This window comes from Saccharopolyspora sp. NPDC049357 (assembly GCF_040677225.1).
In the GTDB taxonomy this organism is placed as follows: Bacteria; Actinomycetota; Actinomycetes; order Mycobacteriales; family Pseudonocardiaceae; genus Saccharopolyspora.
Genome location: NZ_JBFAQJ010000003.1, coordinates 57,672 through 115,203, shown reverse-complemented (window position 1 = coordinate 115,203; position 57,532 = coordinate 57,672). Strand labels below are relative to the sequence as shown.

Here is a 57,532-nt window from a genome sequence, read left to right as displayed (position 1 = left end):
AGAGCCCGGTGGTCGACCCGGGCGAGATCGACATGGTCGTCGTGCGCGAGGGCACCGAGGGCCTGTACGCGGGCAACGGTGGCCTGCTGCGCAAGGACACCACGCACGAGATCGCCACCGAGGTCAGCATCAACACCGCGTTCGGCGTCGAGCGGGTCGTGCGCGACGCGTTCGCCCGCGCCGCCTCGCGGCCGCGCAAGCACCTGACCCTGGTGCACAAGACCAACGTGCTCACCCACGCCGGTTCGCTGTGGTCGCGCGTGGTCGAAGAGGTCTCCCTGCAGTACCCGGACGTCACCGTGGCCTACCAGCACGTCGACGCCACCACGATCCACATGGTCACCGACCCGAGCCGGTTCGACGTGATCGTCACCGACAACCTCTTCGGCGACATCATCACCGACCTGGCGGGTGCGATCACCGGCGGCATCGGCCTCGCGGCCAGCGGCAACATCGACGCCACCCGCCGCAACCCGAGCATGTTCGAGCCGGTGCACGGCAGCGCCCCGGACATCGCCGGGCAGGGCGTGGCCGACCCGACCGCCGCCGTGCTGTCGATCGCGATGCTGCTCGACCACGTCGGCCTGACGGAGGCCGCCAAGCGCGTCGAGGCCTCCGTGGCCTTCGACCTGGCGACCCGCGACCACTCGTCGCCTGGCGCCACGTTCGCCATCGGCGACCGGCTGGCCGCGCTGGTCTCGTCGCACGAGGTCGTGGCCCAGCCCTGACCGGGTCTTCGCCGAAGGGCGCCTCCCCGCAGCGGGAGGCGCCCTTCGACTTTTTCCGGATCGTGAGAAGTCCGTCGCGTTCGATGGACATCGGCGTGCGAGGTGTGCAGCATAAGGTCGTGGCTTTCCGCAGTGTGATCATTATTGGCGAGCGCGTCGGGTAAACATCTCCGCTTCCCGACGCGCTGACCTCTCGCATTCGCGGGGGGTCTTTTTTGTTGCCTGCGTCAGGTCCACGCCGAACCGATCGATCCGACGGGAGACAATCCAGTGACCCGCACCAAGCCGGCCGGCACGCCCCTGGGCGACGACTTCCACGTCTACGACACGACGCTGCGGGACGGCGCGCAGCGCGAGGGAATTTCGTACTCGGTCACCGACAAGCTCGCCGTCGCGCGCCTGCTGGACGGGCTCGGGGTCGGGTTCATCGAAGGTGGTTGGCCCGGAGCGCTTCCCAAGGACACCGAGTTCTTTCACCGCGCTGCGCAAGGGGAACTCGCGCTCGACCACGCCGCGCTCGTGGCGTTCGGCTCCACCCGCCGCGCCGGCTCCAAAGTGGACGAAGATCGTCAAGTTGCCGCACTGCTGGAATCACGCGCTCCGGTCGTGACGCTGGTGGCCAAATCGGACCGCAGGCACATCGAACGGGCGCTGCGCACCGATGTGGCGGAGAACTGCGCGATGATCGCCGACACGGTCCGCCACCTCGTCGACCACGGCAGGCGAGTTTTCCTCGACGCCGAGCACTTCTTCGACGGGTACGCCTTCGACCCCGACACCTCGCTCCGCGTGCTCGACGCCGCGGCGGGCGCCGGCGCCGACGTGGTCGTGCTGTGCGACACCAACGGCGGTCAGCTCCCGTTGCAGCTGGCCGACACGGTGCGGGAGGTCATCGCGCGCACCGGGCTCCGCGTCGGCATCCACTGCCAGGACGACACCGACTGCGCTGTGGCCAACAGCGTCGCGGCGGTGCAGGCCGGTGCCACGCACGTGCAGTGCACCGCCAACGGTTACGGCGAACGCGCGGGCAACGCGGATCTGTTCGCAGTTCTGGGAAATCTGGGCATGAAGCTCGACATGCCGGTGCTGCCGGAGGGCAAAATGCCCGAGCTGACGCGGGTTTCGCACGCGCTGGCGGAAATCGCCAACCTGGCGCCCGACACCCACCAGGCGTACGTGGGGCAGTCGGCGTTCGCGCACAAGGCCGGGCTGCACGCCAGCGCGATCAAAGTGGACCCCGAGCTCTACAACCACCTCGACCCGGCCGAGGTCGGCAACGGGATGCGGGTGCTGGTGACCGAGATGGCCGGTCGCGCCAGCCTGGAGCTCAAGGGCGCCGAACTGGGCCTGGAGCTCTCGCCGGATGCGGTCGGGGGAGCGGTGCGGCAGGTCAAGGAGCTCGAAGCGCGCGGCTGGTCCTTCGAGGCCGCCGACGCCTCGCTGGAGTTGTTGCTGCGCCGGGAGATGACGGGTTCCGAACTCGAAACACCGTTCGAGCTCGAGTCGTACCGGGTGCTGCTCGACCACCGCGACGACGGCGAGGTCGTGTCCGAGGCGACCGTGCGGGTCAGCGTGTCAGGGCAGCGGGTGATCGCCACGGCGGAGGGCAACGGTCCGGTCAACGCCCTCGACGCCGCGCTGCGCAAGGCACTCGTGCCGCACCTGCCGTGGCTGGAATCGGTGGAGCTGGCCGACTACAAGGTCCGCATCCTCGTCGACGAGCCGGGCACCGACGCCGTCACCCGGGTGCTGGTCGAGTCCCGCGACGGCGAGCACGAGTGGACCACCGTGGGCGTGCACGCCAACATCGTCGAGGCCAGCTGGCTCGCGCTCTGCGACGCGCTCATCTACAAGGCCTGCGCCGCGATGTGACGGCGACCTCCCGCTGCGGCGGCGCAGCCGCCACCCGCACCGATGAGCCGAGCGACCACCTCTTATGTTTGGATGAGTCCACAGCAGATTTTGCGGAGGTTGTCTTGCGGTTGGCTCGTGTCGCCCACTCTGACGGGGTTTCCTTTGTCGCGTTGGAGCCGGATCCGGCGGCGCCGCGCGAGAAGATCGTGGCGGTCGAGATCGACCAGCACCCGTTCGGCTCGCCCACCTACACCGGCCGGAAGTGGCCGATGGCCGACGTGCGCCTGCTGGCGCCGATCCTGCCGAGCAAGGTGATCTGCGTGGGCAAGAACTACGCCGAGCACGCGCGCGAGATGGGTGGCGAGGCGCCCGAGAACCCGCTGATCTTCATGAAGCCGTCGACGTCGGTGATCGGCCCCAACTCGCCGATCAAGCTGCCGTCGAACTCCGAGCGGGTGGACTTCGAGGGCGAGCTGGCCGCGATCATCGGCCAGCCCTGCAAGGACGTCCCGGAGGCGCGCGGCACCGAGGTGCTGCTCGGCTACACGATCGCCAACGACGTGACCGCCCGCGACCAGCAGAAGGCCGACGGGCAGTGGACGCGCGCCAAGGGCTACGACACGTTCTGCCCGCTGGGCCCGTGGATCGACACCGAGATCGACCCGTCGGACCTGTCGATCCGCACCGATCTGGACGGTGAGGTCAAGCAGGACGGCCGCACCTCGCAGCTGGTGCACGGCATCGGCGGCCTGGTTTCGTGGGTCTCGCGGATCATGACGCTGCTGCCCGGCGACGTCATCCTCACCGGCACTCCGGCGGGCGTCGGCCCGATGACCGACGGTCAGAAGGTCACGGTCTCCATCGACGGCCTCGGGGCCCTGACGAATCCCGTCCAGAACGCCTGAGGCCGGCAGGCGGGCGGTTGTGGTCCGAACCGCCCGCCTCTCTTGCTCGGTCGGTTCGGACCACAAGTCTCGCGGCGACTACCGCAGGGCCTCGCGCGGCGGGCGTTCCCGCACAGCGCCGTAGGCCAGCAGGTACGGCGGGATGCGGCGCAGGAACGGCAGGCGGCTGACCGCGCGGACCGGCAGCGGCAGCCTCGCCGAGTCGCCGAGGTCGATCTCGCCGCGCAGGGCGGGCCCCACCACGTTCTCGTGGATCATGCGCTGGAAGCCCTGGATCAGCACCGTGGTGAGCCAGCGGCGCCGCTGGACGGCCGCCACGTGCTCGCGCCGCAGCCGGCCTTCGCGCAGCGGTCCCGCGAGGTGGCGGGCCGCCGCGACCGCGTCCTGCACCGCGAGGTTGATGCCGATGCCGCCGACCGGTGACATCGCGTGCGCGGAGTCGCCGATGCACAGCAGGCCCGGCACGTGCCACTTGCGCAGCCGGTCCAGCGTCACGTGCAGCAGCTTCACGTCGTCCCACGAGCGCACCAGCTCCCGGTCTCCCAGCCACGGGATCTCCCGCCTGAGCTGCGCGTTGAACTCCTCGATCGGCCGGGAGCGGCCCTCGGGGTCGGAGCCCTTGTGGATGATCGAGGCGACCTGGAAGTAGTCCCGCCGGTCGATGAGCACCTGGAACGCGCGCTTGCGCAGCAGTCCGAGGAGGCCCTCCGGGTCTCCCTCGTGGCGCGGCACCCGGAACCAGCGGACGTCCATCGGGGTGGGGAAGTCCCGCAGTCCGAGCTCCGGCATGTCCCGCACGAACGACTTGCGGCCGTCGCAGGCCACGGTGATGGTGGCGCGCAGTTCACCGGTCTGCCCCGAGTCGGTGCGGTAGCGCACTCCGCGAACCCGGCCGCCCTCCCGGACCAGCTCGGTGGCCTCGGTGTTCATCCGCAGCGTGAACCCCGGTTCGGACTTGCCCTCGTCGGCGAGCATGTCCAGCAGGTCCCACTGCGGCACCATCGCGATGTAGTTGTGCTTGATCGGCAGCAGCGAGAAGTCGCCCATCGTGAACAGCTCGCCGTTCGGGCCGAGCGGTAGCTGGACCTTGCTGATCCGGCTCTGCGGGATCTGGGCGAAGCGGTCGGACAGGCCGAGGTCGTCGAGCAGCTGCAGAGTCGTGGGGTGCACCGTGTCGCCGCGGAAGTCGCGCAGGAAGTCGCCGTGCTTCTCCAGGACGGTGACCTCGACACCGGCTCGGGCGAGCAGCAGTCCGAGAACCATGCCGGCGGGCCCGCCGCCGACGACGACGCAGGTGGTGCGCTCCATTGCGATCCCCCTCCAGAATTTTCAACGTCCGTTGAATAAATTCAGGATGCACCTACCGGATGCGGCCGTCAAGCGCGCACGAGCACTGGCTACGCTGAAACCGTTATGAGCACGCCAGAAGCCAGCAAAGACGCAGCCCAGGACGAGGTAACCCGGCCGGTTCGTGCCCGGTTCTGCCCGTCGCCGACCGGAACCCCGCACGTCGGCCTGATCCGCACCGCGCTCTACAACTGGGCGTTCGCCCGGCACAACAAGGGCAAGCTGGTGTTCCGCATCGAGGACACCGACTCCGCCCGCGACAGCGAGGAGTCCTACCAGGCGCTGCTCGACGCGCTGCGCTGGCTGGGCCTCGACTGGGACGAAGGCCCCGGAGTCGGCGGCGACCACGGCCCCTACCGGCAGAGCGAGCGGCGCGACATCTACGCCGACATCGCCCAGCGCCTGCTGGCCGCCGGTGAGCTCTACGAGGCGTACTCCAGCCCCGAAGAGGTCGAAGCCCGCCACAAGGCAGCCGGACGCGACCCGAAGCTCGGCTACGACAACTTCGACCGCGACCTCACCGACGAGCAGCGCGAGGTCTACAAGGCCGAAGGTCGCAAGCCGGTGCTGCGGCTGAAGATGCCCGCGCGCGACATCACCTTCACCGACCTGGTGCGCGGCGACATCACCTTCCCCGCGGGCAGCATCCCCGACCCGGTGCTCGTGCGCGGCAACGGCGACCCGCTCTACACGCTCACCAACCCCGTCGACGACGCGCTCATGCAGATCAGCCACGTCCTGCGCGGCGAAGACCTGCTGTCGTCCACGCCGCGCCAGATCGCGCTCTACGAGGCGCTGCAGCGCATCGGCGTCACCGACTTCACGCCCGAGTTCGGCCACCTGCCGTTCGTCGTGGGCGAGGGCAACAAGAAGCTGTCCAAGCGGGACCCGCAGTCCAACCTGTTCCACCACCGCGACCGGGGCTTCCTGCCCGAAGGCCTGCTCAACTACCTCGCGCTGCTGGGCTGGTCGATCTCCGAGGACCGCGACGTGTTCACCCTCGACGAGATGGTCGAGGCGTTCGAGATCGGACGCGTCAGCTCCAACCCGGCCCGCTTCGACCAGAAGAAGGCCGACGCCATCAACTCCGCGCACCTGCGCGCCCTGGCTCCCGACGACTTCGTCGAGCGCATCGTGCCCTACCTCATCAACGGCGGAGTGCTGCCCGCGGAACCCACCGAGTCGCAGCTGGCGACCGTGCGCGCCGCGGCACCGCTGGTGCAGGAACGGCTCATCGTGCTCTCCGACGCCGTCGGCATGATGGCCTTCCTGTTCGCCGGCGACGACTTCCAGCCCGAAGAGGCCTCCGCGCAGAAGGCCCTCGGCGAAGACGCGCAGCCCGTGCTGCAGGCCGCGATCGGCTCGCTCGACGAGCTGCCGGAGTGGACCACCGCCGCCATCGAAGAGGCCCTCAAGGTCTCCGTCGTCGACGGCCTGGGCATCAAGCCGCGCAAGGCGTTCGCCCCGGTCCGCGTCGCCATCACCGGCCGCACCGTGTCGCCGCCGCTGTACGAGTCGATGGAACTCCTCGGCCGCGACGTCTCCCTCGCGAGGCTCCGCAAGGCCCTCGCCTGAGAACACCGCCGAACACGCCGCCGCGACGCACGCTCCCGCGTCGCGGCGGCGTCGTCTTCCTCACCTGCGCGATCGCTCAGAACTCCGCGGAGCCCAACTGCTAAGACGGGGCGGAAGCGGCCGTTGGTTGCACAGTGTTTCCAGACCCACAGCAGACTTCACTAGGTTGGCAGAGTCGGACGCGGTGGGTGAGCGCCTAGCCTCTCGGGGTGACATCCGCGGCTGACGCATCGAATCCCCGCAATCCCGCTCAGATCAAGGCCGTCTGCCTCGACCTCGACGACACCTTGCTCGACAGCCAGAGCGCGGCGCGCAGCTCCCTCAGAGAGCTCCTCGGCACCGACCGGGCATGGCCCGTGTGGGAACGCACCACCGACCGGTACTACGCGCGATTCGTCAACGCCCAGCTGTCCTTCGACGTCATGTGCGTCGAACGCACCCGCGCCTTCTTCGCCGCCTTCGGCGAGCACATCGACTACGCCGAAGCGGAGCGCCGCGAGAACCAGCGCATGGAAGCCATGCAACGCGCCTGGGGACTCTTCGACGACGCCCTCGACTGCCTCGACTGGATGCGCGCCAGCGGACTCCGCCTCGCCGCCGTCACCAACGCCCCCAGCGCCTACCAGCGCAAGAAGCTCGCCGCCGTCGGGCTCGCCGACGCCTTCGACGTCGTCGTCATCTCCGGCGAGATCGGCGTCGCCAAACCGGACCCGCGGATCTTCCACACCGCGTGCGACCGGCTCGGCCTCCAAGCCCACGAAGTCGCCCACGTCGGCGACAGGCTCACCACCGACGCCCAAGGAGCCTCCCGCGCCGGACTCAGCGGCATCTGGCTCAACCGCGACCAGATCCCCGCACCCCGCGGCTCCGCCGAACACCCCGTCGCCACCATCACGAGCCTCCGCGAACTCCCCGAACTGCTCGTCACCGAGATCGCCGCACCCGACTTCGCCGACCTCGTCGGCCAGACCCCCTGAACCAGCCCGCCACCTGCGAGAACCCCCGAAGAGGGGGGTGCTGGAATGGGCCCTCAACGGGTGGTCTAATATATTCACCAACGCGGCGGACAGAAGTCCGGAAGCCGAACTCCCCAGCGGAGATCGGAATTCGGGACAACTGACCGTTCAGCACCATGGGGTATGGTGTAATCGGCAGCACGACTGATTCTGGTTCAGTTAGTCTAGGTTCGAGTCCTGGTACCCCAGCGAGCAGATCACTCCGGTGATCTCTCAAACGCGGTCCCGTCGTCTAGCGGCCTAGGACGCCGCCCTCTCAAGGCGGTAGCGCGGGTTCAAATCCCGTCGGGACTACAGAGGTGGGAGGTCCCTGTCTGCGGAAAGCGCAGACAGGGGCCTCCTTCGTCATTGTGTTGGGGGGTCGAACCCCCCATGCCCCCCACGGTGCGGTGGTTGCTCTGGGGAGTGCTCCTCGCGTTGGGATTGGTTCCCGGCCTGGGTTTCTGACCAGCTTCTTGGTGGCTGCGGCTGCCTGCGCTTCGCTTGGCTTCTTGGTGGGCGCCTGCGCTTCGCTTGGCTGTTCTGGTGTGGGGTGCCTGCGCTTCGCTTGGCTGCTGTGGGTGGGTTGCCTTCGCTTGGTTGGCTTGGTTGCTTGGGTTTCTTTGGTGGGTTGTTGGCTTGTTGCTTCGGGGTTCGGGTTGGTTGACTCTTTTTGGGTTTTCCTTTCCTCTTCCTCTGCGGCTTCCTCTTTGCTTCTTCTTGCGGGTTGGCCTTTGGTCGGTGTTGTTGGGGTCACTCCTTTCTTTGTTTTTGCTGGTTGTGGGGTTGGGGTGGGGGGTCGTTCTTGCGGGTTGTGGGGTGTTGTATCGTTGTCACCGTTGCGCGGTCCCGTCGTCTAGCGGCCTAGGACGCCGCCCTCTCAAGGCGGTAGCGCGGGTTCAAATCCCGTCGGGACTACAACGCGAGAAGGGCCCCGGATCTTCATCCGGGGCCCTTCTCCTTTGCCGTCAGAGCCTGTTCTGCAGGCCTTCCGCTGCTGCCAGCAGGTCCGCCGCCCAGCGGGCACCCGGTCTGCGGCCCATGCGGTCGATCGGGCCCGAGACCGAGATCGCCGCGACCACCGCGCCCTGGTTGTCCCGCACCGGCGCCGAGACGCTCGCCACGCCCGCCTCGCGCTCCGCCACGCTCTGCGCCCAACCCCTGCGGCGCACCTCCAGCAACGTGCGCTCCCCGAAAACCGCCTCCGCCAGCACCGCGCGCTGCGTCGCCGGATCCGCCCACGAAGCCAGGACCTTCGCACCCGACCCCGCCGTCATCGACAGAGCCGTGCCCACCGGGACCGTGTCCCGCAGACCGCTCGGCGGCTCCGCCGTCGCTATGCACAAGCGCTGCATGCCGTCCCGGCGGTACAGTTGAACGCTCTCACCCGTGACATCCCGGAGTTTGGGCAGCACCGTGGACGCCGCCTCCAACAGCGGATCCACCGCACCGCCGGCCAGCTCCGCCAACGCCGCGCCAGGCCGCCACCGGCCGTCCGAACCGCGGCGCAACAGGCGATGCGTCTCCAGACCCACCGCCAACCGGTGCGCCGTCGCCCGGGGCAGCCCCGTGCGGCCGCACAGTTCCGCCAGGCCGCACGGCTCCTGAGCCACCGCCTGCAGAACGGCCACTGCCTTGTCCAACACTCCGATGCCGCTATGCTGTCCCACGTACCGATACTAACTTCCCGGCATCTGGGAAGTCCACTCTGTGGGAGAGACCCTTTCCTCGGGTCTCGGCGCGCTCGACTGGGAGCAGTGATGGGAAAAACGCTCGCGGAGAAGGTGTGGGACGCGCACATCGTGCGCCAAGGTGAAGGGCACGAGCCCGACCTGCTCTACATCGATCTCCACCTGGTGCACGAAGTCACCAGCCCGCAGGCCTTCGAAGGGCTCCGGCTGGCCGGCCGCGAAGTGCGGCGCCCCGACCTGACGATCGCCACCGAAGACCACAACGTCCCCACCGTCGGCCTCGATCTGCCGATCGCCGACCCGGTGTCGCGGACCCAGGTCGAAACGCTGCGCAAGAACTGCGCGGAGTTCGGCATCCGGCTGCACCCGATGGGCGATGCCGAGCAGGGCATCGTGCACGTCGTGGGACCGCAGCTCGGTCTCACCCAGCCCGGCACCACCGTCGTCTGCGGGGACAGCCACACCTCCACGCACGGCGCGTTCGGCGCGCTGGCCTTCGGGATCGGCACCTCCGAGGTGGAGCACGTGCTGGCCACCCAGACGTTGCCGCTGAGGCCGTTCAAGACCATGGCCATCAACATCGAGGGCTCGCTGCGTCCCGGCGTGACGAGCAAGGACGTCATCCTCGCCGTCATCGCCAAGATCGGCACCGGCGGTGGCCAGGGCTACGTGCTGGAGTACCGCGGCGAGGCCGTGCGCCAGCTGTCGATGGAAGCCCGCATGACCATCTGCAACATGTCGATCGAGGCGGGTGCGCGGGCGGGCATGATCGCGCCCGACGACACGACTTTCGAGTACCTCAAGGGCCGCCCGCACGCCCCCGAGGGCGCCGACTGGGACGCAGCCGTCGAGTACTGGAAGACGCTGCGCACCGACGACGACGCCGGCTTCGACGCGGAAGTCACGCTCAACGCCGACGAACTCACCCCGTTCGTCACCTGGGGCACCAACCCCGGCCAGGGCCTCCCGCTGGGCGAGAACGTGCCCGACCCGGAGACCATCGTCGACGAGGGCGAGCGCTTCGCCGCTGAAAAGGCGTTGGCCTACATGGGCTTGACCGCGGGCATGCCGCTGCGCGAGGTGAGCGTGGACACCGTCTTCCTGGGCTCCTGCACCAACGGCCGCCTGGAGGACCTGCGGGCCGCCGCCGAGGTCATCAAGGGCCGCAAGGTCGCGGGCAACACCCGGATGCTCGTGGTGCCCGGCTCGATGAAGGTGCGCCTGCAGGCCGAGAGCGAAGGGCTGCACGAGGTTTTCACCGCCGCCGGAGCGGAATGGCGTTCGGCCGGTTGTTCGATGTGCCTGGGCATGAACCCGGACCAGCTGGACCCGGGCGAGCGCAGCGCCTCGACCTCCAACCGCAACTTCGAGGGCAGGCAGGGCAAGGGCGGTCGTACCCACCTGGTTTCGCCGCTGGTGGCCGCGGCCACGGCGGTGCGCGGGACGCTCTCCTCGCCCGAGGACCTCGACTGACCACCTTCTTGAGTTCTCTACCACCAGGAGCAGTGACGATGGAACCGTTCAAGACGCACACCGGGGTCGGCGTCCCGCTGCGCCGGTCCAACGTGGACACCGACCAGATCATCCCCGCCGTGTACCTCAAGCGGGTCTCCCGCACGGGCTTCGAGGACGCGCTGTTCGCCGCCTGGCGCGGCGACGAGGAGTTCATCCTCAATCAGGAACCCTTCTCCTCCGGCAGCGTGCTGGTCGCCGGGCCCGACTTCGGCACAGGGTCATCCCGCGAGCACGCGGTGTGGGCGCTGAAGGACTACGGCTTCCGAGTGGTCATCTCGAGCCGTTTCGCGGACATCTTCCGCGGCAATTCCGGCAAGCAGGGCCTGCTGGCCGCCCAGTGCGAGCAGTCCGATGTGGAGCTGCTCTGGAAGCTCCTGGAGGCCGAGCCGGGCACCGCTGTCACGGTGGATCTTCAGGAACTGACCGTCCAGGCCAAGGACCTCACGGTCCCCTTCAGCATCGATGACTACACCCGCTGGCGGCTGCTGGAAGGGCTTGACGACATCGGTTTGACCCTGCGCCACGCCGAGACGATCGACACTTTTGAGGCTGGGCGCCAGAGTTTCAAGCCCGCCACACTGCCCGCTCGCAAGGGCTGAGGCCTCCCCGCGTCGGGACGGCTTTTTCCTTTCACAGCAGGAAAAAGCCGTCCCGATCGGGACAACTGAACAGTTGCTCCAAGCACTGCGCGGACCCCGTTGCCCGGACTCGAATGCCCGCGCCCCAACGAAAAAATGGGGCGTGGCGAATGGCATTTGTTGTTCCGGGGCTTTACCGTTGACATTGAGTCGGCCCAACGGGGCCGTTGTTGTGTCCTGGGAGGGACTGAAGTGAACAAGGCCCAACTGATCGAGGCTCTGGCAGAACGCCTCGGAGACAAGAAGACCGCCAGCCAGGCCGTTGAAGACGTCGTCGACATCATCGTTCGCAACGTCAACAAAGGCGAGAAGGTCAACATCACCGGTTTTGGCGTTTTCGAGAAGCGCGCTCGCGCGGCTCGTGTCGCCCGGAACCCGCGCACCGGTGAGAGCGTGAAGGTCAAGAAGACCAACGTTCCCGCGTTCCGCGCCGGCACCCAGTTCAAGGAAGTCGTCGGCGGCCAGCGGAAGCTCCCGCGTGCGACGACCTCCGGCAAGGCTGCCACCACGCGCGGCGTGACCACGCGTACCGCCTCGGCGAGCAAGACCACGACCGCTCGCAAGGCCACCTCCACGCGTGCCGCGGCCACCAAGACCGCCACCCGCACCACGGCGAAGGCCGCCCCCGCCAAGGCTTCGACCGCCAAGGCCACCAAGGCGAGCACCGCCAAGGCCGCCAGCACCACGAAGGCTGCGCCGAAGCGGGCCACCACCAAGGCCAGCACGGCCAAGGCGACCCCGGCGAAGTCGGCCACCACCAAGCGGGCCAGCACCGCCAAGGCCACCACCAAGGCGGCGCCGAAGTCCACCGCGAAGACGACTCGCCCGGCCACCAAGAAGGCCACGACGACGCGCAAGTCCACCAAGAAGTGATCGCTCGCTTCGACTGCGAGCTTCAGTGGACCGAGCGGGCGGCGGCATAGCCCCCTCCCCGGGGGCGATGCCGCCGCCCGCTCAATGCTTTGGGAAAAGGCGAAAACCCGCCGCCTCAGGCGCGGCGGGTCGCTTTCCTCTTCCGGCCGTTCCCGCGTGCGGGCGCGTCAGACGCCCGCAGAGCGCCGGAACGCGGCCGGCCGAGTCCCTGCGGCCGAGGCGCCTGCGACGGCGCTGTGCGGCGCGATCAGCGCCCTGCAGGGGTTCTTCGCGCCCGGGCCAGCGGATCCGGCAGGTAGTCCGCCGCCGCGAGGCGCAGTCCGGGCGCCTTGCCGTCGTCGGCGCGCTCGTCCGGCCGGAAGGACAACGTCCACACGCTGCCCTTGCGCGACGTCACCTCGCCCAGCCGCAGCCCGGCCGAATCGGCCAGCCGCGTCACCAGATCCGGGATGACGCCTCCCTGGCTGGACACCACGCTGGTGCCGCCCTCGGCCGCCACCTCCAGCAGCGCTCGCGCGCCTGCCTGCGGATCGGCTGAATAGACCTCTTCGGAGAACAGCGGCTCGCTCACGATGTGGATTCCGCGGTCACCGGCCAGCGGGGCGACGGTTTGTTCGCAGCGCACGCGCGGGGCCGAATAGATCCGGGAAGGTGCGAACAACGGCAACAGGGAATGCAATGCGTCCCGTTGTTTGCGGCCCGCTTCGCTGAGCGGACGAAGAGCGTCATCTCCAGACCATTCGGATCGTTTGCCCGCTTTAGCGTGGCGAACCAGCAATACCGTGGCCGTTTCCTCGCGGGCCTCGTCGAATGCGTCGAGGACTCGCGCGTCGTGCGGATAGCTCAACTCCGCGCGCGCCTGCTCCGGCGACAGCCAGCGGAGTTCGTCCACTTCGTCGTTGGGCGTGAACTCGCCGGCTCGCAGGCGTGCGGAGTAGTAGTCGACGATCTTCGGCGCGGACTCGCCCGAGCGAGTCGGGACCGCGTAGCGCGCCTGCGCGAGCGGGCGCACGAGCACGGACGAAAACCCGGTCTCCTCGGCGACCTCGCGGACCGCCGCCTGCGCGGGGAGTTCGCCCGGGTCGAGCTTTCCCTTGGGCAGCGACCAGTCGTCGTACCGGGGGCGGTGCACCAGCGCCACCTCAGGGCCCTGAGCGCCGGGCCGCCACAGCACAGCTCCCGCCGCGCGCACGAGCGCGGGCACCTCGACCGCTTCGGCAACCGGGATGTTGTCGGTCACGCTCTACTTCCTCAACAAGCCTGGGAACGGTTTTCCTAAGACACCTTGGCGCCGTGGCCGGACAGCATCTCGGTCTGGTGGTCGCGGACCTGCTCGCCGCTGCGCGGGGAGGCTTCCCAGTCTCCCTTCGCGTTGAGCACCCAGCAGCGCGTCGACGGGTGCAGCGCGGAATCCAGCATCGCGTCCATCTGCGCGGTCAGCTTCGCGTCCGTGACGCGGACCTGGACCTCGATGCGGCGGTCCAGGTTGCGGTGCATCATGTCGGCGCTGCCCAGCCAGTGCTCGTCGATGCCGACGAAGTGGAACACCCGCGAGTGCTCCAGGAACCGTCCCAGGATCGACCGCACCTCGATGTTCTCGCTGAGCCCGTCCACGCCTGCCTTGAGGGCGCAGATGCCGCGCACCACGACCTGCACCGGCACGCCGGCCAGCGAGGCGCGGTAGAGGGCGTCGATGATCTGCTCGTCGACCAGCGAGTTCACCTTCATCCGGACACCGCAGCTCAAACCCTGCCTGGCGCGCTCGATCTCGGCCTCGACCCGCTCCACGATCCCGTTCCGGATGCCCTGCGGGGACACCAGGATGCGGCGGTAGTTGCCGTGCCGGGCGTACCCGGTGAGCACGTTGAACAGGTCGGTGAGGTCGGCGCCGATCTCCGGGGACGCCGTCAGCAGGCCCAGGTCCTCGTAGATGCGCGCGGTCTTGGGGTTGTAGTTGCCGGTGCCCAGGTGGCAGTAGCGGCGGATCGTCGAGCCCTCCTGGCGCACCACGAGCGAGGTCTTGCAGTGCGTCTTCAGCCCGACCAGGCCGTAGACGACGTGCACGCCCGAGCGCTCCAGGGTGCGCGCCCACTGGATGTTGGCCTGCTCGTCGAAGCGCGCCTTGAGCTCCACCAGGGCAACGACCTGCTTGCCGGCCTCGGCGGCGTCGATGAGCGCGTTGACGATCGGCGAGTCGCCCGAGGTGCGGTACAGGGTCTGCTTGATCGCCAGCACGTGCGGGTCGGCCGCCGCCTGCTCGATGAAGCGCTGCACCGAGGTGGAGAACGAGTCGTAGGGGTGGTGCACGAGCACGTCGCCCTCGCGCAGCGTGGAGAAGATGCTCTTGGGCGTCTGCCCCTCGGCGAAAGCCGGGTGCGTGGCGGGGACGAACGGGGAGTTCTTGAGGTCCGGCCGTTGCAGCTTGTCCAGCTGGAACAGGCAGGACAGGTCGAGCAGGCCCTTGACCTCCACCACGTCGTGCTGGTCGACCTCCAGCTCGCGCAGCAGGAGTTCGAGCATGTTCTCGCTCATGGTGTCGGTGACTTCCAGCCGCACCGGCGGACCGAAGCGGCGGCGCGCGAGTTCGCGCTCCATCGCCTGCAGCAGGTCCTCGTCCCGGTCCTCCTCGACCTCCAGGTCGGCGTTGCGGGTGACGCGGAAGATGTGGTGCTCGGAGACGCGCATGCCCGGGAACAGCTTGCTCAGGTGCGCGGCGATGAGCTCTTCCAGCGGCAGGAAGGTGGCCAGCTCGTTCTCCCGGTCGGCCTCCACCCGGATCAGCCGCGGCACGTTGTCGGGGACCTTCACGCGCGCGAAGCGGCGCAGCCCGGCGTCCGGATCGGTCACCGTCACCGCGAGGTTCAGCGAAAGCCCGGAGATGTAGGGGAACGGGTGCGCCGGGTCGACCGCCAGCGGTGTGAGGACCGGGAAGATGTGGTCCTCGAAGTAGCGGGTGAGCTTGGCCTGGTCGTCCGAGGCGAGCTCGTCCCAGTCCAGGATGCGGATGCCGTGGGCGTCGAGCTCCGGCAGCAGCTCGTCGACGAAGACCCGGCCGAGCTTCTCCATCAGGTCCTGGTTGCGCGCGGCTATGCGGACCAGCTGCTCGTGCGGGGTGAGCCCGTCTGCGCTGCGCACCGACAGCCCGGTCTCCTCGCGGCGCTTCAGCCCGGCGACGCGCACCATGTAGAACTCGTCCAGGTTGGACGCGAAGATCGCCATGAACTTCGCCCGCTCCAGCACCGGCTGCGACTGGTCCTCGGCGAAGGCCAGCACGCGCGCGTTGAAGTCCAGCCAGGACAGCTCCCGGTTGAGGTAACGGTCCTCGGGCAGGTCCGTCGTGGCCGCGGCCCTGGTCACAGCGGGCGGCGCCGAGGGAACTCGCGCACCGCCGGTGACCGCGGGCAGGGGCCCGGCCGTCTCGTTGCCGGCGGTGGCGCGGCGAGCAGGACGCGGTTCGCGGCTCGCCGCCGCCTTGCCTGCGGACGAGGTGCGTTTGGCGGGCCGCTTCGGTGACCGGTCGCTGTTCGTGCTCACCGAGCCATTGTCACTCAAAAAACCGTTTCAGATCGAGCAACCATGCCGTTCATCTGATGTTCGTCCGAACACAGCGGAACCTCGCGTGACGTGCGGAAGGGAACCTCCCTGCCACCCGGGTGAGCGGAAGGGACCCTTCCTGCGGGCCGTGGCGGGAGGAGGGGAACCTTCCTGTCATCGGCGCCGGCGTCGTCGCCGGACGTGCGCAGGGGAACCTTCCGCTCATTCGCCCAGGCCCAGCCGAGCGGTCGTGCGGGGTCCGAGTCCGACGGCTCTCGCCGAGGCCAGGTCGGCTTCGGTGTCGACGTCGCGGCGCAGCGACTCCCACGGTCCGGCGAGGGTTTTGGCGCCGGACTCGCCGTGGGCTTCGGCGGAGCCCGGACCGAAGCGCGGGTCCAGCGGCTGGTCGGGTTCGGCCAGCAGGAGGGTCGTGCCGTCGCCCGAGAGGTCCGGGCAGTACGAGCGGTCGGTTCCCGCCGCGCGCAGCGCCCAGCCGAGTTCACCTGAGCGCAGGGCGGGCAGGTCGGCCTGCAGCGCGCCGACGCGGAACGTGCCTCGGGCGCGCAGCACCTCGTCGCCGTGCCGCAGCGCGGCGTTGAGCCCGTCGGCCGGGCGGTCGGGCAGCACCTCGACGCCGAGAGCATTGAACGCCGCGGTCAGCGCGGGATCGGAGGAGACCACCACCACGCCCGCGACCCCTCGCGCGCGACGTGCGGCGACGACGGTGTCCATCGCCATCGCGGTGACCAGCTCGAAGTGCCCGGCCGATCCGCGGCCGGCCAGCAGCCGGGACTTTGCCCGCGTCAGCGGCTTGAGCGGTACCAGCAGGTGCACCCCGGCGGTGTCGGGCGTGTTCTCGGTGGTCACGGGAACCATCTTGCGTCAACGTCCGCCGATGTGGTGGAGGGCTTCCCAAGTGCCGCCTGGTTGACGAGGCTGTGGCCGGGGCCGGGTAATTTGACTGGCGCTCGAGATCTGGAGGAGAAAAGCCGTGGCGGAATCGAGAAACCTCCGACGCCAGCGGAGGACGACCAGCGAGAAGGCACACGGGATGGGCATCTTCTGGCTGGGCCTGGCCCGCTGGGTGTTCTACCCGCTGACGCACTTGCTGGCGCGCGTCCGCGTGCGCGGGGCGCACAACATCCCGGCTGAGGGCGGTGCGCTGCTCGTGCTCAACCACGTGTCCCACCTCGACCCGATCTTCGACGCGGTCACCGTCCACCGCGCGGCCAGGGTGCCGCGCTTCATGGCCAAGAACAGCCTGTGGAACGTGCCGGTGCTCAGGAACGTGCTGGTCGGCGTGGAGCAGATCCCGGTCTACCGGGGCACCGCGGACGCGCACAAGAGCCTGCGCGACGCGCACTCGGGCCTGGAGAACGGCAAGGTCCTGGTGATCTACCCGGACGGCACGATCACCAAGGACCCCGACGGCTGGCCGATGACGCCGAAGGTGGGTGTGGCCCGGCTGGCTCTGGCCAACGACATCCCCGTCATCCCGGTCGCCCGCTTCGGCACCCGCGAGATCTACGACCACTACAACAAGAAGTTCCGGCCCTTCCCGCGCAAGACCGTGAACTACGTGATCGGTGAGCCGCTGGACCTGTCGGCCTACCGCACGGAGAACCCCGACGTGGAGACGATCCGCGAGGTCACGAACCTGGCGATGAGCCGGGTCCGGGAGCTGCTCGGTGAGATCCGCGAGGAGCAGCCGCCCACCGAGTTCTACGCCTCGGCGCGCAAGAAGAAGGGCACCGATGGCGCAGCCTGAGCGGATCGCGGTGCTGGGCGCCGGATCCTGGGGGACCACGTTCGCGAAGGTCCTCGCCGACGCGGGCAACGACGTCTACCTGTGGGCCCGGCGTCCGCAGGTGGCGGCGGAGATCAACGAAACCCGCTGCAACGACTCCTACCTGCCCGGCATCGCCCTGCCGGAGCGGCTGCGCGCCACCGACGACGCCGCCGAGGCGGTGCACGCCGCGGAATTCGTGGTGCTGGCGGTGCCCAGCCAGACGTTGCGCGAGAACCTCGCCGGGTGGCAGCCGCTGCTGCCGCAGGACGTGACGCTGGTGAGCCTGGCCAAGGGCGTCGAGCTGAGCACGCTCAAGCGGATGAGCCAGGTCATCGGCGAGGTCGCCGACGTGCCGATGGAACGGGTCGCGGTGGTGTCCGGGCCGAACCTGGCCAAGGAGATCGCCGCCGGTCAGCCCACCGCGACCGTGGTGGCCTGCTCCGAGGAGGAGCGGGCGGTGGCGTTGCAGAAGGCGTGCTTCACGCGGTACTTCCGCCCGTACACCAACACCGACCTGGTGGGCATCGAGATCTCCGGGGCCTGCAAGAACGTCATCGCACTGGCCTGCGGGATCGCCGCGGGGCTCGGTTTCGGGCACAACACGATGTCGTCGCTGATCACGCGCGGTCTGGCGGAGACGACGCGCCTCGGCGTCGCGCTGGGCGCGGACACGATGACCTTCGCCGGGCTGGCCGGTCTGGGCGACCTGGTGGCGACCTGCGCGTCGCCGCTGTCGCGCAACCGGACCTTCGGTGAGCGGCTGGGCAGGGGAGAGACCGTGGCACAGGCGCAGGAGGCTGCCCACGGACAGGTGTCGGAGGGCGTGAAATCCTGCTCGTCGATCCGTCAGCTGGCAGCCCGGCACGGCGTGGAGATGCCCATCACCGACGTGGTGCACCGGGTGTGCCACGAAGGTCTGGAGCCGGGGCCTGCCGCTGCGGAGTTGTTGGGACGCGAGCGCAAGGCCGAGTGATCCGGTCCGCGCTCGCGTCGATCGCGAGTGCGGGAGTGACCACAGTGGATCTTGGGGATTTGGGCGACGGAACGCGCGTGGTGCACGGCGGGCACCCGGAACCGGAGGCGGGCGCGCCGCTGCTGCCGGGACCGGTGTTCGCCGCGCCGTACCACCTCGGGGAGTCCGGACCCGGCGGTGATTTCTACGGGCGCGCGGGCAATCCCACCTGGCGCGGGCTGGAATCGGCGATCGGCGAGCTCGACGGCGGGCACTGCGTGCTGCTGCCCTCGGGCATGGCGGCGATCAGCACCGTGCTGCGTTCGGTGCTGCGGGCCGGCGACAAGCTGGTGCTGCCCTCGGACGGCTACTACGCGTCGCGGCAGTTCGTCAGCGACGAGCTGACCGAGCTCGGTCTGGACGTGCGCGAGATCCCCACGCCCGGCCCGTGGGCCGACGAGGTCTTCGAGGGCGCCCGGCTGGTGCTGCTGGAAACGCCGTCGAACCCGGGCGGGGACGTCTGCGACATCACCGCGCTGGCCGAGCGCGCCCACGCTGCGGGTGCGCTGCTGGCGGTCGACAACACGACCGCGACCCCGCTGGGGCAGCGTCCGCTGGAGCTGGGCGCGGACATCGTCATCGCCAGCGACACCAAGGCCCTGTCCGGGCACAGCGACATCCTGCTGGGACACGTGTCGGTCCGCGACGAGCAGCTCGCGAACCGCCTGGTGCGCGCGCGTTCGCTGTCCGGTGCGATCCCCGGGCCGTTCGAGACGTGGTTGGCGCACCGCAGCATGGGAACTCTCGACCTGCGGCTGTCCCGGCAGGCCGAGAACGCCGCGGCGCTCGTCGACGCCCTCGCCGACCACCCGGCGGTGAGCGGTCTGCGCTGGCCGGGCTGGTCGCAGGACCCGGCGCACGAGCTGGCGAGCCGGCAGATGCGCCGCTTCGGCGGGGTGTTCCGCTTCGAACTCGCCGACGCCGACGCGGTGCAGGCCTTCATCGCGAAGAGCCGCTTGGTGGTCGCGGCCACCAGCTTCGGCGGCCTGCACAGCACGGCCGACCGCCGAGCCCAGTGGGGCGACCCGGTCCCCGGGGGCTTCGTCCGCTTCTCAGCGGGCTGCGAGAACCCCCAGGACCTGGTCCAAGACGTCCTCCAAGCCCTCTCCTGACCCAAACCACCCCACCTGACCCGAGTTGCCCCGGTTCCGGTCCCAAAGTCGAGCCCGGTCAGGACTCGCGTCGACCCCGGTCCTGACCGGAGTCGACTAAGTCCGCACGGATCCGACGCACCACCCGTCCCACTCGCACCTCCCCTCGTGGTGCGGGTGGGACGGATTTCAGTGGAAACCGGGTTGCGGATTTCAGTGGAATTCCGGGTTCGAACTTCAGTGGAAATCGGGCCTCCTCACTCCAACGGGTGTGAAGTGGGTCGCGGGTTGTGGGTGGTGGGAGCGGGCGGTGGTTGACGGCGGGGTGGGGGACTGGTTGAGTGCGTGGCGTGTTGAAGCGCGCGTTCATCGGCCGACGGGGTCACATCGACCTGCACCGCGTCGCCAGCGCGCTCTGTTCGTGTTCTTCGTGTTGATCGATCTCATCCGCTTCCCGGGTTGATCGCGGCGTCCTCGCGCGCCTGCGCCCCGGGGTTCGTTCACGATCTCCGAAGGACTTCCACGTGTTCGCCGTTCCGCCCAACACCGTTGCCGCGCCCGCTGACCTGAGCATCGCGCACCCCGCCCGCATCGCCCGCGAGTTCGCCGCCGACCGCGAATCCTGGGCGCACCTGCTGCGCTACGACGCCGAGGAGCGCTGGGCCGGGCTGCTCGCCCGCACCGACGCCTACGAGGCGTGGCTGCTGAGCTGGCTGCCCGGCCAGCACACCGATCTGCACGACCACGGCGGCGCCACCGGCGCTTTCACCGTCGTGCAGGGGAATCTGACGGAGCGGGTCGCCCGTCCCGGCAGCTCCGAGGTCCTGCACTCGCTGACCACCGGCCAGTCCCGGGTGTTCGGCCCGAACTACGCCCACCAGGTCAGCAACCTCGGCGTGGACCCGGCGGTGACCATCCACGTCTACCGCCCGCAGCGGGCGAACCGCACGATCCGCGGCTGATCCGCTCAGGACCGCCGCAGAACGTGTTCGGGCACGGGCAGTTCCGCGATCAGGTCGGCTGAAGGCACCGGCGTGCCCCAGCTCCGGTGCAGCGGGAGCACGCCGGCCCAGGCCTCGTTCGCCTCGACGTCCTCGGCGTCGTCGCCCGGGTCGCCGGTGCGGATCTTCACCGCGGCCTCGGTGAGGTCCAGCGCCAGGACGGCGGTGGCGGCGAGCTCCTTCTTGTCGGGCCGGCGCGCGTAGTCCCACGATCCCGGTGCGAGCTGCTCGGTGATCACTCGCAGACCTTCCCAGCGCTCGGCGGGGTCCTCGACGAGCCGGATGCGTCCGTGGATCATCGCCGATCGGTAGTTGATCGAGTGGTGCATCATCGACCGCGAGTAGACGACGCCGTCCACGTGGGTCACCGACACGCACACCTCGCCGGCTTCCCGGAGGCTGCGCGCCCCGGTCGATCCGTGCAGGTAGAGCGTGTCGCCGCGACGCCCGTAGCCGGTGGGCAGCACGCGCGGCGAACCGTCGACGATCACCGCCAGGTGGCAGACCAGCCCGGTGTCGAGGATCGCGTGGAGGTCGCCGCGGTCGGTGCGCGCCCGCTTGGCGCCTCGGCGGACGGTGGACCGTTCGGTTGGGGAGAGCTGCGAAGTCACGTCACCAGCCTCACCTGAGAAGTGGCATCATCGAAGTGCCAATCAGGGAGAATTCCGAAATGCCACATGACGTGCCCGCGGCCAGCTCACCGCTGCTGGAACTGGCCATCGACCTGCACCGGGACGGCGATCTGCCGCTCGCGGTGCAGCTGGCCGACGCGTTGCGGCACGCGGCCACCATCGGCCAGCTGCGCGGCGGCGACCGGTTGCCCTCGACGCGCGCGCTGGCCCGCCACCTGGCGGTCAGCCGCACCGTGACCGCCGCCGCCTACGAGCAGCTGCACGCCGAAGGCTGGATCGTCGGGCGGCGCGGCTCGGGCACCTACGTCACCACCAGCCCGCCGGGCGCCCGCAGCGACGCCGTGCCGCCACCGGTCCTGCAGCACCGGCACGCCGAGCATCCGGTGATCGTCCTGGTTCCCGGGGTCCCGTGGGCCGACGGCATCGACCGCGCCATCTGGCGCCGGGCGTGGCGCGCCGCCGCCGACACCGCGCCCGACCTGCGCCCGCAACGGGCCGGACTGCTCAGCTACCGCGAGGCGGTCGTGGAACACCTGCTGCGACACCGGGGTCTGGTCGTCGGCGGCTGGACGCCGGAGAACGTGCTGGCCACCGGCGGCACCAGCACCGCGCTCGGTGAACTCGCCGCCGCCGTGCTGCCGCGCGGGGCGAAGGTCGCCGTCGAGGAACCCGGCTACCAGCGCGCGGTCGGTGCGCTGAAGACCGCCGGGATCGAGGTCGTGCCCGCACCGGTCGACCACTCCGGTCTCGTCGTCGACGACGTCCCGAGCGACGTGGCAGCCGTCTACTGCTCACCGGCGCACCAGTTCCCGATCGGCGGACGGCTCCCGGCCGAACGGCGCATCGCGCTCATCGAACGCGCCCGCTCCGAGGACTGGCTGATCGTCGAGGACGACTACGACGGCGAACTCCGCTACGACGTCGCGCCGCTGCCGGTGCTGGCGTCGATGGCCCCGGACGTCGTCGTGCACCTGGGCACCACCAGCAAGATCCTCACCCCGACGCTCGGGGTCGGCTGGATGCTGGCCGCCGAGAAGATCACCACCGCCGTGCAGCGGCACCGCGAACGCATCGGCGTCGGCCCGGCCGCCGCGGGGCAGCGCGTGCTGGTGGAACTCGCCCGACACGGAGACCTCGGCAGGCACCTGCGTCGGCTGCGGCGGGAGCTGTCGCAGCGCCGCGCGATCGTCGTCGATCGCCTCGCCGCCGAGGGGGTGAGCGTCTTCGGCGACCGCGCGGGCGCCCACGTCGTGCTGCCGCTGCCGGACGCCGAGACCGAGCAGCGCGTCGTCGACGAAGCGGCGGAGCGGGGAATCGTCCTCGACGGGCTGCGACGGCACCACGACGGTCCGCAGCGGTGGCACGGACTCGCCCTCGGTTACGCCGCCTGCACCCGCGATGAGCTCGAAGCCGCGCTGCCGGTCGTGGCGAGGCTGTGCCGGCGAACCTGCACGTGACCGCATCGTGTCGCAGGCGCAAGGGCTTCGTAGAACGACGCGTGCTAGCGCGAGGTATGGTCCGGCGCATGACTTCGCGCAAGACCCGGGTGGCCGTCGTCTTCGGCGGGCGCAGCACCGAGCACGGCATCTCCTGCGTGTCCGGCGGTAGCGTGCTCGCCCACCTGGACCAGGACCGTTTCGAGATCGTGCCGGTCGGCATCACCCAGGAAGGCGCCTGGGTGCTCGGCACCGACGACCCGAAGCAGCTGGAGATCCGGGACCGCAAGGAACCCCGGGTCGTCTCCGGCACCGCGCTGGCCCTGCCGGGTGACCCGACCCGCCAGGAACTGGTGCTGCTCGAACCGGGGAAGGGTGGCGAAGTCCTCTCCGGCGTCGACGTCGTCTTCCCGGTGCTGCACGGAGCCTTCGGCGAGGACGGCACCATCCAGGGCCTGCTGGAGATGGCCGACGTGCCCTACGTGGGTCCGGGCGTGCTCTCCAGCGCGGTGTCGATGGACAAGGAGTACACCAAGAAGCTGCTCGCGGCCGAAGGCATCGAGGTCGGCACCTACGAGGTGCTGCGCCGGGGCCAGGAGACGCTGACCGAGGCGCAGCGCGACCGGCTCACCCTGCCGGTGTTCGTCAAGCCCGCGCGGGCCGGTTCGTCGCTGGGCATCACCAAGGTCACCGACTGGGCCGACCTGGACGACGCGATCGTCGAAGCCCGCCGCACCGACCCGAAGGTCATCATCGAGACCGGTGTGGTCGGGCGCGAGATCGAGTGCGGCGTCCTGGAGTTCCCCGACGGCCGCGTCGAGGCGTCGCAGCCCGCCGAGCTGCGGGTCACCGGTGAGACCGACTGGTACGACTACGAGTCGAAGTACCTCGACGACGTCACCGAGTTCGACCTGCCCGCCAAGATCAGCGACGAGCACACCGCCGAGCTGCGCGACATGGCGGTGCGCGCCTTCGCCGCGCTGGAGTGCCAGGGGCTCGCCCGCGTCGACTTCTTCCTGTCCGACGAGGGCAAGCTGATCATCAACGAGGTCAACACGATGCCGGGCTTCACCCCGATCTCGCTGTACCCGCGGATGTGGGCGCACAGCGGCATCGACTACCCGGCGCTGCTGACCACGCTGGTCGACACGGCGCTGGCGCGCGGCACCGGCCTGCGCTGAACCGACGGGAGAAGGCCGTCCCCCACTCCGGTGAGGGACGGCCTTCTCGCGTCTGGGGCTACGGGAAGACGGGTTGCTCGGGGAGTTTCCCGCCGATCAGCTTCGACAGGTCCTGCAGCGGGCCCGTTCCGATGTCGGCCGGGGCGCTCAGCGCCACGTAGACCGGCCGGTCCACGGCCAGCCACGAGGAATCGCCGCCCTGGTTGATCTCCAGCCAGCTGACCCCGGAGACGTCCATCAGCTGCGATGTCGGGGTCAGCTCGGCGGGTGCGTCGATGCCGCAGCGCACGGTCACCGGGTCGTGCTGGGCGTCGCCCCAGGCGACGGTCGCGGCCGGTGCGGGCTGGGCCAGGGGCCTGCGCGGCACCTGGGCGCCACCGATCGACAGCTGCGCGGGCAGCGCGGACATCACCGCGGCGCACTCCGGGGACTGCGCCTCGGGTGCCGGGATCGGTGCCGCTGCCAGCGGACCGGTGCGGCGGGCGGCCTCGGCGGCGGCGGTCTCCTGCCGGATCCGGTGCTCGCCGTACCAGCCGTAGACGCCGACACCGGCCACGCCCACGGCCAGCAGCACGCCGAGCGCGATCGCGATGATCAGAACCGGCTTGGGAACGCCGGAATCCTCGTGCTCAACCACGCCGTCCATCACAGCACCACGCCGGGGCCCGGCCGGAACAGGGGTTCCTCAGAGGTGAACCACCGGACAGGTCAGCGTGCGCGTGATGCCCTCGACGTTCTGGATCTTCGCGACGACCATCTTGCCGAGCAGGTCGACGTTCTCGGCCTCAGCGCGCACGATGACGTCGTAGGGACCGGTGACGTCCTCGGCGCTGATGACACCGGCGGACCCGGCGATCTCGCCGGCGACGGCGGCTGCTTTGCCGACCTCTGTCTGGATGAGGATGTATGCCTGTACCACGGCGTGCCCCTTCGTCTAGCCCATGTGCTCGGGGTAGGAAACTGGCAGAAAGCTACCCCATCTGACCGAGCTGATGCTCAAGGAAGGAAGGTCCCAGTTGGGTCCTGACTCGTCCCAGGAACCACAGACCATTTCCCAGGTGGGTGAGTTCAATCTCATCGATCGAGTGACAGCTGGTCGTCATCAGTCGCCGGGCACGCTTCTCGGCCCGGGTGACGACGCCGCGGTGCTGGCCGCTCCCGACGGTCGCGTGGTGGCCAGCACCGATGTGCTGGTGGAACATGTCCACTTCCGTTTCGACTGGTCCACACCGAATCAGGTGGGTCGCAAAGCGGTCGCGGTGAACCTCTCCGACATCAACGCGATGGGCGCGGTGCCCACGGGTCTGCTGGTCGGTCTCGGCTGCCCGCCCGACACGTCCGCGTCCGTGGTCGACGAGCTCGCGGACGGCCTGTGGGAAGAGGCACAGCAGGCCGGGATCGGGATCGTCGGCGGCGACATGGTGTCGTCGCCGTCACTGACGATCTCGATCACAGCCCTCGGTGATCTGCAGGGCAGGGAGCCCGTCACCCGTTCCGGCGCGCGTCCGGGTGACGTCGTCGCCGTGGCAGGCAGGCTCGGCTGGTCGGCGGCGGGATTAGCCGTCCTGGGGCGTGGATTCCGCTCCCCGGTCGCCGTCGTGGGCGCGCACCGCGTGCCCGAACCGCCCTACGGCGCCGGACCGCAGGCGGCCGTCGCCGGTGCCACGTCCATGGTGGACACCTCCGACGGCCTGCTGGCCGACCTGGGCCACATCGCCACCGCCTCGGAGGTCGCCATCGACCTCCGCCTGGAGCAGGTCGAGATCCCGCAGCGGCTCACCGAGGTCGCCTCCGCTCTGGGAGCTGACGCCCGACACTGGGTGCTCACCGGAGGCGAGGACCAGGCGCTGATCGCGACCTTCCCCGCCAACCGCCCGCTGCCGCCGGACTTCCGCGAGATCGGCGTGGTCGCGGAAGGCTCGGGCGTGACCATCGACGGCAAGGACTACGAAGGCCCCACCGGCTGGGAGCATTGGCGGTAGGAGCGAAAAGGAGGACGCCCCCCGGATGAACCGGGGGGCGTCCTCGCATGTGGTGGGTCCGGCAGTCAGCTCGCCGGGGCCGCCGCGGGGGCGTCCTGCATCAGCGGCTTCCTCGCGGTCTCCTTCATGAGCAGGATCGGCACCAGGGCGACCAGTGCCGCGCCCATCAGGTAGAAGGCGGGGAAGTAGCTGTTGCCGGTGTTGGTCACGACGGCGTCGTTGACCAGTGGCGCAGTGCCACCGAAGACGGCAGTGGAGATGTTATAGCCGACCGAGAACGCCGCGTAGCGGACCTTGGTCGGGAACATCGCCGGAAGCGTCGCGGCCAGCGGCCCGATCAGCTGCACGTGACCGATGGCCAGCAGCGCCAGACCGAGGATGGTGGTCAGCACCGTTCCCTGGCCGATCAGCCAGAACGCGGGGACCGGCAGCACCAGGAAGCAGATGGCCGCCGAGATGAACAGCGGTTTCCGGCCGATGCGGTCCGACAGCGCGCCGACGGGCGTGATGATGGCCATCATGAACGCGACCGTCAGCAGCAGCGGGACCAGCACCTGGTGCTCCTGCCCGTCGGGCACGTCGAGCGTGTCCGAGAGGTAGGTCTCCATGTAGGTCAGGATCGTGTAGTTGGCGACGTTGATCAGGACCACGATGCCCATGAGGATCAGCAGCTGGCGCCACCACTCGCGGACCAGGTCCCGCAGCGGGGACTTGGCGACCTGGTGGGTGTTCTCCAGCTGCTTGAACGCCGGGGTGTCCTCCAGCCTGGACCGCAGGTACAGACCGACACCGCCGAGCGGACCGGCGATCAGGAACGGGATGCGCCAGCCCCAGCTCTCCATGGACGTGCTGTCCAGCGTGAGGATCAGGATGGTCGGGACCAGCGCGCCGAGTCCGAATCCGACCAGAGTGCCGAATTCGAGCCAACTGCCCCAGAAGCCGCGCTTGCGGTCGGGGGCGTACTCGGCGATGTAGGTCGCCGCGCCTCCGTACTCGCCACCGGTGGAGAAGCCCTGCAGCAACCGGCAGAGCAGCAGCAGCATCGGCGCGAAGATGCCGATGGCGCCGTAGGTCGGCAGCAGACCGATGGCGAACGTCGAGCCCGACATCAGCAGAATCGTCACGGCGAGGACCTTCTGCCTGCCGATCCGGTCGCCGAGCGGGCCGAAGAACAGGCTGCCCAGCGGGCGGAACAGGAAGGAGATGGCGAAGACGCCGAACGCGGAGACGGTCTCCCACGGACCGGGGAAGAACTGGTGGCCGACATATGCGGCCACATACGCGTAGACGCCGAAGTCGTACCACTCCGTGCAGTTACCGATTGCGGCTGCGCCGACCGCTCGACGCAGCAACGACTTCTGCTCGGCCTCTGATTCGGCTGTTTCCTGAGAAGTCATGAGATGCGGCCCACCTCCGGGTGTTGTCTCCACGGCCGTGGTCGATTTGGAACTTCGCCAGAACCTAGCCGAGTGGCCAAGTGGAGGCCACCAAAAGCGCGACATCGAGCATTCCCACGTTATTTGCTTTATGCGCCACCGCACGTTCGAAGTGCCGAAACCTGCTCTCGGAGCGTCACTGATTTGCCGAGTGCATTTCCGCGATGACGGGCGAAAATGGCACTTTCGGAGTAGTTCCGATTACGCTTGTGGTGAGCTCCCGATCGCCGTTACGTCATCGGTATGTGACGTGTGACACTGATGAGTGGTTGTGGGGCTGTGCGTGAGGCCGTTGAAGTCGATCGCTAACCTGCTCGGCATGGCAGCACGTCCCCTGCACGAAACCGTCGAAGCCGGCTGGGCGGAGGCGCTCGCGCCGGTCGCGGATCAGATCGCGGCGATGGGCGCCTTCCTGCGTTCCGAGGTCGCCGAAGGCCGCACCTACCTGCCCGCTCCGGAGAACGTGCTGCGCGCCTTCCAGCAACCGTTCCACGACGTGCGCGTGCTCATCGTCGGCCAGGACCCGTACCCGACGCCCGGTCATCCGGTGGGGCTGAGCTTCTCGGTCGCCCAGGGCGTCGCGCCGCCGCGCAGCCTGGTCAACATCTTCCGCGAGTACAGCGAGGACCTCGGTCACCCGAAGCCCTCCAGCGGAGACCTCACGCCGTGGACCGAACGCGGTGTGCTGCTGCTCAACCGCGCTCTCACGGTCAGCCCCGGCAAGCCCGGCTCGCACCGGGGCAAGGGCTGGGAGCAGGTCACCGCGCAGGCGATCAAGGCCCTGGCTGCTCGTGACGAGCCGCTGGTGGCGATCCTGTGGGGACGCGACGCTCGCGACCTCCGGCCGCTCATGCCCGGCGTGGAGTGCGTCGAGTCGCCCCACCCGAGCCCGATGTCGGCCGATCGCGGCTTCTTCGGCTCCAAGCCCTTCAGCCGAGCCAACGAGATCCTGCAGAGCAAGGGCTGGGAACCCATCGACTGGAAGCTGCCGTAGGCCTCGGAACTTGTCAGTGGTCTTTTTGCGTGGCGGTGCGGGTGGCGGAACCTCAGACGTCTTCTGGCTCCGGGATCCGAGACTGATGTATGCCAATACACGGCGCTACGGCTGTCCTCCCCAGAAGACGTCTGAGAACCCGCGGCGGTGCAGGTTGCGAGGGCGGGGCACAGAGGAAGCGCCTGCGGCGCTTGCCTGACGTTTCCCGGCCCTGAACAGCAGAAAGCCCCGAGGTACCACCTCGGGGCTCCTAGCTAAGAACACATCCTCAGCCGCGGGCGACCTTGCCTGCCTTCATGCAGGAGGTGCACACGTTCATGCGCTTGCGCTGGGACAGACCGATCTTGGCGTGCACGGTCTGAATGTTCGGGTTCCACCGGCGCTTGGTCTTCCGGTGGGAGTGCGAGACCGAGTTGCCGAAGCCTGGTCCCTTGCCACAGACGTCGCAGACGGCAGCCACGTCAGACACCCCTTACTTTGCTTGACGGTTACAGCGATGAGAGCTCCGCTGTCGTGCCACGCCGGATCGGAGAGGCATTTCGGGAGCGCTTCCTGCTCACCGCCGTGCGGCGGACTGAGCCCGGAGAACCCGGTTGCCCGGGGTCATCGCCACCCTGGGACCCGATGAGTCTAGCCCACGGCCACCGGCTGCTCCCGAGCCGGGGGCCGATGTGCGGCGGAGCACCGTGAGGGCGCCGCCTGCGGATAGTCTCGGCTGCGACCGATCCTAACGTGCGTGGGAGGTTCCCGGGTGTTGCGGACGCTGAACGCGGCGACTGCCCGCCGCTGGGCGGACCTGGCCATGTCGGCGCTGTCGGCCGAGCGCGAGGCGATCGACCGGATCAACGTCTACCCGGTCGCCGACGGCGACACCGGGACGAACCTGCTGCAGACCATGCGCGCGGCGGTGCGCACCCTCGACGAGGCGGCTCCGGACACCCTCGGCGGCGTGTTCGCCGCGCTGGCCAAAGGCGCCCTCGGCGGCGCCTGCGGGAACTCCGGGATGCTGTTGTCGCAGGCCATCAGGGGTGTGGCCGAGCAGCTGCGGGACTGCGAGACCGCCGACGGCGTGGCGTGGCGGGAGGCGCTGCGGCGAGCCGAGGAGCTGGCCTGGCAGGCCGTCGCCGAGCCGCAGGAGGGAACGGTGCTGTCGGTGCTGCGCGCCGCCGCCCGCGGCGCGCAGCAAGCCGAAGACCTGGCCGAGGTGGTGCGCTCCTCGACGCGCGCGGCGATCGACGCGCTGGCCGCGACACCTGCGCAGCTGCCGGTGCTGTCGGAAGCGGGCGTCGTCGACGCGGGCGGGCGAGGTCTGGTGATCCTGCTCGACGCGCTGCACGCGGTCGTCGTCGACGGCGAGTGGCTGGCCCCGAACTCACCGGTGCCCGCCGAGTCGGACCGGCTGGAGCACGAGTCGAGCTTCGACTACGAGGTCATGTACCTGCTGGCCGACACCGACGCGGAGCGGGCCGAAGCGCTGCGCGGGCGGCTGGGAGAGCTGGGCGACTGCGTGTCGGTCGTCGGTGACGGGGCCGATTCCTGGGCGGTCCACGTGCACTGCGACGACATCGGGGGAGCGATCGAGGCGGGCGTGGAATCCGGCCGGGTGCACCGGATCAAGGTGACCCGCTTCGCCGATCAGCAGGACGCCTACGCCCGCGACGTCGCGGTGCTGGCGTGCGTGCCGGGGGACGTGCTCGGCGAGGTCTTCGCCGGCGAGGGAGCCGATGTGCTGGTCACCGGCTCGATCCCGGTCCCGGCGGAGCTGCGGGAGGCGATCGTCGGCACCGGTGCGGGGCACGTGGTCGTGCTGCCCAACGACCTGGACACGGCCCTGGTCGTGGAGCGGGCCGTGGCCGGTCAGTCCGGCGAGGGGCCCGAGGTCGTGGTGGTGCCGACCGCGTCGCCGGTGCAGGGGCTGGCCGCGCTCGCGGTGCACGATCCGCACCGGCGCCGCGCCGACGACCAGGTCGCGATGGCCGAGGCCGCTGCGGCGACCCGCCGGGGTGAGCTCTACGTCGCCGACGCCGAAGCGCTGACCTGGGTCGGTCGGTGCCGTCCCGGGGACATCCTCGGTCTGATCGACGGGGAGGTCGTGCTCATCGGTGAGGACCTGACCACCACCGCGCGGGAGCTGCTGACCCGGATGCTCACCGCCGGTGGCGAGCTGTTCACCGCGCTCATCGGCGACAACACCCCGCCCGAACTGCCCGGGGAGCTGTCGGCCCACCTGCGCCGCGCCCACCCCGAGGTGGAGATGGCCAGCTACCCGGCGGGCGCCTTGGACTCGCTGCTGCTGATGGGCATCGAGTAGTTCCGCTCTGATCGTGGGGGACCTGCGGGGTCCCCGCGTTCGTCGCGCCCGGTTCCGAAATGAATCGGATGATGCTAGTTTCATTGGCATCATGTTGCTCACGTTGGACATCGAGGACGGGCGGCCGCTGCACGAGCAGGCCGCCGATGCGATCCGGCGCGCCATCGCCGACGGGGAGGCCGAGCCGGGTGACCGGCTGCCGCCGGCCCGCGACCTGGCCGACGCGATGAGCATCAACGCCAACACCGTGCTGCGAGCCCTGCGCGAGCTGCGCGCCGAGGGACTGCTGGAGTTCCGCCGCGGGCGAGGGGTGACCGTGCTGCGGCGTCCCGACCCGGAGTCGGGGCTGCGTGCTCAGCTGCGCGACCTGGTGGCCGAGGCGCGGCGCCGCGGCTTCACCACCGCCGACATGACGCGGTGGATCGAGGAGGAATCGTGAACCACCGCAAGGCATTCCTGGTCCTGTCGATCGCCTGGACGGTCGTCGTGACCATCGCGCTGGTCGTGCCGATGATCCTGTTGCGCGAGCGGCTCCCGGACCCGATCGCCACCCACTTCAGCGGCGCCGGCGTTCCCGACGGATCCACCTCCCTGGCGATGTTCCCGCTGGTCGTGCTGCCGGGGTGGTTGCTGCTCGCGGTCTTCGCGGTGATCGCGGGAACCGTGGGCCGACGCCGGGCGCACCGCGCCGGTTCCGCGGCGATGCTGGGCGCGGTGGCCGTCTTCTTCGCGGGCATCACGGCCTCGACGCTGTGGACGAACCTCGACCACACCGCCTGGCAGGACGCCCGGTTGCCGGTGTGGCACGTGCTCCCCGTGCTGGCGGGGGCGGCGGTGGCGGGCTTCGCCGGCCGGCTGATCGGCAACCGGGGCCCCGACGAGCCAGGAGCCGAATCCGAGGCCGATGACGCCGCCGGGCTCGACCTCGAACCCGGGCGCCGAGCGGTGTGGATCTCCTCGGTGTCCAGCCGAGTCCTCGTCATCGTCGGAGCCGCCGGGGTGCTGGTGGGCGTGGGAACGCTCGTCCTGACCGGCTGGCAGGTCGCGCTGCCCGCACTGCTCGTGGGAATCGTCGTGTCAGCGCTGTCGACGGCGCGGATCCGCGTCGACGAGCAGGGCGTGCGCGCCGCGTTCGGCCCGCAGCGCTTCCCGGTGCGCCGGATCCGGCTGGAGCAGATCAGCGGCGCCCGAGTCGCCCGCCACCGCGCCCTGGAGGTCGGCGGCTGGGGTTACCGGGTCCTTCCCGCCACCACCGCGATCATGCTGCGCGGCGGCGAATGCCTGGTGCTGCGCCTGAACTCCGGGCGCGACTTCGTCATCAGCGTGGACAAGCCCGATCGCGGGGCGGATCTGGTCAACGCGCTGCTCGCGGAGCGCTCGGCGATGTGAGCACGCCGGACCTCCCGGTCGCGCCCGCGCGTCGTCCCGGGTGGTCGGCGGTGATCACCGGCGGTGCGGCTAACCTCGAACCGAGTCATCAAGTGACGCGGGAGACAGCAGTGCGAATCCGGAGCCGGTACGTGTGGTTGATCGCCGGCTGGACGCTGTCCGTGGCCGTGCTGATGGTCGCCGTGCCGCTGCTGGTGGGTGCGAGGCTGCCCGAACCCATCGCCGTGGAGTGGACCTCCACCGGATCACCCGAGACTTCCAGCTCGCTGCGCGATTTCCTGGTCGGCAAGCTGGTGTGGTGGCTGGTGGTCGCCTCGGTGTGGAGCGCGCTGGTGCTGCGCGGGGTGCTGCGCGAGCGCGCCACCGCGCTGGCCGCGGCCGTGATGGCGGTGTTCGGCTGGGTGATGCTGGGGACCGTCGTGCTGACCACGATCGCCAACCTGGACGCGCCGGACTTCCGCGACGCCACCGAACTGTCCGGCGAGGGCTGGCTGCTGCTCGGCGCGCTGCCGGTGGCGTGGGCCGGCTGGCGGGTCGGCGGCCGGGAAACCGTCGGTGCCGCCGAGTAGCTTGCGGTGCCATCCGAGTACGCAGGCGGAGGACTTGCAGTGACCACATTGGACGCGAAGCTCGACCGGTTGTTGGGTGCCAAGACCGGCAAGGCGCTCGAGTCTGCCCTGGGCCTGGTCACCGTCGGCGATCTGCTGCGGCACTACCCGCGCCGCTACGCCGAGCGCGGTGAGCTGACCGCGATCGCCGGGCTGGAGCTCGGCGAGCACGCGACCGTGCTGGCCAAGGTCGAGCGGGTCACCAAGCGCACCATGAAGTCGCGCCGCGGCACGATCGTCGAGGCCCGCATCACCGACGGGCACCGGTCGCTGTCGTGCACGTTCTTCAACCAGGCGTGGCGCGAGCGGGAGCTGATCCCCGGCAAGCGCGGCATGTTCGCGGGCAAGGTCACCGCGTTCCGCGAGCAGCTCCAGCTCGCGCATCCCGAGTACCAGCTGTTCGACTCGGAGGCCACCGATGTCGGGGCCGTCGCCGAGGAGTTCGCGAGCGCGCTGCTGCCCGTCTACCCGTCGGCGCAGGGGTTGCCGTCGTGGTCGATCGCGCGCTGCGTGAAGCAGGTGCTGGACGTGTGGGACGGGACCGACGACCCGCTGCCCACCGAGTTGCGCGAGCGCCTGGGCATGTCGGTGCTGGAGGACGCGCTGCGCAAGATCCACCTGCCGCAGAACTTCGGCGAGGTCGCGGCAGCGCAGGACCGGCTCAAGTGGGACGAAGCGCTGGCCGTGCAGCTCACGCTGGCGCAGCGGCGCAGCAACACGAAGTCGCATCCGGCGCCGGTGTGCGAGCGCCGCGAGGACGGCGTGCGGGTGGCCTTCGACGAGCGGATGCCGTTCGAGCTGACCAAGGGTCAGCAGGAGATCGGCGAGCAGATCGCCACCGACCTCGGCACCGAGCACCCGATGAACCGCCTCGTCCAGGGCGAGGTGGGCAGCGGTAAGACGGTGGTCGCGCTGCGCGCGATGCTGCAGGTGGTCGACGCCGGGCGGCAGGCGGCGATGCTCGCGCCCACCGAAGTGCTGGCCGCGCAGCACGCGCGTTCGCTGCGCGAACTGCTCGGCGACCTGGCCATGGCCGGGGAGCTCGGCGGGGCGGAGAACGCGACGCGGGTGACGCTGCTGACCGGTTCGCTCAACACCGCGCAGCGGCGCCAGGCGATGCTGGAGGCGGCCTCCGGTGAGGCGGGGATCGTCGTCGGCACGCACGCGTTGATCCAGGACAAGGTGTCCTTCGCGGATCTGGGGCTGGTCGTGGTCGACGAGCAGCACCGCTTCGGCGTCGAGCAGCGCGATGCCCTGCGCGCCCGTGCGGGCGAGGAGACCGCGCCGCACGTGCTGGTGATGACGGCGACGCCGATCCCGCGAACGGTGGCGATGACGGTCTACGGCGATCTGGAGACCTCGGCGCTGCGCGAACTCCCGCAAGGCCGTTCACCGATCAGCACCAGCGTGGTGCCGGTGGCGGAGAAGCCCGCGTGGCTGGACCGGGCGTGGGCGCGGATCCACGAGGAGGTCGCCGCCGGGCACCAGGTGTACGTGGTGTGCCCGCGCATCGGTGACGACGAGGAGACCTCGGGCAAGGGCAAGAAGTCGAAGAAGTCCACTGTGGATGACGGGGACGGCGAGGAGCCCCCGCCGGACGACGGTGGTGAGCAGCGGCGTCCGCCGGTCGCAGTGGTCGACGTCGCCGAGCAGCTGGCGGCCGGACCGCTGTCGGGGCTGCGGCTGGGGATCTTGCACGGCAGGCTGGCCGCCGATGACAAGGACGCGGTGATGCGCGCCTTCGCCGCGGGCGAGCTGGACGTGCTGGTGGCGACCACGGTGATCGAGGTCGGCGTCAACGTTCCGAACGCGACCGTCATGGTGATCATGGATGCGGACCGGTTCGGCGTGTCGCAGCTGCACCAGCTGCGCGGCCGGGTCGGCCGGGGCAGCGCTCCGGGGCTGTGCCTGCTGGTCACCGAGGCGATGGGCGGCACCACGACGCGCGAGCGGCTGGACGCCGTCGCCTCCACCACCGACGGTTTCGAGCTGGCGCGGCTGGACCTGGAGCTGCGCCGTGAGGGCGACGTGCTGGGCGCGGCGCAGTCGGGTCGCAAGTCCGGGTTGAAGATGTTGTCGTTGTTGCGCGATGAGGACGTGATCGCTCAGGCGCGCGAGGAGGCGGACCGCTTCGTCGCCGCGGATCCCGCGCTGCGGGAGCACCCGGGGTTGGCGCGGATGGTGGCCGAGGTCGTCGACGAAGAGCGCGCGGAGTACCTCGAAAAGTCGTGATCGCCTTCCGGTAAGTCGTGAAATTCCCGGATGCTGGGCAGTTTTGGTCTGAACCGACGGGGAAGATGCGACATCGTCCCCGGGCGGTTCGGGCCAAAACCGCCCGCTGCCGTCGCCCGGGTGACCGCGAGGTGACCTCCAGGCTTCGAATAGACGATCGAAAGTTCTGCGAGCGGAAAGAAGTCATGATTTTCTTTCCGCTACAGCTTGTGCGTGTCACGCGTTTGGGCTGGTCATGAGGGGTGTCGAGGTCTTCGTCACCTAACAGGTTCTCCCGTTAAGGGGAATTTTCGCGGTAGTGTCACTCACACCGACCGACGCCTGTTATCCGAGGGAGCCGGCATGTTCCGCAAGGTGCTCGTCGCCAACCGCGGCGAGATCGCGATTCGCGCTTTTCGCGCGGCCTACGAGCTGGGAGCGGGGACCGTCGCGGTCTTCCCGCACGAAGATCGCAACTCGCTGCACCGCCTGAAAGCCGACGAGTCGTACGAGATCGGCGAACCCGGCCACCCGGTCCGGGCCTACCTGTCCGTCGACGAGATCATCAAGGCCGCGCGCCAGGCGGGAGCCGACGCGGTCTACCCGGGCTACGGCTTCCTCTCGGAGAATCCCGAGCTGGCCAAGGCGTGTCACGAAGCAGGCATCACGTTCGTGGGTCCGCGCAAGCAGATCCTGGAGATGACCGGCAACAAGGCCACCGCCGTGGCAGCCGCGCGCGAGGCCGGCGTACCGGTGCTGGACTCCTCGGCCCCGTCCCGGGACATCGACGAACTGCTGTCGGCCTCCGAGCAGATGACCTTCCCGGTCTTCGTCAAGGCCGTCGCCGGTGGTGGCGGTCGCGGCATGCGCCGCGTCGACGACCCCGCCGGGCTGCGCGAGGCGCTCGAAGCCGCCATGCGCGAAGCCGAGTCCGCCTTCGGCGACCCGACGGTGTTCCTGGAGCAGGCCGTGGTCAACCCGCGGCACATCGAGGTCCAGATCCTCGCCGACAGCCACGGCAACGTCGTGCACCTCTTCGAGCGCGACTGCTCGGTGCAGCGGCGCCACCAGAAGGTCATCGAGATCGCCCCGGCCCCGAACCTCGACCCACAGCTGCGGGAGCGGATCTGCGCCGACGCGGTCGCCTTCGCCCGCAAGATCGGCTACGTCAACGCCGGAACCGTCGAGTTCCTCGTCGACGAGCGCGGCAACCACGTCTTCATCGAGATGAACCCGCGCATCCAGGTCGAGCACACGGTCACCGAAGAGGTCACCGACGCCGACCTGGTCCAGTCGCAGCTGCGCATCGCCGGTGGCGAGTCGCTGGAGGACCTGGGCATGACCCAGGACAAGATCCAGCTGCGCGGCGCCGCCCTGCAGTGCCGCATCACCACCGAGGACCCGGCCAACGGGTTCCGCCCCGACACCGGCATGATCAGCGCCTACCGCTCGCCGGGCGGCGCGGGCATCCGCCTCGACGGCGGCACCGCCTTCGCCGGCACCAGCATCAGCGCGCACTTCGACTCGATGCTGGTCAAGCTGTCCTGCCGGGGCCGCGACTTCCAGATCGCGGTGGGCCGCGCCCGCCGCGCCCTCGCCGAGTTCCGGATCCGCGGTGTCTCCACGAACATCCCGTTCCTGCAGGCGGTGCTCGACGACGCCGACTTCGCCGAAGGTCGCGTCACCACCTCGTTCATCGACGAGCGCCCGCAGCTGCTCACCGCCCGGCACTCCGCCGACCGCGGCACCCGGCTGCTCAACTACCTCGCCGACGTCACCGTCAACCGGCCCAACGGGCCGCGCCCGAGCGCGGCCGACCCGAGCTTCAAGCTCCCCGAGGTCGACCTGACGACCACCCCGCTGCCCGGCTCGAAGCAGAAGCTCACCGAGCTCGGCCCGGAGGGCTTCGCGCGCTGGATGCGCGAGGCCAACAACGTCGGCGTCACCGACACCACGTTCCGCGACGCCCACCAGTCGCTGCTGGCCACCCGAGTGCGCAGCAAGGACCTGCTGGCCGTCGCGCCGCACGTGGCGCGGATGACGCCGGACCTGCTGTCGGTCGAGTGCTGGGGCGGCGCCACCTACGACGTCGCGCTGCGGTTCCTCGCCGAGGACCCGTGGGAGCGGCTGGCCAAGCTCCGCGAGGCCATCCCCAACATCTGCCTGCAGATGCTGCTGCGCGGCCGCAACACCGTCGGCTACACGCCGTACCCGACGGAGGTGACCGAGCACTTCGTGCAGGAGGCCACCGACACCGGCATCGACATCTTCCGGATCTTCGACGCGCTCAACGACGTCGAGCAGATGCGCCCGGCCATCGAAGCCGTGCGCAACACCGGGAAGTCCGTCGCCGAGGTCGCGCTGTGCTACACCGCTGATCTGTCCAATCCGGACGAGAAGCTGTACACACTGGACTACTACCTGCGGCTCGCCGAGCAGATCGTCGAGGCGGGCGCGCACGTGCTGGCCATCAAGGACATGGCGGGGCTGCTGCGCGCGCCGGCGGCGGCGAAGCTGGTCTCCGCGCTGCGGGACGAGTTCGGCCTCCCGGTTCACCTGCACACCCACGACACCGCGGGCGGGCAGCTGGCCACCTACATGGCCGCCATCCAGTCCGGTGTGGACGCCGTGGACGCGGCGACCGCGTCGATGGCCGGAACCACCTCGCAGCCCGCGCTGTCCTCGCTGGTCGCCGCGACCGACTACACCGAGCGCACCACCGGTCTGGACCTGCAGTCCGTGTGCGACCTGGAGCCCTACTGGGAGTCGGTCCGCAAGATCTACCAGCCCTTCGAGGCGGGCCTGGCCTCGCCGACCGGCCGGGTGTACTCCCACGAGATCCCCGGCGGTCAGCTGTCCAACCTGCGCACCCAGGCGGTCGCGCTCGGTCTCGGCGACAAGTTCGAGGAGATCGAGGCCATGTACGCGGCGGCCGACCGGATCCTCGGCCGGCTGGTCAAGGTCACCCCGTCCTCCAAGGTCGTCGGTGACCTCGCCCTGCACCTGGTGGGTGCGGGCGTCGACCCGGCCGACTTCGAGGCCGAGCCGCGCAAGTTCGACATCCCCGACTCGGTGATCGGCTTCCTGCAGGGCGAGCTGGGCGACCCGCCGGCCGGCTGGCCGGAGCCGTTCCGCACCCGCGCGCTGGAAGGCCGCACCACCACCCGCAAGATCGCCGACCTGTCCACCGAAGATCGCGACGGGCTGGTCAACGACCGGCGCAACACGCTCAACCGGTTGATGTTCGCCAAGCCCACCAAGGAGTTCCAGGACCACCGCGACGCCTACGGCGACACCTCGCTGCTGCGCAGCAAGGACTTCTTCTACGGCCTCAAGCCGGGGGAGGAGTACTCGGTGGACCTGGAGCCCGGCGTGCGGCTGCTCATCGGGCTGGAAGCGATCAGCGAACCCGACGAGCGCGGCATGCGCACCGTGATGGCGGTGCTCAACGGGCAGCTGCGACCCATCCAGGTGCGCGACCGCTCGGTGGCCAGCGATCTGCCGGTCGCGGAGAAGGCCGACCGCTCGCACCCGGGCCACGTTCCCGCTCCGTTCGCCGGCGTGGTCACCCTCGCGGTCGCCGAAGGTGACGCCGTCGAGTCGGGCCAGACGGTCGCGACGATCGAGGCGATGAAGATGGAGGCCGCCATCACCGCCCCGCAGAGCGGGCAGGTCAAGCGCCTCGCCATCGGTGCGGTGCAGCAGGTCGAGGGTGGAGACCTCATCATCGAACTCGGCTGACCACCAACGCCGGACCCCTGGAACGGGCCGCCCTTCCCCGGAAGGGCGGCCCGTTCTTCATCCGATGCGGTGAAAGCGTGGCCGACTGGCAACAGGATCGCCACGAGCGCCCGTGTTTCCGGTAGCCAGTGGGTCGCAGCTGAACACTTGGGGGTCGTCATGCGGAAGTGGTTCTCGTCGAGCGCGTGGGTGCTCGTGGCCGCGGGATTGGTCGCAGCGAGCGGTGCGGCCACCGCCGACGTGCAGCGGATCGACTGGCACAACGCCGAATTCGAGGTGCCGCAGGTGGGATCCTGTCCGAGGCAGGTGGTTTCGTTCACCGGCGGCGCCGGTGAGGCCGGAGACCGGGTCTACCGCTTCACCCCGGACAAGCCGATCGGCCACGTCGACGTCACCGGCGAAGGGGCCGAGGACGCCCTGATCCTGATCGAGTGCGGGCCGCGGGACGCCGAGTACTCCCGGGCGCTGATCGGTGTGACCACGGACCCGGGCGGCACCGCGCCGCGCACGCTGGGAACCGTGGTCAGCCCGCCGGTGTGGACCCAGGTGCCGGAGGAGTTCCAGATGTTCCACCACGACATCGCCGTGCGGATCAACGACTTCGACACCGGCCAGGGCCACACCGAGCACTACCGCTGGGCCTCGTCGGCCCAGGCGTTCGTCCGGATCGACGGTCAGTAACCGGCCTCCGACCAGGACGCCAGGACACCGGTGACCTGTTCGCGCTGCTGCGAGGACAGGCCACCGGCCGGTGGCCGGACCCCTGCGCCGCACAGCCCCTGCTGGGCCAGGGCCTCCTTGACCACCGCGACGTTGCAGGCGGTCGCGTCCTCGGCCCGCATCTTCTCGAACGGGGAGATCAGCGACCACAACCGCCGGATCTCGGCCTGGTCGCCGCTGCGCAGAGCCGACAGGTAGTCCAGGGAGAGCCTCGGCGCGACGTTGACGCCGCCCGAGGTGAAACCGGCCGCGCCCAGCGGCCAGAACGACGGCGCCCACCGCTCCGCGAGCCCGCAGGACCAGGCCACCCGGTCGGCGCCGAGCGCGGCGCAGATCTCGCCGAAGCGCAGCGGATCGGCGACCGCGTACTTGATGCCGACCACGTTGGGGCACGCGTCGAACAGCGAGCCCAGCGCGTCGGCGCCGATGCGGGAATCCTTGACGTAGAGCACGAAACCGAGCCCCGGCGCGGACTGCGCGATCAGCCGGTTGTATGCCGCCCACCCGGCCACCGACTGGTGCGGGTGCACCGGCTGGTGCAGCATCGCCAGCGGCGCGCCGAGCTGCTGCACCGCCACGGCCATGTCCTGGGCGGTGGCGATGTCGTAGCCGATGCCGGGCATCACCACCGAGTCGCCGGCGGCGGCCATCGTGACCTCGTTGGCCCGCTGCCACTCCTGGCGGGACAGCGCGTAGAACTCGCTGGTGTTGCCGTTGGGCGTGATCACGTGGACCCCGGCTGCACCCATCCGCGCCACGATCGCCTCGTAACCGGACCAGTCGGGTGCGCCCGTGCCGTCGAACGGGGTCACGGTGATCGCGGTGACCCCGCGCAGCGCATCGACGCTGGTGGACATCCTCGCCTCCGCTCGCGTCAGTGGATCGCCGGTTCGGGCGCGCCGCCGGTGCCTTCGAGGAAGTCGAAGTCGCAGCCCTTGTCGGCCTGGGTGATGTGCTGGGCGAACAACTTGCCGTAGCCGCGCGAGAAGACCGGCTCCGGCCGCGTCCACCCGCCACGCCTGCGTTCCAGCTCCTCGGCGTCGACGTGCAGGTCGAGCCGGCGTCCGGGCACGTCGAGCTCGACGACGTCGCCGTCGCGCACCAGCGCCAGCGGCCCGCCCGCGACCGACTCCGGCGCCACGTGCAGCACGCAGGTGCCGTAGCTGGTGCCGCTCATCCGCGCGTCGGAGACCCGGACCATGTCCGAAACACCTTGTCGCAGAAGCTTCTTCGGGATCGGCAGCATGCCCCACTCCGGCATGCCCGGACCGCCCAGCGGGCCCGCGCCGCGCAGGATCAGCACCGAGGTCTCGTCGACGTCGAGATCCTCGGCGTCGATGCGGGCCTCCATGTCGTCGTAGGAGTCGAACACGATCGCCCTGCCCCGGTGCCGCAGCAGTTCCGGGCTGGCCGCGCTGGTCTTGATCACGCAGCCGTCCGGCGCCAGCGAACCGCGCAGCACCGCCAGCCCGCCCTGCTCGGTCAGCGGGTCGTCGCGGCGGCGGATCACGTCGGTGTCGTGGATCTCGGCGCCGACGAGGTTCTCACCGAGCGTGCGGCCGTTGACGGTGATCGTGTCGCGGTGCAGCAGCTCGCCGAGCTCGGCCATCAGTCCGCGCAGCCCGCCCGCGTCGTAGAAGTCCTCCATCAGGTACTCGCCGGACGGCCGGATGTTGGCCAGCGCCGGGACCGCGCGGGACCAGTCGTCGAAGACCTCCAGCGGCAGGTCGACCTCGGCGCGACCGGCCATCGCCACCAGGTGGATGACCGCGTTCGTGGAGCCGCCCATCGCCATCACCACCGCGATGGCGTTCTCGAACGCCTCCCGGGTCAGGATCTCCCGCGGCGTCACGTCCTCCCAGACGAGGTCGACGATCCGGCGTCCGGTGGCCACCGCCAGCTGCGGGTGGTGGGAGAACGCGGCGGGGACCGAGGAACCGCCGGTCAGCGTCAGCCCCAGGGCCTCGGCGGCGGCGGTCATCGTCGAGGCGGTGCCCATCGTCATGCAGTGGCCCGGTGAGCGGGCGATGCCGTCCTCGATCTCGCCCCACTCCTGCTCGCCGAGGGTGCCCGCGCGGCGCTGCGCCCAGTACTTCCAGGTGTCCGAGCCGCTGCCGAGGGTCACGCCCTTCCAGCGGCCCTTGAGCATCGGTCCGGCGGGCAGGAAGATCGAGGGCACGTCGACGCTGGTCGCGCCCATGATCAGACCCGGGGTGGTCTTGTCGCAGCCGCCCATCAGCACGCAGCCGTCGATGGGGTAGGAGCGCAGCAGCTCCTCGGTCTCCATCGCGAGCATGTTCCGGTAGAGCATCGTGGTCGGCTTCTGGAACGGCTCCGACAGCGACATCGCCGGCAGCTCCAGCGGGAACCCGCCCGCCTGGTGGACGCCGCGCTTGACGTCCTCGGCGCGCTCCCGGAAGTGCGTGTGGCACGGGTTGATGTCGCTCCAGGTGTTGACGATGCCGATCACCGGCTTGCCCGAGTAGTCCTCGGCGTCGAAGCCCATCTGCTTGGCGCGGGACTTGTGCCCGAACGAGCGCATGGTGTCCACGCCGAACCAGCGGTGACTGCGCAGCTGCTCGGCGGTGAGCCTGGGACGGGACATGCCGGCGAGCCCCCTTCCGATGTCTGGAACTTCGTCGTTCGCGTGACTTGACTGATCGGTGTCGTGAGCCGACCGGGTGTTGCGGCCGCGGTATATGATATCTCAGAGATCCGACGATGCGAAGGGTCGAAGATGGTGGACACCTCGGTCAAGGCTCACGATCCGCTGCCGGAGGGCACCCTGCTGGCGTTGCGCCACGCCAGCACGGCGACCATCACCACGCAGCTGCTCTCGCGCGGCCTGCGCAACCAGTTCATGCAGGGCCTGCGGGCGCTGAACCCGGCGCGGGTGAACATGGTCGGCGTCGCGTTCACCCTGCGCTACATCCCGGCGCGGGAGGACGTCGACGTGCTGTCGGTGTTCCAGGACTACGACCACCCGCAGCGCAAGGCCGTGGAATCGGTGGGCCGCGGCGAGGTCCTGGTCATCGACTCGCGCGGGCAGCAGCGCGCCGCCTCGCTCGGCCACATCCTGGCGACCCGGCTGCTGCACCGCGGCTGCGCGGGCGTGGTGACCGACGGCTCGGTGCGCGACTCGGACGGCTTCGCGACGCTGGAGATGCCGACGTTCGCGATGAACCCGTCCGCCAACACCAACCTGATCCAGCACCACGCGGTGGACATGCAGGTGCCCATCGGCTGCGGCGAGGTCGCGGTCTACCCGGGCGACGTGCTCGTCGGCGACTCCGACGGCGTCGTGTGCCTCCCGCGTCACCTGGCGGAGGAGGTCGCCGAAGCCGCTGCCGCGCAAGAACATCTGGAAGCCTTCGTCCTCTCCAAGGTGGAATCCGGTAGTCCGCTGCGCGGGACGTACCCGCCTGACGAGGCCACCCGTGCCGAGTACGAGGCGTGGTCCGCCGAAAACCCTTGGAGGTGACGGATTTGCGGTTCGACGCAGGTGCGAGCAGGAGCGAGGTGCGGGTTTCCGCCGAGGCGGTGCGCACGCTGATCATCGACGTCCTCGCCGCGTGGGGCATGGACCACGACCTGGCCGAGACCACCGCCGAGGTGATGGCCGAGACGGACCTGGCGGGCATCGACTCGCACGGCGTGTCGATGCTCATGACCTACGAGCAGTTCCGCGCCGAGGGCAGGATCGACCTGCGCGCCAGGCCCACCGTCGTGCGCGAGAACGCCGCATCGGCGCTGGTCGACGCCCACGGCGGCATCGGGCATCCGGCTGGGGAGTTCGCCATGCGGATGGCCATCGACAAGGCGAAGGCCGGCACCGTCGGCGTGGTCTCGGTGGTCAACTCGCACCACTTCGGCGCGGCGGGGCACTACGCCGAGATGGCCGCGCGGCAGGGGCTGGTCGGGCTGGTCACCAGCTCGGCGAACCTGCCCGCTTCGCCGCCGACGGGATCGGTGGTGCCGATGCTGGCCACCAACCCGATCGCCTTCGCCGCGCCGGCCCGGCGCAATCCCCACTTCCTGCTCGACATCGCCACCACCACGGCCGCCGTCAACAAGGTCAAGGTCTACGACTTCCACGACGAGCCCCTCCCCGAAGGCTGGGTGGTCGACGACGCCGCCCAGCCGGTGACCGACGCGCGCCAGGCGCTCGGCATCCTCCGCAACGACGACGTCGGCGGCCTCACACCGCTCGGCGGAACAGCGGAAATGGGTTCGCACAAGGGCTACGGGCTGAGCATGATGGCCCACGTCCTGGCGGCCACGCTGTGCGGCGGCGCGTTCCCGGCGAGCCGGGAACCCGAGGACCCGCACAACATCGGGCACTTCTTCCTCGCTGTGGACCCGAGCGGGTTCCGCCCACCCGGTGAGTTCGAAGATGACCTCGACGACGCCATCGACCGGCTCCACGCGACACCACCGCTGAACCCGCACGAACCCGTTCTGGTGGCGGGAGATCCGCAGGCCGCCTCACGAGAAGTGCGGTGCCGAGAAGGTATTCCGATGCCCGACACCCTCGTCGAGCAGTTGCGCGGTGTCGCCCGACGCGCGGGAGTGGAGTCAGCTCTCTAAGAAGTCCGCCAGCCGTGCGTCGGCGGTGAGCACGTCGGGATCGATGCGCACGTCCAGCACGCACGGCCGGTCCTCGGCCAGCGCGCTCCTGATCGCCGGTTCCAACTGGTCGCGCGTGTCGACGGTGTGCCCGGCGGCGCCGAGGCTCCGCGCCCAGCCCGCGAAGTCCACCGCACCGATGCCCACCGCGGACATCGGGCGGTTGCTCTTGACCTGGTGCAGCGCGATCGTGCCGTACAGGCCGTTCTGGAACACCACCACGATCACGGGCGCCTCTTGGCGCACGGCCGTTTCGATCTCCTGGCCGGTCATCAGCGCGCCGCCGTCGCCGACCATCGCGAGCACGGTGCGCTCCGGTGCGACGAGCTTCGCCGCCACCGCCGAGGGGACGGCGTAACCCATCGCCCCGTTGCACGGGCCGAGCTGCGTGCGCGGCTCGGTGAAACACCAGTAGCGGTGCGCGAAACCGGAGAAGTTGCCGGCGTCGTTGGTGACCACCGCGTCGCGCGGGGCGAGCCGCCGCAGCTCGCGCACCACCTCGGTCGGGTGCGGCGCGGAGGTTGAGTCGAATTCCGGTGGGGTCATGAACTCGCGCACCGCCGCGTGGGCGGTCGACCAGTCACGCCGCCGACCCGGAGTCCTCGCGCGCAACTCGGCGAGCGCCGATGGCGGCAGCCGCAGGTGGTCCTGCTCGGGCAGCGGGAACCGGAAGCCCTGGCTGGTCACCTCGTCGAGCCGCATGCCCACCGACAGCACCACGTCGGCGTTCTCCAGCGCCTTGAGCTGCGCGTCCGGCACCGACAGGCCGAGGTGTCCGGCGAAGTTCGGGTGGTCCTCGGGGAAGGAGTCCTGCCGCCGGAAGCCGGTGTAGACCGCGAGCCCGAGCTCCTCGGCGGTCGCGACGAGCTCGCGATGGCTCGCGGGATCACGTGCCCCGGTGATCACCACGGGACTGCGTGCGGCACCGAGCCGTTCGGCCGCAGCGGCGACGTCGGGTGCCTCGGCGGGCGACGGCTCGGGGACCGGCAGCGGGCCGGGGAAGGGCTCGTCCCAGAAGTCGCTGGGCACCGCCACCACCGCCGGCCCCGGGCGCGGGCCGGTCGCCCGCGCGAGCGCCTCGGCGACCGCGCCCGGGACCTCGGCGGCGGAAGCGGGCTGCGCTGACCAGTTGGCCAGCGGGGCGAACATCGCCGCGAGGTCGACCTCCTGGAAGCTCTCCATGCCCAGCTTGGTGGAGGGGACCTGTCCGAGCAGCACCACCATCGGGGTGTGGTCCTGCCGGGCGGTGTGCACGCCGATGGACAGGTTGGTCGCGCCGGGGCCTCGACTGGCCATCGCCACGGCGGGGACGCCGCTCAGCTTGCCGCACGCCTCGGCCATGAACGCCGCTCCGCTCTCGTGCCGCGTCGAAACCAGCGTCAGCTCCGGGGTTTCGGCGAACGCGTCGAGCAATCCCAGGAAGGATTCTCCGGGCACGGTGAAGCCGTGTTCGACTCCCGCGTCGGCGAGCACGCGGGCCACGGCCTGGGCGACTGTACGCATGGGGGTTCCTCGCAGCTGTCCGATCCGTCGGCGATGTTGGTATATCATACGTCAAGCCGACAGCCACGTGCGGAATCCGCTGGTCGCCCGGGTGTGTCGGAACGCCTTGATATATCATCGGAGGTGTGACACAGCTGGCCAGTGATTCCTCCGGACTGCGTCCCCTCAGCGGGCCCGCCAGCCGCACCGACCTGGTCGCGGACTCCATCCGCAACGCGATCCTGGCCGGCGAGCTGCGCCCAGGCGAGACGCTGGTCGAGCGGCGCCTGTCGGAACTGCTCGGAGTGTCGAAGACGCCCGTGCGCGAGGCCCTGATCGGCATGGCCCACACCGGTTTGGTCACGGTGGTGCCGAACAAGGGCATCACCGTCCGCAAGCTCTCGCTCGAAGACGTCCGCAAGGTCTACGAAGTCCGCAGGCTGCTCGAACCGTGGGCGGCGAAGATGACCACCCTCAGCGGTGCGCCCGACGTGGTCCGTCGCGCGCAGGACGCGCTCAACGAGGCCGCCGGGCTGCTCAGCGCGGGTGACAACCACGCGCTGAGCATGGCCAACCGCCGCTTCCACCGGTCGCTGTACTCGGGCTGCGGCAACGCCCTGGTCATCGACCAGCTCGACGACCTGCAGGACCTCACCGCGCTGGGCGTGGTGAACCTGCTGTGGGACCGCTGGCCGACCTGGCGCGAGGAGTTCGTCGAGCACGCCGAGATCCTGGCCGCCGTCAACGACGGCAACGCCGACGAAGCCGAACGCCTCGTGGGCGAGCACGTCCAGCGGTCCCTGACCAACCTCGAATCGGCCGAGAAGTCCGAGTCCTGAGGGGTTTTCCGAGCCGCGCGCTGCGCGGCGGCGCCGTGCGGACCGCTCAGGCACCACCGCGCAGCACGAGCCGCGCTCAGAACATCGGCTTCTGCTCGTCCAAGGGCTTGACCTGCACCACGAAGGCGTAGAAGAACGCGCCCAGCACGCACATCGCCCCGGCGAACACCAGCGGCCACACGTAGGCGAACTGCCCGGTGCCCAGCAGGAACCCGATGACGATCGGCCCGATGATCCCGCCCAGCTGCGAACCGAAGTTCTGCACGCCGGTCAGCGACGCCACGTTGCGCGGTGTCGGGGCCACGTCCGCCGGGAGCGACAGCAAGGCGCCCGTGGACAGCGCCGCGCTGCAGTAGGAAACGGTGAGGAACACCAGCGCCCACGCCGGATTCGGCGCGATCGAGGCCAGTGCGATCGTCGACGCACCGACCATGCCGATCACCAGCGGGATCTTGCGGGCCATCGGAAGCGGAGTCCCGCGCCGCACCAGCCAGTCGGAGAACAACCCGCCCAGCCAGTTCGCCACCATCGCCGCCAGGCCCGGGATCGCCCCGAACAGGCCCAGTTCCAGCAGCGAGAATCCCTGCTGGTTGACCAGGAAGTCCGGGTACCAGGTGATGAAGAAGTAGATGATCACGCCGCGGCAGGTGTAGCCGGCCACCAGCGCCCAGGTCGTCGAGTAGCGGAACAGGTCGCGCCACTTCATCGGCTGCTTGCCCGCGTCGCCGAGCTCCTTCTCCTCGGTGCGGCCGCCGCCCTTCTCGATGTAGTCCACCTCGGCCTGGTTGGCCCACTTCTGCTTGCGCGGCGAGCGGTAGATCAGCAGCCACGCGACGACCCACACCAGGCCCAGCGCTCCCGTGACCACGAACGAACCGCGCCATCCGACCAGCGCGATCAGCAACGTCACCAGCGGGACCGACAGCGCGCTGCCGAACTCCGAGCCGGTGTCGAAGATGGATGAGGCGAACGCCCGCTCCCTGCGCGGGAACCACTCCGACACCACCCGGGCGTTGGCCGACTGCACCGGGGCCTCGCCGATGCCCAGCGCCAGCCGGCAGCCGATCACCCCGGCGAATCCCCTGGTGAGCGCGGTGGCCGCGGTGCCGATCGACCACCACACGACCGCGATCGCGTAGAGCGCTCGCGGTCCGTAGCGGTCGACGAGCCAGCCTCCAGGGAGCTGGAATATCGCGTAGGTCCAGAAGAACGACGACAGCATGACGCCCTTGAGCTCGTCGGAGAACTGGAGCTCCTGCTGCATGGAATCGCTTGCGACGCTGAGGTTCGCGCGGTCGATGTAGGCGATGGCGGTGGCCAGGGCGACCAGGATGACCATCAACCACCGGATCTGGGACCGCTTGCCGGCGGACTGCTTCGGGGCCGCAGTGGACATGGCGGGTTCGTGCATGCAACCACCCCGTCGTGACGCATGATATCTCATATCCCACGCTAGGTGACCTGCGTTACAGGGTCAACAGGTCGTCTCGCTCAGCGGAGAGCCCGCGAGCAGGAGGCGGCGACCCGCCGTCGGCCCGACGACGGGTCGCCTCCGGTGTCAGCTGGGCCGGATCGCCGTGAGCAGCTGGGTGGCTCGGCTGAGGGCGACGTACAGCGCCCGCCGGCCGGTGGTCGATTCCGCGGCGAGGCCGTCGGGGTCGACGACCGCCACCGCGTCGTACTCCATGCCCTTGGAATCGAGGCTGCCGACCACCCTGAGCCTGGGGTCGTCCACATCGGACAGCCAGGCCCGCACCTCGTCCCTGCGGTCCATCGTGGTGATGACGCCGATCGTGCCCTCCGCCCGCTCCAGCAGGTCGCGGGCGGCGTCGCGGGTCGTCGCGGCCAGCTGGTCCACCGGGACCTCGCGCACGTCCGGCTCGACGCCCGTGGTGCGCACCGCCGTCGGCAGGTCGTCCGGGTTGACCAGGTCGCGAACCGCGTCCGAGGCGTAGTCGAAGATCTCCGCCGAGTTCCGGTAGTTGGTGCGCAGCGTGAACTTTCGGTGCGTGCGCTGCTCGCTGAGCGCCTCCTCGCGCGCGGTCGCGGCCTCGGCCGGATCCGGCCAGGAGGACTGCACCGGGTCGCCCACGATCGTCCAGCTCGCGTGCCTGCCGCGACGGCCGACCATCCGCCACTGCATCGGGGAGAGGTCCTGCGCCTCATCGATCACGACGTGCGCGTACTCGTCGTAGTTGACGGCGCGGCGCGGCTGCTCCGCCTCGGGCTCGGCCCGGCGGGGGCGCTTGGGCGGCGGACCGATCAGCATCCGCAGCTCGTCGATCAGCGCGATGTCGGCCACCGTCCACTCGGAGACCGCCGACTCGGCGAGGGACGCCCACGACTTGGCCAGCAGGTCGACCTCCTCGGCCGCCAGCAGCCGTCGGGCCGCGCGGGCCAGCCGTTCCGGATCGGACAGCCAGCGCAGCACCTGCATCGGGTACAGCGCGGGCCACCAGGCGACCAGGAACCGGTGGAACTCGATGCGCTCGCCGATCTCGCTGATCAGCTGGTCGCGGTCCGGCTGGAAATCGCCGCCCGCCAGGCCCCGGGCCTGCTGCCACAGGGCTTCCAGCAGCGCGTCGGCGGCCTTCATCCGGGTCTTGTTCGGCTGACCGCCCTTGTTGTGCAGGGTGCGGCGGATCCGCTTGAGGTCGTCGGCCTCCAGCTTGAGCACCGTGCCCCGGTAGAACAGCTGCAACGAGTCCGGGGCGTCCGGCGGAGGCAGGCGCAGCGCGCGACGCAGCACCTTGACCATCCGCGACGAGCCCTTGACCTCGGCGGTGCGCGGATCGTCGACCCTCGCGGCGCTGATGCCGTCGAGCACCTCGCCCAGGGCGCGCAGCTCCACGTTGTGCTCGCCCATCGACGGCAGCACTCGCGAGATGTAGCTCATGAACACCGGCGACGGGCCGATGACCAGCACGCCAGGCCCGCCGAGCCTGCGCTGCTCCCGGTACAGCAGGTAGGCGGCGCGGTGCAGCGCGACGGCCGTCTTGCCGGTGCCGGGACCGCCGGTGATCTCGGTGACGCCGCTCTCCGGAGCTCGGATCGCCTCGTCCTGCTCCTTCTGGATGGTGGCCACGATGTTGCGCATCGTCTCGCCGCGCGAGCGGGTCAGCGCCGCCATGAGCGCGCCGTCGCCGATCACCCGCATGTCGGACGGTGCCCGGTCAGGGTCGAGCAGGTCGTCGGAGACGTCCACCACCTGCTCGCGCGAGCAGCGGATCACCCGGCGCCGGATCACGTCCTGCGGGTGCTCGGGAGTGGCCTGGTAGAAGGCGCCGGCCAGCGGGGCGCGCCAGTCCACCAGCAGGTTGTCGAAGCGCTGGTCGCGGATGCCCAGCCGGCCGATGTGCACGGCGTCACCGCTGCCGAGGTCCAGGCGGCCGAACACCAAGCCCTCGGACTCGGCGTTGAGCGCCTGCAACGTCCGGTTGGCGTGGTGCAGCATCACGTCCCGCTCGTTGAGCGCTTCGGGCGTGGCCTCCCGGCCGTACTCGTAGCTCTTGTCGCGCATCGCCTCGGCTTCGGAGCGCAGCTCGTCGAGCCGGGCGTACACGCGGTCCACGTGCTCCTGCTCGACCGCGATCTCGGCCTGCTTTTCGGATGCTTCGGACACCTGTGACTTTCTCCCGGTCTGGCGCGGTGGGCAGACCCAACAGAGTACGCGCGATGCCGCACCGCCCGACGTGTCCCGCCTGCCGTCGAGGCCGGTTCGCGGGCGTAAGATGCGCGGTGGCGGCGGACCCGCGAAACACCTGCCCACCAGCGGTGCGCGACGATGTCCCGGTGACGCGGATCGTGGCGGGGAGTGCGGGCGGGCGACGCCTGGAAGTGCCCCCGAAGGGAACCAGGCCGACCTCCGAGCGGGTGCGCGAGGCGCTGTTCAACTCGCTGGAGACGATGCTCGACATCGACGGCCTCCGCGTGCTCGACCTCTACGGCGGTTCCGGGGCGTTGGGGCTGGAAGCCCTCTCCCGAGGCGCGGGCCACGCCACGTTCGTCGAATCCGACCGCCGCGCCGCGCAGATCCTCAAGCGCAACGCCACCACCCTGGGATTCCGCGACGTGCGGGTCGAGCAGGCCAAGGCCGAGACGCTGACCGCCGCGGCGACCGCCGAACCGTTCGACGTGGTCCTGGCCGACCCGCCCTACGACCTGCCCGGTGACCTGCTGCAACGCGTGCTGGACGGGCTCGTCGCCAACGGCTGGGTCGGGCCGGGCAGCGTGGTGATCGTCGAACGCGCGGTCCGCAGCGGCGACCCGGACTGGCCCGCCCCGCTGGAGGCGCTGCGCTCCAAGCGCTACGGGGACACGTCGGTGCACTGGGCCGTGATCGAACAGCGGTGAGCCAGGACACGTCGACCTGGGGGGTTCCCGTTCCGGCTGCTAACGTCCCAGCACATGAGGCGTGCGGTATGTCCAGGTTCTTACGACCCCGTCACCAACGGTCATCTGGACATCATCGAGCGAGCGTCCGGCCTGTTCGATGAGGTCGTCGTCGCGGTGCTGATCAACAAGAGCAAGAAGGGCTTGTTCTCCGTTGACGAGCGCCTCGAAATGCTGCGCGAGGTCACGGCCCAGTGGCCCAACGTGCGCATCGACTCCTGGCACGGCCTGCTGGTCGACTACTGCAAGGCCAACGAGATCGGCGCGATCGTCAAGGGCCTGCGCGCCGTCAGCGACTTCGACTACGAGCTGCAGATGGCGCAGATGAACCAGCAGCTGTCCGGGGTCGAGACCATGTTCATGTCGACCAACCCGCTCTACAGCTTCCTTGCGTCCTCCCTGGTCAAGGAGGTCGCCACCTACGGCGGCGACGTCTCCAACCTGCTCCCGCCGAAGATCGAGCAGCGGCTGCGCGAGCGCATCGCCGAGAACGGTTAACCTCCGCAACATCACCAGGTCACGCGAACTTCTGTGAATCTTGCGCGGTTTCCTTCGGGTTCCCGCCATTTCCGCAGGGTGACGGCCTACCGCGGTTAGCGTGATCGACATGATGAAGTCAGTGCAGATCCTGCTGGCCGCCCTGCTCGCCGTGGCGGGGCTCGTCGGCTTCCAGTCCAGCGCCTTCTCCGCAACCCCCGCCCCGGCCGCCGTCGCGCAGGCCGAGTGCGGTGACACCGCCGGGTTCGACCAGGTCACCCTGTCGTCCCTGCCGCCCGAAGCCGCCGAGACGGTCGAGCTCATCAAGGCCGGCGGCCCCTTCCCGTACCCGGAGGACGGTCAGACCTTCGGCAACCGCGAAGGGCTGCTGCCCGACTGCGCGGACGGGTACTACAAGGAGTACACCGTGGAGACCCCGGGCAGCGACGACCGCGGCGCCCGCCGCTTCGTGGTCGGCGAAGCCGGTGAGTTCTTCTGGACCGAGGACCACTACGAAAGCTTCGCCATCACCGACATCAACGCTTGATTCTCGTTTTCCGCGGTCGATTTGCTGGTCGGTGCGGGTAGCGGAACCTGAGACGCCGTCTGGACTGCGGGTGCCACTCCTGATGTATGTCCAATACACGGCGGAGTGGCCGTCCTCGCCAGACGACGTCTCAGAACCCGCGGCGGTGCGAGTTGCTCAGGTGGTGAATGAGAAAGCACCTCCGGTGCTTGCCTGACGCGAACAAGGGAACCTTTCTGCCGCCGCTTGTGGTGGCGGGGAGGTTCTCTTTTCGTTCGTGCGCGAACGGTGGCTTGACACGCGGATGGCGGATTTCCCCCGCGTACGGGGGTCGCGCAGGCAGACTGTGAGGGGAACGGCCCGTGATCGGCATCGCGCGGCGTTCTGACATGCTTGAGCGGCGCGGCGCTGAACGACTGCAGGGAGATCATGGTGTACCGGGTGTTCGAGGCCCTCGACGAGCTGGTCACGATCGTCGAAGAGGCGCGTGGCGTCCCCATGACCTCGGGTTGTGTGGTGCCCCGCGGTGACGTGCTGGAGCTGCTCGACGACGTGCGGGACGCGATCCCGCAGGAGCTCGACGACGCCCAGGACGTGCTGGACCACCGCGACGAGGTGGTCACCAAGGCGCAGACCGAGGCCGACAAGTCGGTCGCCGAGGCCAGGAGCGAGGCCGAGCGCACCATCGCCGAGGCCCGGGCCGAAGCGGAGCAGCTGCTCACCGAGGCCCGCGAGCAGGCCGATCACCTGCTCTCCGACGCGCGCGGCCAGGCCGAGCAGGCCGTCACCGCGGGCCGCCGCGAGTACGAGGACTACATCAGCCGCGCCCAGTCGGAGTCCGACCGGATGGTGCAGGCCGGGCGCGCCGCCTACGAGCAGTCGGTGCACGAGGGCAAGACCGAGCAGGCCCGCCTGGTCACCGACACCGAGGTCGCGCAGGCCGCCAGCGCCGAGGCCAAGCGCATCGCGGAGGAAGCCCACGAGGAGGCCGAGCGGCTGCGCAGCGAGTGCGACGCCTACGTCGACTCCCGCCTGGCCGACTTCGAGGACCTGCTCAGCCGCACGCTGCGCACGGTCGGCAAGGGCCGTCAGCAGCTGCGCAGCCCGATGGGCGCGCCCTTCGACTACGAGGAGTGGCAGCCCTCGGCGGGCGCCAACTGAGCTGCCCCTCGCGCCGGCCTCGAAACCGCCTTGAACAGGGGCTGGTGTCGTTCGCGGCCGGACGTCACGTAGGCTGGGAGGGCTGACTTGCGGTGCAGTGCCCGATACGTCGTGGTCCGCTCCCGAGATCAGCCAAACGCCCATTCACCAAGCACTGAAATTCGTGATGTCTCAGAGCCATGAAACGCGCAATGCGCAAGCCGGCCCGTGGGTGATCGACACCCGGGAGATCGGCCACCGGGCCGGTAGCAGCCGTGCCTACACGCGCAAGGCCCCGGCGCCCGCCGGCTTCGGGCTCGACATGATCAAGGTGTCCGAGGGCGAGCCGGTGGAGCTCGATCTGCTGGCCGAGTCCGTGGTGGAGGGCGTGTTGGTGTCGGGCACGGCGGTGGCCCAGCTGACCGGCGAGTGCGTCCGGTGCCTCGACCCGGTCTCCGAGGAGATCGAGATCGAGGTGCGGGAGCTCTTCGCGTACCCGGACAGCGCGACCGACACCAGCACCGATGACGACGAGGTCGAGCGGGTCGTGGACGACCTGATCGATCTCGAACCGGTGGTGCGGGACGCGATGTTGCTGTCGCTTCCCTCGGCACCGGTGTGCTCGCCGGACTGCCAGGGGCTGTGCTCCGGGTGCGGCGTGAAGTGGGCCGAACTCGCCCCCGAGCACACGCATGAGACCATTGATCCTCGCTGGGCCGCGCTTCAAGAGCGGCTCGGCGGTACCGAAGAGGAGAAGTAGTCGTGGCCGTCCCGAAGCGCAAGATGTCCCGGGCCAACACCCGTCACCGCCGTTCGTCGTGGAAGACCTCGGCGCCGACGCTGGTCGAGTGCTCGAACCGCTCCTGCCGTGAGCAGAAGCTGCCGCACGTCGTCTGCCCGGCCTGCGGTCAGTACGACGGCCGTCAGGTCGTTCAGCCGGCCTGAGCGGCGGTCACGTAGTGGGGGGAAAGCAGTCGAGGGCCCGTCAAGTGGATCGGGCTCCGTTGTTGGCAGCGCTCGGCGTCGAACTGGACGCCGAGCTGCTCACCCTTGCCCTCACCCACCGTTCGTACGCGTACGAGAACGGCGGTCTTCCGCCGAACGAGCGGCTGGAGTTCCTCGGCGACGCGGTGCTCGGACTGGTGATCACCGATCACCTCTACAACGAGCACCCGGACCTGCCGGAGGGACAGCTCGCGAAGCTGCGCGCCAGCGTGGTCAACATGCACGCGTTGGCCGGGGTGGCCCGCGGGCTCGGTGAGGGCGGACTCGGCGAGTACCTGCTGCTGGGTCGTGGCGAGGAGCTCACGGGGGGCCGTGACAAGGCGAGCATCCTCGCGGACGGCTTGGAGGCGGTGCTCGGCGCCGTCTACCTGGCCGAAGGCATCGACGTCGCGCGCGGCGTCGTGCACAAGCTCTTCCAGCCGTTGCTGGCCGAGGCTCCGCAGCGCGGAGCCGGTCTGGACTGGAAGACCAGCCTCCAGGAACTGACCGCCTCCGCGGCACTCGGCGTGCCCGAGTACCGCGTCGAGGAAGAGGGCCCTGATCACCGCAAGGAGTTCAGCGCTTTCGTGGCGGTCGGTGGCCAGACCTACGGGCGCGGCGACGGCAGCACCAAGAAGGAAGCCGAGCAGAAGGCGGCCGAAGCGGCTTGGCGCCAGCTCAACGAGCAGGTCAACGCCGTTCAGGCCGAGGACTCGGCGGACTCCGCATCGTGAGTCGGTCGGTTCGATCGCGAACCGACCGTGACGAAGGGACATGATCAAGGGCTCGGCCCTGGATCATGTCCCTTTTTCACGCCCGCCTCCAGGCGCGTTCCGGGCGTGGGTGAGGATGTGTTCGTGCCTGAGTTGCCCGAGGTCGAGGTGGTCCGCCGCGGTGTTTCCGATCATGCGGTGGGACGGAAGCTCTCCAGCGTCGAAGTGCTGCACCCGCGTGCCGTCCGCCGTCACGTGCCCGGCGCGCAGGACCTCGCGGCCAGACTCGCCGGGAGGGTGCTGACCGCGGCCCGGCGGCGCGGCAAGTACCTGTGGGTCGAACTCGGCGACGGCCCCTATGAGACCAACGGCGAAGCGGTGGTCGTGCACCTGGGCATGAGCGGGCAGCTGCTCGTGCAACCCACCGACGCGCCCGACGAGAAGCACCTGCGGGTGCGGATGCGCTTCACCGACGGTGAGTCCGAGCTGCGGTTCGTCGACCAGCGCACCTTCGGCGGCCTGCAGCTGGCCGAACTCGTCGAGGTGGACGGCGTGGCACTGCCCCAACCGGTCGCGCACATCGCCCCCGACCCGCTGGAGCCGGTGTTCGACCTGGCCAGGCTGACCGAGCGGCTGCGCGGTCGGCGCACCGGCATCAAGCGCGCACTGCTCGACCAGAGCCTGGTCTCCGGCATCGGCAACATCTACGCCGACGAAGCCCTGTGGCGGGCGAAGCTGCACTGGGCCCGCCCGACCGCGACCATGACCCGTCCCAAGGTCCGCGAACTGTTCGAGGCCGTCACCGACGTCATCGGCGAAGCGCTGCACGCGGGTGGCACCTCGTTCGACGCGCTCTACGTCAACGTCAACGGCGAATCGGGCTACTTCGACCGCTCGCTGGCGGTCTACGGCCAGGTGGGGAATCCCTGCCCGCGTTGCGGAGCCTCGATCCGCCGCGACCCGTGGATGAACCGCTCCTCCTACACCTGTCCGGTCTGCCAGCCGAAACCGCGCAACGCGCACGTGTGAGCCGCGCCGCGTCCACTTCGGACGGGCTTTCGCGAGGTGGACCACCGCGATCACGAAGAACACCTGCAGCATCGTGGTGTTGAACGCCAGGCCCACCGCGCACACCAGCGGACGGGCTTTCCCGCTACGAGAACCGTGTGACTCGCCCCCACATCCGCCGGGGGAAGCCGCTCCCAGCTGATTCCCAGCTTCCGCCAACGGTGCTCGCACCTGCGTCCGGCTTGATGGATGTCGAACCGGATGAGAGGTGGGTGGGAGATGAGTGCCGTGCCGCAGCTCGGCGCCGAGACAGCGCAGCGCGCGTCGAACCGGACCGCGACCGTCGACGTGGTGATCCCGGTCCACAACGAGGAACGTTCCCTTCCCGGATGCCTTGAAGTGCTGAGCGGGTACCTGGGCGAAGGGTTCCCCTTCTCGTGGTCGATCACCGTCGTCGACAACGCCAGCACGGATTCGACCCTGGAGGTGGCGCACCGGCTGGCCCGGAAGATGCCCCGCGTGCGGGTGTTGCACCTGGACCGCAAGGGTCGCGGCTTGGCGTTGCGCACCGCCTGGGGGTACAGCGACGCCGACGTCGTGGTCTACATGGACGTGGATCTGTCGACGGGGCTGGACGCCCTGCTGCCGCTGGTCGCGCCGCTGGTCAACGGGCACTCCGACCTGGCCGTCGGATCCCGGCTGGCACCTGGTGCGCGGACCGTGCGCGGCGGGAAACGGGAGATGATCTCGCGCGGGTACAACAAGATGATCAGGTGGACCCACGGCGCGCGGTTCACCGACGCCCAGTGCGGCTTCAAGGCGGCGCGCACCGACGTGGTCCGCCCGCTGCTGCGGCAGGTCCGGGACGACTCGTGGTTCTTCGACACCGAGATGCTGCTGCTGGCCGAGCACAACGGCCTGCGGGTGCACGAGGTGCCGGTGGACTGGGTCGAGGACGTCGACACGCGGGTGAACGTGGTGCGCACCGCCGCCGACGACGTCGCCGGGCTCATCCGGGTGGCGCGCGCGAAGATCACCGGTGCCGCCCGGGTTCCGGGCCTGCCGCAACGGCCGGAGCCGCGTGCCGCGCACCCGCAGGCGGTGCTGGCGAAGCGGGAGAACGGGCTGCTTTGGCAGCTGGTCTCGTTCGGCGCGATCGGCCTGGTGTCCACAGTGCTCACCTCGGTGCTGTACGCGATCCTGCGCGGTTGGTGGCCGCCGCTGCTGGCGAACCTGGTGGCGTTGACCGTCACCACGCTGTGGAACACCGAGGCCAACCGGCGCTACACGTTCCTGCAGCAGCGCGGCTCGTCCGGACGGGTGCACGCCCAAGGGCTGATCGTGTTCGCGCTGTACTACGTCGTCACCTCCGGCGCGCTGCTCGGATTGCACGCCTACTCGGCTGATCCGTCGCGCTGGCTGGAGGTCCTGGTTCTGATTCTGTCCTCCGTGGTGGGGACCGCTCTGCGGTTCGTGCTGCTCCGCTCGTGGGTCTTCGCGGCCCCGGCCAAGGAAGAGGAAATCTCATGATCGCAGTCGAAGAGGCTGTGCCGCAGCGAACGGAGAGCGGCGGATCGCCACCGGTGTGGCGTCGGCTCGCGCTGGCCGGGACCTGCGCGCTCGCGGGCGTGCTCTACCTCTGGGGCATCGGGAGCTCCTGGGGCAACGGCTACTACTCCGCGGCCGTGAAGTCGATGTCGACGAGTTTCGAGACCTTCTTCTTCGGCTCGTTCGACGCCGCCGGAGTCGTCACCGTCGACAAGCCCCCGATGGCCCTGTGGTTGCAGGTGCTGTCGGTGAAGATCTTCGGGTTCAACCAGTTCGCCGTGCTGTTCCCGCAGGTCGTGTGCGGTGTCGCGGCCGTGTTCCTGCTGCACCGCACGGTGCGGCGGTGGGCCGGTGAGAACGCCGCGCTGATCGCCTCGCTGGTGCTGGCGCTGAGCCCCATCACGGTGCTGATCAACCGGGACAACAACCCGGACACCCTGCTGGTGCTGCTGGTGGTGGCCGCCGCCTACGCGATGACGCGGGCGGTGTCCGACCGCCGCTCGACCGGCTGGATCGCGCTGGCCGCGTTCCTCGTCGGTTGTGGGTTCATGACCAAGATGTTGCAGGCGTGGATGGTGCTGCCCGCGTTCGTCGCCGCCTACCTGGTG

The 57,532-nt window shown here is 69.8% G+C and carries 51 protein-coding genes and 3 tRNA genes (2 of these 54 only partly in view); 39 read left to right on the top strand and 15 right to left on the bottom strand.

The annotated features are described in order from the left end of the window. From AB0J91_RS03740 to AB0J91_RS03730, 3 genes are all read left to right on the top strand, one after another. Window positions 1-728 carry the 3' portion of a 3-isopropylmalate dehydrogenase gene (locus tag AB0J91_RS03740; RefSeq protein ID WP_363863891.1) on the top strand. The gene continues 316 nt to the left of window position 1, outside the view, so 728 of the gene's 1,044 nt are visible here — the last part of the coding sequence; the start codon falls outside the window, past its left edge; the stop codon is at window positions 726-728. 270 nt (window positions 729-998) lie between these two features. After that, window positions 999-2,600, top strand: coding sequence for a citramalate synthase (gene cimA / locus AB0J91_RS03735; RefSeq protein WP_363863889.1), 1,602 nt, complete (start codon window positions 999-1,001; stop codon window positions 2,598-2,600). A gap of 104 nt (window positions 2,601-2,704) precedes the next feature. Further along, window positions 2,705-3,487 carry a fumarylacetoacetate hydrolase family protein gene (locus AB0J91_RS03730; protein ID WP_363788940.1) on the top strand — a complete coding sequence of 261 codons (783 nt, stop codon included), beginning with the start codon at window positions 2,705-2,707 and terminating at the stop codon, window positions 3,485-3,487. A 78-nt stretch (window positions 3,488-3,565) separates the two neighbouring features. Here AB0J91_RS03730 and AB0J91_RS03725 read toward each other — a convergent pair whose 3' ends face one another. Then, a complete protein-coding gene (locus AB0J91_RS03725; protein WP_363863887.1) occupies window positions 3,566-4,795 on the bottom strand; it encodes an FAD-dependent oxidoreductase in 1,230 nt (409 codons plus the stop codon). 105 nt (window positions 4,796-4,900) lie between these two features. Between AB0J91_RS03725 and gltX the strand changes: the two genes are divergently transcribed. The 5 genes from gltX (at window position 4,901) to AB0J91_RS03700 (ending at window position 8,322) form a co-directional block, all read left to right on the top strand. Then, on the top strand, window positions 4,901-6,409 hold the full coding sequence (gene gltX, locus AB0J91_RS03720) for a glutamate--tRNA ligase (RefSeq protein WP_363863886.1): 1,509 nt from the start codon (window positions 4,901-4,903) through the stop codon (window positions 6,407-6,409). Between the two features lie 209 nt (window positions 6,410-6,618). Further along, window positions 6,619-7,386 (top strand): HAD family hydrolase, encoded by a 768-nt coding sequence (locus AB0J91_RS03715; RefSeq protein ID WP_363863884.1) that lies wholly within the window; start codon window positions 6,619-6,621, stop codon window positions 7,384-7,386. A 156-nt stretch (window positions 7,387-7,542) separates the two neighbouring features. Beyond that, window positions 7,543-7,614: transfer RNA gene (locus AB0J91_RS03710), tRNA-Gln, on the top strand. Window positions 7,615-7,646: 32 nt separating this feature from the next. Beyond that, window positions 7,647-7,719 (top strand) — tRNA-Glu (locus AB0J91_RS03705). A gap of 530 nt (window positions 7,720-8,249) precedes the next feature. Then, a tRNA-Glu gene (locus tag AB0J91_RS03700) sits at window positions 8,250-8,322 on the top strand. Between the two features lie 50 nt (window positions 8,323-8,372). On the opposite strand, the gene AB0J91_RS03695 is transcribed toward AB0J91_RS03700, so the two are convergent. Continuing rightward, complete coding sequence (locus tag AB0J91_RS03695; protein ID WP_165944032.1) at window positions 8,373-9,074, bottom strand: IclR family transcriptional regulator; 702 nt, start codon at window positions 9,072-9,074, stop codon at window positions 8,373-8,375. Window positions 9,075-9,164: 90 nt separating this feature from the next. On the opposite strand from AB0J91_RS03695, the gene leuC reads away from it, so the two are divergent. From leuC to AB0J91_RS03680, 3 genes are all read left to right on the top strand, one after another. After that, window positions 9,165-10,568, top strand: coding sequence for a 3-isopropylmalate dehydratase large subunit (leuC, locus tag AB0J91_RS03690; protein WP_363788945.1), 1,404 nt, complete (start codon window positions 9,165-9,167; stop codon window positions 10,566-10,568). A gap of 38 nt (window positions 10,569-10,606) precedes the next feature. Further along, window positions 10,607-11,209 carry a 3-isopropylmalate dehydratase small subunit gene (leuD, locus tag AB0J91_RS03685; RefSeq protein WP_363788946.1) on the top strand — a complete coding sequence of 201 codons (603 nt, stop codon included), beginning with the start codon at window positions 10,607-10,609 and terminating at the stop codon, window positions 11,207-11,209. Window positions 11,210-11,440: 231 nt separating this feature from the next. Next, the gene (locus tag AB0J91_RS03680) at window positions 11,441-12,121 is read left to right on the top strand and encodes an HU family DNA-binding protein (RefSeq protein ID WP_363863882.1); all 681 of its coding nucleotides are present in this window, start codon (window positions 11,441-11,443) and stop codon (window positions 12,119-12,121) included. A gap of 247 nt (window positions 12,122-12,368) precedes the next feature. On the opposite strand, the gene AB0J91_RS03675 is transcribed toward AB0J91_RS03680, so the two are convergent. The 3 genes from AB0J91_RS03675 to cofC all read right to left on the bottom strand — a co-directional run bounded on the left by AB0J91_RS03675 (window position 12,369) and on the right by cofC (window position 16,522). Beyond that, window positions 12,369-13,325 carry an NUDIX hydrolase gene (locus AB0J91_RS03675; protein WP_363864115.1) on the bottom strand — a complete coding sequence of 319 codons (957 nt, stop codon included), beginning with the start codon at window positions 13,323-13,325 and terminating at the stop codon, window positions 12,369-12,371. Between the two features lie 71 nt (window positions 13,326-13,396). Next, entirely contained in the window at window positions 13,397-15,655 is a 2,259-nt protein-coding gene (locus tag AB0J91_RS03670; RefSeq protein ID WP_363863880.1) for an RNA degradosome polyphosphate kinase, read from the bottom strand. Window positions 15,656-15,877: 222 nt separating this feature from the next. Beyond that, on the bottom strand, window positions 15,878-16,522 hold the full coding sequence (gene cofC / locus AB0J91_RS03665) for a 2-phospho-L-lactate guanylyltransferase (RefSeq protein ID WP_363863878.1): 645 nt from the start codon (window positions 16,520-16,522) through the stop codon (window positions 15,878-15,880). Between the two features lie 124 nt (window positions 16,523-16,646). Between cofC and AB0J91_RS03660 the strand changes: the two genes are divergently transcribed. The 4 genes from AB0J91_RS03660 to AB0J91_RS03645 all read left to right on the top strand — a co-directional run bounded on the left by AB0J91_RS03660 (window position 16,647) and on the right by AB0J91_RS03645 (window position 20,509). Further along, window positions 16,647-17,423 carry a lysophospholipid acyltransferase family protein gene (locus AB0J91_RS03660; RefSeq protein WP_363863876.1) on the top strand — a complete coding sequence of 259 codons (777 nt, stop codon included), beginning with the start codon at window positions 16,647-16,649 and terminating at the stop codon, window positions 17,421-17,423. Beyond that, window positions 17,410-18,417 carry an NAD(P)H-dependent glycerol-3-phosphate dehydrogenase gene (locus tag AB0J91_RS03655; RefSeq protein ID WP_363863875.1) on the top strand — a complete coding sequence of 336 codons (1,008 nt, stop codon included), beginning with the start codon at window positions 17,410-17,412 and terminating at the stop codon, window positions 18,415-18,417. Before AB0J91_RS03660 ends, AB0J91_RS03655 begins: the two co-directional genes overlap by 14 nt. Before the next feature lie 59 nt (window positions 18,418-18,476). Further along, window positions 18,477-19,568 carry a cystathionine gamma-lyase gene (locus AB0J91_RS03650; RefSeq protein ID WP_363863873.1) on the top strand — a complete coding sequence of 364 codons (1,092 nt, stop codon included), beginning with the start codon at window positions 18,477-18,479 and terminating at the stop codon, window positions 19,566-19,568. Between the two features lie 503 nt (window positions 19,569-20,071). Further along, window positions 20,072-20,509: a cysteine dioxygenase family protein gene (locus AB0J91_RS03645; RefSeq protein ID WP_363863870.1), complete on the top strand. Its 438-nt coding sequence runs from the start codon at window positions 20,072-20,074 to the stop codon at window positions 20,507-20,509. 5 nt (window positions 20,510-20,514) lie between these two features. On the opposite strand, the gene AB0J91_RS03640 is transcribed toward AB0J91_RS03645, so the two are convergent. Continuing rightward, window positions 20,515-21,159 (bottom strand): pyridoxamine 5'-phosphate oxidase family protein, encoded by a 645-nt coding sequence (locus AB0J91_RS03640; RefSeq protein WP_363863867.1) that lies wholly within the window; start codon window positions 21,157-21,159, stop codon window positions 20,515-20,517. Window positions 21,160-21,218: 59 nt separating this feature from the next. Between AB0J91_RS03640 and AB0J91_RS03635 the strand changes: the two genes are divergently transcribed. Next, window positions 21,219-22,637: a PLP-dependent aminotransferase family protein gene (locus AB0J91_RS03635; protein ID WP_363863864.1), complete on the top strand. Its 1,419-nt coding sequence runs from the start codon at window positions 21,219-21,221 to the stop codon at window positions 22,635-22,637. A 68-nt stretch (window positions 22,638-22,705) separates the two neighbouring features. Beyond that, complete coding sequence (locus tag AB0J91_RS03630; RefSeq protein ID WP_363863861.1) at window positions 22,706-23,797, top strand: D-alanine--D-alanine ligase family protein; 1,092 nt, start codon at window positions 22,706-22,708, stop codon at window positions 23,795-23,797. A gap of 58 nt (window positions 23,798-23,855) precedes the next feature. Here the strand turns inward: AB0J91_RS03630 and AB0J91_RS03625 are convergent, their stop codons facing one another. Together AB0J91_RS03625 and AB0J91_RS03620 are read right to left on the bottom strand one after the other, a co-directional pair. Continuing rightward, complete coding sequence (locus AB0J91_RS03625; protein ID WP_363788957.1) at window positions 23,856-24,443, bottom strand: DUF3515 domain-containing protein; 588 nt, start codon at window positions 24,441-24,443, stop codon at window positions 23,856-23,858. 39 nt (window positions 24,444-24,482) lie between these two features. Further along, window positions 24,483-24,716, bottom strand: a complete 234-nt coding sequence (locus AB0J91_RS03620) for an Lrp/AsnC ligand binding domain-containing protein (protein ID WP_363788958.1) — start codon at window positions 24,714-24,716, stop codon at window positions 24,483-24,485. Between the two features lie 73 nt (window positions 24,717-24,789). Between AB0J91_RS03620 and AB0J91_RS03615 the strand changes: the two genes are divergently transcribed. Next, window positions 24,790-25,779, top strand: coding sequence for a thiamine-phosphate kinase (locus tag AB0J91_RS03615; protein ID WP_363863858.1), 990 nt, complete (start codon window positions 24,790-24,792; stop codon window positions 25,777-25,779). 65 nt (window positions 25,780-25,844) lie between these two features. Here AB0J91_RS03615 and AB0J91_RS03610 read toward each other — a convergent pair whose 3' ends face one another. Further along, the gene (locus AB0J91_RS03610; protein WP_363863855.1) at window positions 25,845-27,176 is read right to left on the bottom strand and encodes an MFS transporter; all 1,332 of its coding nucleotides are present in this window, start codon (window positions 27,174-27,176) and stop codon (window positions 25,845-25,847) included. 358 nt (window positions 27,177-27,534) lie between these two features. Between AB0J91_RS03610 and AB0J91_RS03605 the strand changes: the two genes are divergently transcribed. Further along, window positions 27,535-28,209, top strand: a complete 675-nt coding sequence (locus AB0J91_RS03605; RefSeq protein WP_363863852.1) for a uracil-DNA glycosylase — start codon at window positions 27,535-27,537, stop codon at window positions 28,207-28,209. 268 nt (window positions 28,210-28,477) lie between these two features. Here AB0J91_RS03605 and rpmB read toward each other — a convergent pair whose 3' ends face one another. After that, window positions 28,478-28,669: a 50S ribosomal protein L28 gene (rpmB, locus tag AB0J91_RS03600; RefSeq protein WP_132625373.1), complete on the bottom strand. Its 192-nt coding sequence runs from the start codon at window positions 28,667-28,669 to the stop codon at window positions 28,478-28,480. A 291-nt stretch (window positions 28,670-28,960) separates the two neighbouring features. Here rpmB and AB0J91_RS03595 point away from each other — a divergent pair, with 291 nt between their 5' ends. The 7 genes from AB0J91_RS03595 to AB0J91_RS03565 all read left to right on the top strand — a co-directional run bounded on the left by AB0J91_RS03595 (window position 28,961) and on the right by AB0J91_RS03565 (window position 39,150). Further along, a complete protein-coding gene (locus AB0J91_RS03595; protein WP_363863849.1) occupies window positions 28,961-30,520 on the top strand; it encodes a DAK2 domain-containing protein in 1,560 nt (519 codons plus the stop codon). 91 nt (window positions 30,521-30,611) lie between these two features. Beyond that, the gene (locus AB0J91_RS03590) at window positions 30,612-30,959 is read left to right on the top strand and encodes a GntR family transcriptional regulator (protein ID WP_363863846.1); all 348 of its coding nucleotides are present in this window, start codon (window positions 30,612-30,614) and stop codon (window positions 30,957-30,959) included. After that, window positions 30,956-31,909 (top strand): DUF1648 domain-containing protein, encoded by a 954-nt coding sequence (locus tag AB0J91_RS03585; RefSeq protein WP_363863843.1) that lies wholly within the window; start codon window positions 30,956-30,958, stop codon window positions 31,907-31,909. Before AB0J91_RS03590 ends, AB0J91_RS03585 begins: the two co-directional genes overlap by 4 nt. A 110-nt stretch (window positions 31,910-32,019) precedes the next feature. Then, a complete protein-coding gene (locus tag AB0J91_RS03580) occupies window positions 32,020-32,478 on the top strand; it encodes a hypothetical protein (protein WP_363863840.1) in 459 nt (152 codons plus the stop codon). A gap of 39 nt (window positions 32,479-32,517) precedes the next feature. Then, window positions 32,518-34,749: an ATP-dependent DNA helicase RecG gene (gene recG, locus AB0J91_RS03575; protein ID WP_363863837.1), complete on the top strand. Its 2,232-nt coding sequence runs from the start codon at window positions 32,518-32,520 to the stop codon at window positions 34,747-34,749. Between the two features lie 342 nt (window positions 34,750-35,091). Next, complete coding sequence (locus AB0J91_RS03570; RefSeq protein ID WP_363863834.1) at window positions 35,092-38,469, top strand: pyruvate carboxylase; 3,378 nt, start codon at window positions 35,092-35,094, stop codon at window positions 38,467-38,469. 159 nt (window positions 38,470-38,628) lie between these two features. Further along, window positions 38,629-39,150: a hypothetical protein gene (locus AB0J91_RS03565; protein ID WP_363863831.1), complete on the top strand. Its 522-nt coding sequence runs from the start codon at window positions 38,629-38,631 to the stop codon at window positions 39,148-39,150. Here AB0J91_RS03565 and AB0J91_RS03560 read toward each other — a convergent pair. Continuing rightward, window positions 39,144-40,046, bottom strand: a complete 903-nt coding sequence (locus AB0J91_RS03560; RefSeq protein ID WP_363863828.1) for a dihydrodipicolinate synthase family protein — start codon at window positions 40,044-40,046, stop codon at window positions 39,144-39,146. The genes AB0J91_RS03565 and AB0J91_RS03560 overlap by 7 nt on opposite strands. Window positions 40,047-40,063: 17 nt before the next feature. After that, window positions 40,064-41,794: an L-arabinonate dehydratase gene (gene araD, locus AB0J91_RS03555; RefSeq protein ID WP_363863825.1), complete on the bottom strand. Its 1,731-nt coding sequence runs from the start codon at window positions 41,792-41,794 to the stop codon at window positions 40,064-40,066. Window positions 41,795-41,926: 132 nt separating this feature from the next. On the opposite strand from araD, the gene AB0J91_RS03550 reads away from it, so the two are divergent. After that, window positions 41,927-42,670, top strand: a complete 744-nt coding sequence (locus AB0J91_RS03550; RefSeq protein ID WP_363863822.1) for a ribonuclease activity regulator RraA — start codon at window positions 41,927-41,929, stop codon at window positions 42,668-42,670. A 5-nt stretch (window positions 42,671-42,675) separates the two neighbouring features. Further along, on the top strand, window positions 42,676-43,776 hold the full coding sequence (locus AB0J91_RS03545) for an Ldh family oxidoreductase (protein ID WP_363863819.1): 1,101 nt from the start codon (window positions 42,676-42,678) through the stop codon (window positions 43,774-43,776). Here the strand turns inward: AB0J91_RS03545 and AB0J91_RS03540 are convergent. Next, window positions 43,765-45,318 (bottom strand): thiamine pyrophosphate-dependent enzyme, encoded by a 1,554-nt coding sequence (locus tag AB0J91_RS03540; RefSeq protein WP_363863815.1) that lies wholly within the window; start codon window positions 45,316-45,318, stop codon window positions 43,765-43,767. The two genes, AB0J91_RS03545 and AB0J91_RS03540, sit on opposite strands and share 12 nt — an antisense overlap. Before the next feature lie 125 nt (window positions 45,319-45,443). On the opposite strand from AB0J91_RS03540, the gene AB0J91_RS03535 reads away from it, so the two are divergent. After that, a complete protein-coding gene (locus AB0J91_RS03535) occupies window positions 45,444-46,136 on the top strand; it encodes a GntR family transcriptional regulator (RefSeq protein WP_363863812.1) in 693 nt (230 codons plus the stop codon). A gap of 76 nt (window positions 46,137-46,212) precedes the next feature. Here the strand turns inward: AB0J91_RS03535 and AB0J91_RS03530 are convergent, their stop codons facing one another. Further along, complete coding sequence (locus AB0J91_RS03530; RefSeq protein WP_363863809.1) at window positions 46,213-47,547, bottom strand: MFS transporter; 1,335 nt, start codon at window positions 47,545-47,547, stop codon at window positions 46,213-46,215. A gap of 147 nt (window positions 47,548-47,694) precedes the next feature. Next, window positions 47,695-49,758 (bottom strand): UvrD-helicase domain-containing protein, encoded by a 2,064-nt coding sequence (locus AB0J91_RS03525; protein WP_363863807.1) that lies wholly within the window; start codon window positions 49,756-49,758, stop codon window positions 47,695-47,697. Window positions 49,759-49,928: 170 nt separating this feature from the next. Between AB0J91_RS03525 and rsmD the strand changes: the two genes are divergently transcribed. The 10 genes from rsmD to AB0J91_RS03475 all read left to right on the top strand — a co-directional run. Continuing rightward, window positions 49,929-50,489 carry a 16S rRNA (guanine(966)-N(2))-methyltransferase RsmD gene (rsmD, locus tag AB0J91_RS03520; RefSeq protein ID WP_132685782.1) on the top strand — a complete coding sequence of 187 codons (561 nt, stop codon included), beginning with the start codon at window positions 49,929-49,931 and terminating at the stop codon, window positions 50,487-50,489. 54 nt (window positions 50,490-50,543) lie between these two features. Next, window positions 50,544-51,026 (top strand): pantetheine-phosphate adenylyltransferase, encoded by a 483-nt coding sequence (gene coaD, locus AB0J91_RS03515; protein ID WP_324264375.1) that lies wholly within the window; start codon window positions 50,544-50,546, stop codon window positions 51,024-51,026. A gap of 109 nt (window positions 51,027-51,135) precedes the next feature. After that, a complete protein-coding gene (locus tag AB0J91_RS03510) occupies window positions 51,136-51,552 on the top strand; it encodes a ribonuclease domain-containing protein (RefSeq protein WP_363788976.1) in 417 nt (138 codons plus the stop codon). A gap of 411 nt (window positions 51,553-51,963) precedes the next feature. After that, window positions 51,964-52,692 (top strand): DivIVA domain-containing protein, encoded by a 729-nt coding sequence (locus AB0J91_RS03505; protein ID WP_363863804.1) that lies wholly within the window; start codon window positions 51,964-51,966, stop codon window positions 52,690-52,692. Window positions 52,693-52,858: 166 nt separating this feature from the next. Then, window positions 52,859-53,431 carry a DUF177 domain-containing protein gene (locus AB0J91_RS03500; RefSeq protein ID WP_363863801.1) on the top strand — a complete coding sequence of 191 codons (573 nt, stop codon included), beginning with the start codon at window positions 52,859-52,861 and terminating at the stop codon, window positions 53,429-53,431. A gap of 2 nt (window positions 53,432-53,433) precedes the next feature. Further along, window positions 53,434-53,616, top strand: a complete 183-nt coding sequence (gene rpmF / locus AB0J91_RS03495) for a 50S ribosomal protein L32 (protein ID WP_125091036.1) — start codon at window positions 53,434-53,436, stop codon at window positions 53,614-53,616. Window positions 53,617-53,630: 14 nt separating this feature from the next. After that, window positions 53,631-54,389, top strand: coding sequence for a ribonuclease III (gene rnc / locus AB0J91_RS03490; RefSeq protein WP_132625405.1), 759 nt, complete (start codon window positions 53,631-53,633; stop codon window positions 54,387-54,389). 123 nt (window positions 54,390-54,512) lie between these two features. Beyond that, window positions 54,513-55,397 carry a bifunctional DNA-formamidopyrimidine glycosylase/DNA-(apurinic or apyrimidinic site) lyase gene (gene mutM / locus AB0J91_RS03485; RefSeq protein WP_363863798.1) on the top strand — a complete coding sequence of 295 codons (885 nt, stop codon included), beginning with the start codon at window positions 54,513-54,515 and terminating at the stop codon, window positions 55,395-55,397. Window positions 55,398-55,655: 258 nt separating this feature from the next. Beyond that, entirely contained in the window at window positions 55,656-56,906 is a 1,251-nt protein-coding gene (locus AB0J91_RS03480; protein WP_363863795.1) for a bifunctional glycosyltransferase family 2/GtrA family protein, read from the top strand. After that, window positions 56,903-57,532, top strand: partial view of a glycosyltransferase family 39 protein gene (locus AB0J91_RS03475; RefSeq protein WP_363863792.1) — the 5' end (the start) only. It continues 1,476 nt past the right edge of the window; 630 of the gene's 2,106 nt are visible here — the first part of the coding sequence; its start codon is at window positions 56,903-56,905; its stop codon lies beyond the right edge, outside the window. Before AB0J91_RS03480 ends, AB0J91_RS03475 begins: the two co-directional genes overlap by 4 nt.

Bases quoted from the DNA above. Each gene is read 5' to 3' on its own strand.
- AB0J91_RS03725 (WP_363863887.1), bottom strand. From the start codon at position 4,795: ATGGAGCGCACCACCTGCGTCGTCGTCGGCGGCGGGCCCGCCGGCATG.
- leuD (WP_363788946.1), top strand. From the start codon at position 10,607: ATGGAACCGTTCAAGACGCACACCGGGGTCGGCGTCCCGCTGCGCCGG.
- AB0J91_RS03500 (WP_363863801.1), top strand. From the start codon at position 52,859: ATGTCTCAGAGCCATGAAACGCGCAATGCGCAAGCCGGCCCGTGGGTG.
- gltX (WP_363863886.1), top strand. From the start codon at position 4,901: ATGAGCACGCCAGAAGCCAGCAAAGACGCAGCCCAGGACGAGGTAACC.
- AB0J91_RS03540 (WP_363863815.1), bottom strand. From the start codon at position 45,318: ATGCGTACAGTCGCCCAGGCCGTGGCCCGCGTGCTCGCCGACGCGGGA.
- AB0J91_RS03510 (WP_363788976.1), top strand. From the start codon at position 51,136: ATGATGAAGTCAGTGCAGATCCTGCTGGCCGCCCTGCTCGCCGTGGCG.
- AB0J91_RS03635 (WP_363863864.1), top strand. From the start codon at position 21,219: ATGCCACATGACGTGCCCGCGGCCAGCTCACCGCTGCTGGAACTGGCC.
- araD (WP_363863825.1), bottom strand. From the start codon at position 41,794: ATGTCCCGTCCCAGGCTCACCGCCGAGCAGCTGCGCAGTCACCGCTGG.
- AB0J91_RS03625 (WP_363788957.1), bottom strand. From the start codon at position 24,443: ATGGACGGCGTGGTTGAGCACGAGGATTCCGGCGTTCCCAAGCCGGTT.
- AB0J91_RS03610 (WP_363863855.1), bottom strand. From the start codon at position 27,176: ATGACTTCTCAGGAAACAGCCGAATCAGAGGCCGAGCAGAAGTCGTTG.
- AB0J91_RS03565 (WP_363863831.1), top strand. From the start codon at position 38,629: ATGCGGAAGTGGTTCTCGTCGAGCGCGTGGGTGCTCGTGGCCGCGGGA.
- AB0J91_RS03615 (WP_363863858.1), top strand. From the start codon at position 24,790: ATGCTCAAGGAAGGAAGGTCCCAGTTGGGTCCTGACTCGTCCCAGGAA.
- leuC (WP_363788945.1), top strand. From the start codon at position 9,165: ATGGGAAAAACGCTCGCGGAGAAGGTGTGGGACGCGCACATCGTGCGC.
- coaD (WP_324264375.1), top strand. From the start codon at position 50,544: ATGAGGCGTGCGGTATGTCCAGGTTCTTACGACCCCGTCACCAACGGT.
- AB0J91_RS03560 (WP_363863828.1), bottom strand. From the start codon at position 40,046: ATGTCCACCAGCGTCGATGCGCTGCGCGGGGTCACCGCGATCACCGTG.
- AB0J91_RS03550 (WP_363863822.1), top strand. From the start codon at position 41,927: ATGGTGGACACCTCGGTCAAGGCTCACGATCCGCTGCCGGAGGGCACC.
- AB0J91_RS03530 (WP_363863809.1), bottom strand. From the start codon at position 47,547: ATGCACGAACCCGCCATGTCCACTGCGGCCCCGAAGCAGTCCGCCGGC.
- AB0J91_RS03570 (WP_363863834.1), top strand. From the start codon at position 35,092: ATGTTCCGCAAGGTGCTCGTCGCCAACCGCGGCGAGATCGCGATTCGC.
- AB0J91_RS03590 (WP_363863846.1), top strand. From the start codon at position 30,612: ATGTTGCTCACGTTGGACATCGAGGACGGGCGGCCGCTGCACGAGCAG.
- AB0J91_RS03480 (WP_363863795.1), top strand. From the start codon at position 55,656: ATGAGTGCCGTGCCGCAGCTCGGCGCCGAGACAGCGCAGCGCGCGTCG.
- AB0J91_RS03605 (WP_363863852.1), top strand. From the start codon at position 27,535: ATGGCAGCACGTCCCCTGCACGAAACCGTCGAAGCCGGCTGGGCGGAG.
- AB0J91_RS03655 (WP_363863875.1), top strand. From the start codon at position 17,410: ATGGCGCAGCCTGAGCGGATCGCGGTGCTGGGCGCCGGATCCTGGGGG.
- AB0J91_RS03630 (WP_363863861.1), top strand. From the start codon at position 22,706: ATGACTTCGCGCAAGACCCGGGTGGCCGTCGTCTTCGGCGGGCGCAGC.